The sequence below is a fragment of the Marinobacter sp. L-13 genome (assembly GCF_056857715.1).
This window is the reverse complement of the sequence record NZ_JBSXNQ010000068.1, coordinates 287,612-335,303: the sequence shown is the minus strand read 5'-3', so window position 1 is coordinate 335,303 and position 47,692 is coordinate 287,612. Positions and strand designations below refer to the sequence as shown.

At 59.0% G+C, this 47,692-nt stretch carries 44 protein-coding genes (1 of these 44 only partly in view); 21 read left to right on the top strand and 23 right to left on the bottom strand.

All coding sequences use genetic code 11. The annotated features are described in order from the left end of the window. Window positions 1-191 precede the first annotated feature (191 nt). The 4 genes from oadA to AC13DD_RS20700 all read right to left on the bottom strand — a co-directional run bounded on the left by oadA (window position 192) and on the right by AC13DD_RS20700 (window position 4,585). Complete coding sequence (gene oadA / locus AC13DD_RS20715) at window positions 192-1,991, bottom strand: sodium-extruding oxaloacetate decarboxylase subunit alpha (protein WP_092031332.1); 1,800 nt, start codon at window positions 1,989-1,991, stop codon at window positions 192-194. A 21-nt stretch (window positions 1,992-2,012) separates the two neighbouring features. Then, the gene (locus AC13DD_RS20710; RefSeq protein ID WP_273069119.1) at window positions 2,013-3,434 is read right to left on the bottom strand and encodes an acetyl-CoA carboxylase biotin carboxylase subunit; all 1,422 of its coding nucleotides are present in this window, start codon (window positions 3,432-3,434) and stop codon (window positions 2,013-2,015) included. A gap of 81 nt (window positions 3,435-3,515) precedes the next feature. Then, complete coding sequence (locus AC13DD_RS20705) at window positions 3,516-3,794, bottom strand: hypothetical protein (RefSeq protein ID WP_273069120.1); 279 nt, start codon at window positions 3,792-3,794, stop codon at window positions 3,516-3,518. 191 nt (window positions 3,795-3,985) lie between these two features. Beyond that, complete coding sequence (locus AC13DD_RS20700; protein ID WP_014579051.1) at window positions 3,986-4,585, bottom strand: CBS domain-containing protein; 600 nt, start codon at window positions 4,583-4,585, stop codon at window positions 3,986-3,988. Window positions 4,586-5,311: 726 nt separating this feature from the next. Here AC13DD_RS20700 and AC13DD_RS20695 point away from each other — a divergent pair. Genes AC13DD_RS20695 through AC13DD_RS20680 form a run of 4 tightly spaced genes read left to right on the top strand, consistent with a single transcriptional unit; the run spans window position 5,312 to window position 8,936 of the window. After that, window positions 5,312-6,508, top strand: a complete 1,197-nt coding sequence (locus tag AC13DD_RS20695; protein ID WP_088826298.1) for an acyl-CoA dehydrogenase family protein — start codon at window positions 5,312-5,314, stop codon at window positions 6,506-6,508. A 10-nt stretch (window positions 6,509-6,518) separates the two neighbouring features. Further along, window positions 6,519-7,655, top strand: coding sequence for an acyl-CoA dehydrogenase family protein (locus AC13DD_RS20690; protein ID WP_092031340.1), 1,137 nt, complete (start codon window positions 6,519-6,521; stop codon window positions 7,653-7,655). Between the two features lie 42 nt (window positions 7,656-7,697). Next, complete coding sequence (locus AC13DD_RS20685; protein WP_175497373.1) at window positions 7,698-8,456, top strand: class II aldolase/adducin family protein; 759 nt, start codon at window positions 7,698-7,700, stop codon at window positions 8,454-8,456. Between the two features lie 21 nt (window positions 8,457-8,477). Then, window positions 8,478-8,936, top strand: a complete 459-nt coding sequence (locus AC13DD_RS20680; protein ID WP_092031342.1) for a MaoC family dehydratase — start codon at window positions 8,478-8,480, stop codon at window positions 8,934-8,936. Window positions 8,937-8,941: 5 nt separating this feature from the next. Here the strand turns inward: AC13DD_RS20680 and AC13DD_RS20675 are convergent, their stop codons facing one another. The 7 genes from AC13DD_RS20675 to AC13DD_RS20645 form a co-directional block, all read right to left on the bottom strand. Then, window positions 8,942-10,609, bottom strand: coding sequence for a long-chain fatty acid--CoA ligase (locus AC13DD_RS20675; protein ID WP_092031347.1), 1,668 nt, complete (start codon window positions 10,607-10,609; stop codon window positions 8,942-8,944). A 22-nt stretch (window positions 10,610-10,631) separates the two neighbouring features. Next, entirely contained in the window at window positions 10,632-11,411 is a 780-nt protein-coding gene (gene surE, locus AC13DD_RS20670; protein WP_092031349.1) for a 5'/3'-nucleotidase SurE, read from the bottom strand. Continuing rightward, window positions 11,408-12,472, bottom strand: coding sequence for a phosphotransferase (locus tag AC13DD_RS20665; RefSeq protein WP_092031352.1), 1,065 nt, complete (start codon window positions 12,470-12,472; stop codon window positions 11,408-11,410). Before AC13DD_RS20665 ends, surE begins: the two co-directional genes overlap by 4 nt. Window positions 12,473-12,507: 35 nt before the next feature. Then, window positions 12,508-13,275, bottom strand: a complete 768-nt coding sequence (locus AC13DD_RS20660; protein WP_092031354.1) for an SDR family NAD(P)-dependent oxidoreductase — start codon at window positions 13,273-13,275, stop codon at window positions 12,508-12,510. Between the two features lie 163 nt (window positions 13,276-13,438). Beyond that, on the bottom strand, window positions 13,439-14,641 hold the full coding sequence (locus tag AC13DD_RS20655; RefSeq protein WP_092031357.1) for an acyl-CoA dehydrogenase family protein: 1,203 nt from the start codon (window positions 14,639-14,641) through the stop codon (window positions 13,439-13,441). Between the two features lie 47 nt (window positions 14,642-14,688). Next, complete coding sequence (locus AC13DD_RS20650) at window positions 14,689-15,129, bottom strand: PaaI family thioesterase (protein ID WP_092031359.1); 441 nt, start codon at window positions 15,127-15,129, stop codon at window positions 14,689-14,691. Next, on the bottom strand, window positions 15,129-15,923 hold the full coding sequence (locus AC13DD_RS20645) for an SDR family NAD(P)-dependent oxidoreductase (RefSeq protein WP_273069122.1): 795 nt from the start codon (window positions 15,921-15,923) through the stop codon (window positions 15,129-15,131). Before AC13DD_RS20645 ends, AC13DD_RS20650 begins: the two co-directional genes overlap by 1 nt. Before the next feature lie 152 nt (window positions 15,924-16,075). Here AC13DD_RS20645 and AC13DD_RS20640 point away from each other — a divergent pair, with 152 nt between their 5' ends. The 5 genes from AC13DD_RS20640 to AC13DD_RS20620 all read left to right on the top strand — a co-directional run bounded on the left by AC13DD_RS20640 (window position 16,076) and on the right by AC13DD_RS20620 (window position 21,586). Beyond that, window positions 16,076-17,671 carry a class I adenylate-forming enzyme family protein gene (locus tag AC13DD_RS20640; protein WP_053113629.1) on the top strand — a complete coding sequence of 532 codons (1,596 nt, stop codon included), beginning with the start codon at window positions 16,076-16,078 and terminating at the stop codon, window positions 17,669-17,671. Window positions 17,672-17,912: 241 nt separating this feature from the next. Then, window positions 17,913-18,959: a TRAP transporter substrate-binding protein DctP gene (gene dctP, locus AC13DD_RS20635; protein WP_008177022.1), complete on the top strand. Its 1,047-nt coding sequence runs from the start codon at window positions 17,913-17,915 to the stop codon at window positions 18,957-18,959. A gap of 85 nt (window positions 18,960-19,044) precedes the next feature. Next, a complete protein-coding gene (locus tag AC13DD_RS20630; protein WP_482931674.1) occupies window positions 19,045-19,593 on the top strand; it encodes a TRAP transporter small permease subunit in 549 nt (182 codons plus the stop codon). After that, entirely contained in the window at window positions 19,590-20,900 is a 1,311-nt protein-coding gene (locus AC13DD_RS20625; RefSeq protein WP_202346381.1) for a TRAP transporter large permease, read from the top strand. The genes AC13DD_RS20630 and AC13DD_RS20625 overlap by 4 nt, the downstream gene beginning before the upstream one ends. A gap of 101 nt (window positions 20,901-21,001) precedes the next feature. Further along, complete coding sequence (locus AC13DD_RS20620; protein ID WP_273095741.1) at window positions 21,002-21,586, top strand: hypothetical protein; 585 nt, start codon at window positions 21,002-21,004, stop codon at window positions 21,584-21,586. 102 nt (window positions 21,587-21,688) lie between these two features. Here the strand turns inward: AC13DD_RS20620 and AC13DD_RS20615 are convergent, their stop codons facing one another. From AC13DD_RS20615 to AC13DD_RS20605, 3 genes are all read right to left on the bottom strand, one after another. Continuing rightward, the gene (locus tag AC13DD_RS20615; RefSeq protein ID WP_273095742.1) at window positions 21,689-23,086 is read right to left on the bottom strand and encodes a sodium-dependent transporter; all 1,398 of its coding nucleotides are present in this window, start codon (window positions 23,084-23,086) and stop codon (window positions 21,689-21,691) included. A 166-nt stretch (window positions 23,087-23,252) separates the two neighbouring features. After that, window positions 23,253-24,827, bottom strand: coding sequence for a methyl-accepting chemotaxis protein (locus AC13DD_RS20610; protein WP_482931673.1), 1,575 nt, complete (start codon window positions 24,825-24,827; stop codon window positions 23,253-23,255). A 150-nt stretch (window positions 24,828-24,977) separates the two neighbouring features. After that, complete coding sequence (locus tag AC13DD_RS20605; protein WP_153634245.1) at window positions 24,978-25,850, bottom strand: carboxylate/amino acid/amine transporter; 873 nt, start codon at window positions 25,848-25,850, stop codon at window positions 24,978-24,980. 85 nt (window positions 25,851-25,935) lie between these two features. On the opposite strand from AC13DD_RS20605, the gene AC13DD_RS20600 reads away from it, so the two are divergent. Then, window positions 25,936-27,357: an MATE family efflux transporter gene (locus AC13DD_RS20600; protein ID WP_482931672.1), complete on the top strand. Its 1,422-nt coding sequence runs from the start codon at window positions 25,936-25,938 to the stop codon at window positions 27,355-27,357. On the opposite strand, the gene AC13DD_RS20595 is transcribed toward AC13DD_RS20600, so the two are convergent. Beyond that, the gene (locus AC13DD_RS20595) at window positions 27,321-28,331 is read right to left on the bottom strand and encodes a GGDEF domain-containing protein (RefSeq protein ID WP_482931671.1); all 1,011 of its coding nucleotides are present in this window, start codon (window positions 28,329-28,331) and stop codon (window positions 27,321-27,323) included. The two genes, AC13DD_RS20600 and AC13DD_RS20595, sit on opposite strands and share 37 nt — an antisense overlap. Before the next feature lie 281 nt (window positions 28,332-28,612). On the opposite strand from AC13DD_RS20595, the gene AC13DD_RS20590 reads away from it, so the two are divergent. Continuing rightward, on the top strand, window positions 28,613-29,737 hold the full coding sequence (locus tag AC13DD_RS20590; protein WP_482931670.1) for an HD-GYP domain-containing protein: 1,125 nt from the start codon (window positions 28,613-28,615) through the stop codon (window positions 29,735-29,737). Window positions 29,738-29,764: 27 nt separating this feature from the next. On the opposite strand, the gene fghA is transcribed toward AC13DD_RS20590, so the two are convergent. Together fghA and AC13DD_RS20580 are read right to left on the bottom strand one after the other, a co-directional pair. Further along, complete coding sequence (gene fghA, locus AC13DD_RS20585; RefSeq protein ID WP_069182579.1) at window positions 29,765-30,607, bottom strand: S-formylglutathione hydrolase; 843 nt, start codon at window positions 30,605-30,607, stop codon at window positions 29,765-29,767. A gap of 30 nt (window positions 30,608-30,637) precedes the next feature. Beyond that, window positions 30,638-31,069: a CBS domain-containing protein gene (locus AC13DD_RS20580; protein ID WP_482931669.1), complete on the bottom strand. Its 432-nt coding sequence runs from the start codon at window positions 31,067-31,069 to the stop codon at window positions 30,638-30,640. Window positions 31,070-31,251: 182 nt separating this feature from the next. Here AC13DD_RS20580 and AC13DD_RS20575 point away from each other — a divergent pair, with 182 nt between their 5' ends. Together AC13DD_RS20575 and AC13DD_RS20570 are read left to right on the top strand one after the other, a co-directional pair. Further along, a complete protein-coding gene (locus AC13DD_RS20575) occupies window positions 31,252-32,613 on the top strand; it encodes an alanine/glycine:cation symporter family protein (RefSeq protein ID WP_482931668.1) in 1,362 nt (453 codons plus the stop codon). A gap of 122 nt (window positions 32,614-32,735) precedes the next feature. Continuing rightward, window positions 32,736-33,389 carry a peroxiredoxin gene (locus AC13DD_RS20570; protein WP_069182577.1) on the top strand — a complete coding sequence of 218 codons (654 nt, stop codon included), beginning with the start codon at window positions 32,736-32,738 and terminating at the stop codon, window positions 33,387-33,389. A gap of 109 nt (window positions 33,390-33,498) precedes the next feature. On the opposite strand, the gene AC13DD_RS20565 is transcribed toward AC13DD_RS20570, so the two are convergent. The 3 genes from AC13DD_RS20565 to AC13DD_RS20555 all read right to left on the bottom strand — a co-directional run bounded on the left by AC13DD_RS20565 (window position 33,499) and on the right by AC13DD_RS20555 (window position 36,142). Beyond that, window positions 33,499-34,281 (bottom strand): MetQ/NlpA family ABC transporter substrate-binding protein, encoded by a 783-nt coding sequence (locus AC13DD_RS20565; protein ID WP_482931667.1) that lies wholly within the window; start codon window positions 34,279-34,281, stop codon window positions 33,499-33,501. A gap of 188 nt (window positions 34,282-34,469) precedes the next feature. Then, entirely contained in the window at window positions 34,470-35,135 is a 666-nt protein-coding gene (locus AC13DD_RS20560) for a methionine ABC transporter permease (RefSeq protein ID WP_482931666.1), read from the bottom strand. Then, a complete protein-coding gene (locus AC13DD_RS20555; protein ID WP_008176987.1) occupies window positions 35,135-36,142 on the bottom strand; it encodes a methionine ABC transporter ATP-binding protein in 1,008 nt (335 codons plus the stop codon). The genes AC13DD_RS20560 and AC13DD_RS20555 overlap by 1 nt, the downstream gene beginning before the upstream one ends. Window positions 36,143-36,356: 214 nt before the next feature. Between AC13DD_RS20555 and AC13DD_RS20550 the strand changes: the two genes are divergently transcribed. After that, entirely contained in the window at window positions 36,357-37,778 is a 1,422-nt protein-coding gene (locus AC13DD_RS20550) for an HDOD domain-containing protein (RefSeq protein ID WP_482931665.1), read from the top strand. A gap of 36 nt (window positions 37,779-37,814) precedes the next feature. On the opposite strand, the gene AC13DD_RS20545 is transcribed toward AC13DD_RS20550, so the two are convergent. Together AC13DD_RS20545 and AC13DD_RS20540 are read right to left on the bottom strand one after the other, a co-directional pair. Further along, window positions 37,815-38,432, bottom strand: a complete 618-nt coding sequence (locus AC13DD_RS20545) for a hypothetical protein (RefSeq protein ID WP_053113587.1) — start codon at window positions 38,430-38,432, stop codon at window positions 37,815-37,817. Between the two features lie 130 nt (window positions 38,433-38,562). Then, window positions 38,563-40,050: an amidase gene (locus tag AC13DD_RS20540; protein WP_136630407.1), complete on the bottom strand. Its 1,488-nt coding sequence runs from the start codon at window positions 40,048-40,050 to the stop codon at window positions 38,563-38,565. Window positions 40,051-40,102: 52 nt separating this feature from the next. On the opposite strand from AC13DD_RS20540, the gene AC13DD_RS20535 reads away from it, so the two are divergent. Together AC13DD_RS20535 and AC13DD_RS20530 are read left to right on the top strand one after the other, a co-directional pair. Continuing rightward, on the top strand, window positions 40,103-41,242 hold the full coding sequence (locus AC13DD_RS20535; RefSeq protein WP_069182571.1) for a lysozyme family protein: 1,140 nt from the start codon (window positions 40,103-40,105) through the stop codon (window positions 41,240-41,242). Further along, a complete protein-coding gene (locus AC13DD_RS20530; RefSeq protein ID WP_482931664.1) occupies window positions 41,221-41,991 on the top strand; it encodes a sulfite exporter TauE/SafE family protein in 771 nt (256 codons plus the stop codon). The genes AC13DD_RS20535 and AC13DD_RS20530 overlap by 22 nt, the downstream gene beginning before the upstream one ends. Here the strand turns inward: AC13DD_RS20530 and AC13DD_RS20525 are convergent. Beyond that, entirely contained in the window at window positions 41,974-44,316 is a 2,343-nt protein-coding gene (locus AC13DD_RS20525; RefSeq protein ID WP_104270584.1) for a sensor domain-containing diguanylate cyclase, read from the bottom strand. The genes AC13DD_RS20530 and AC13DD_RS20525 overlap by 18 nt on opposite strands. Before the next feature lie 187 nt (window positions 44,317-44,503). Between AC13DD_RS20525 and AC13DD_RS20520 the strand changes: the two genes are divergently transcribed. From AC13DD_RS20520 to AC13DD_RS20500, 5 genes are all read left to right on the top strand, one after another. Then, window positions 44,504-45,292, top strand: a complete 789-nt coding sequence (locus AC13DD_RS20520) for a MotA/TolQ/ExbB proton channel family protein (RefSeq protein ID WP_482931663.1) — start codon at window positions 44,504-44,506, stop codon at window positions 45,290-45,292. Then, window positions 45,279-45,674, top strand: coding sequence for an ExbD/TolR family protein (locus AC13DD_RS20515; RefSeq protein ID WP_273069148.1), 396 nt, complete (start codon window positions 45,279-45,281; stop codon window positions 45,672-45,674). The genes AC13DD_RS20520 and AC13DD_RS20515 overlap by 14 nt, the downstream gene beginning before the upstream one ends. After that, window positions 45,671-46,081: an ExbD/TolR family protein gene (locus AC13DD_RS20510; RefSeq protein ID WP_064229296.1), complete on the top strand. Its 411-nt coding sequence runs from the start codon at window positions 45,671-45,673 to the stop codon at window positions 46,079-46,081. The genes AC13DD_RS20515 and AC13DD_RS20510 overlap by 4 nt, the downstream gene beginning before the upstream one ends. Beyond that, window positions 46,078-46,824 (top strand): energy transducer TonB, encoded by a 747-nt coding sequence (locus AC13DD_RS20505; protein WP_482931662.1) that lies wholly within the window; start codon window positions 46,078-46,080, stop codon window positions 46,822-46,824. The genes AC13DD_RS20510 and AC13DD_RS20505 overlap by 4 nt, the downstream gene beginning before the upstream one ends. 337 nt (window positions 46,825-47,161) lie before the next feature. Beyond that, a protein-coding gene (locus AC13DD_RS20500; protein WP_008176963.1) for a formate/nitrite transporter family protein crosses the window boundary here: on the top strand, window positions 47,162-47,692 show its 5' portion. It continues 318 nt past the right edge of the window; only the first 531 of its 849 coding nucleotides appear in the window; it begins with the start codon at window positions 47,162-47,164; its stop codon lies beyond the right edge, outside the window.

Sequence of the window (47,692 nt, the reverse complement as noted above, 5' to 3'; positions counted from 1 at the left end):
CGATGGACACCCTTGCCGTCCGGCTAGTGGTTCCCCTTGCCGGGTCCACAGGGGACTTGCACCCCCAAGTCATCCGGCCAGCACCACCTGTACCGGAACAGCGCCCGTCAAGGCGCTACGCGCCATGCCTGGCGCACAACGAAAACGGCCCCTCAAAATGAGGGGCCGTTCTGCATCACGCTCTGGCGAACCTAATCGATCTCGACCAGAACTTCTCCGGGCACCACACGATCACCCTTGGCAATAAACACGCCGGAAACCTTTCCGGCCGTGGTCGCCTTTACTTCGGTTTCCATCTTCATGGCCTCGATGATCAGCACCGGATCGCCGGCCTGAACCTCGTCACCTTCCTTCACCAGCACATCCACGATGTTGCCGGGCATGCTTGTGGTTACATGACCTTCCTTGGTGGCGGTGGCCCGGCCACCACTGGACCGCGCACCCTCGCCGTCTTCGCCCAGCGAAGCCAGGTGGATTTCCTCCGGCACCCCATCGACGGTCATGTAGAAACGACGCTCATTCTCACCGGAGGGGTTGGCGCCGGTGACGTGGATATCGTAGCTCTCACCATGAACCGTGATCTTGAATTTGCTGGAGACCGAGCCGCCAGAAGAACCGGTGGGAATCGGCTCCAGGGGCTCCGGCTGCAGCGTGCCGTCACGCCGCTGCTCAAGATACGCCTTGGCCTGATCCGGGAACATGGCGTACGTGAGCACGTCCTCTTCGCTGGTGGCCAGATCGCCCACCTGTTTGCGCAGCTCGTCCAGCTCCCGGGGGATCAGGTTAGCCGGGCGCTCTTCAATAAGATCTTCCTTGCCGACGGCGCGCTGCTGGAGTGCCGTGTCGACCGCGGCAGGCGCCTTGCCGTACCAGCCCTGGAGGTACTTCTTCACCTCGTTCGTGATGGACTCGTAGCGCTTGCCGGCAAGCACGTTGATCACCGCCTGGGTACCCACAATCTGGGAGGTGGGTGTTACCAGCGGCGGGTAACCAAGATCCTTTCGAACCCGCGGAATTTCCTCGAATACGTCCTGGATGCGATCCAGCGCGCCCTGCTCCTTCAACTGGTTGGCGAGATTGGACATCATGCCACCGGGCACCTGGGACAGGAGCACCGAGGTATCAACACCGTTATAGGCACTCTCGAACTGGTGATACTTCTTGCGCACTTCCCGGAAATGGCGCGTGGCCTTGTCCAGCAGCTCCAGGTTCAGCCCGGTCTCCAGACCGGCATCGTGCAGCGCCGCCACCAGTGATTCCGTGGGCGGATGACTGGTGCCGCCGGCAAAGGCCGACAGCGCGGTATCAATATGGTCAACGCCTGCTTCCATGGCCGCCCACTGACACATGGGCGCCATGCCCGAGGTGGCGTGGGAGTGCAGGAAAACGGGCAGATTGAGGGTCTGCTTCAGCTTACCGACCAGCTCAGCGGTTACCGCCGGCGTCAGCAGCCCTGCCATGTCCTTGATCGCGATGCTGTCCGCGCCCATGTCAGCCATGGCCCTGGCCTGCTCCAGATAGGCATCAGTGCCATGTACCGGACTCACGGTGTAGCAGATGGTGCCCTGTGCATGCTTGCCAGCCTTCTTGACCGCCTTGATGCTGGTTTCGAGATTGCGCACATCGTTCAGGGCATCAAAAATGCGGAACACATCCATGCCATTTTCGGCAGCCTTGGCCACGAATGCCTCAACCACGTCATCGCCATAATGGCGATAGCCCAGCAGGTTCTGGCCGCGCAGCAACATCTGCAGGCGGGTATTGGGCAGGGCCTTTCTCAGGGTCCGCAGGCGCTCCCAGGGATCTTCCTTCAGGAAACGCACACAGGCGTCAAACGTGGCACCCCCCCAGCACTCCAGGGACCAGTAGCCGGCCTGGTCCAGCCACTCGCAGGCCGGAAGCATGTCTTCCGTGCGCATCCGGGTGGCGATCAGAGATTGGTGGGCGTCCCTGAGAATAACGTCGGTAATATGAATCTTGCGCTTGGTCATTGGGATCTCTCCGATGTTCTTTTACAGGCCCGCCTGCGCCGCAATGGCTGCGCCAATGGCTGTGGCGATGGATTCCGGGCGGGTTTTGCTGCTGTACTCAAGCAATTGGGGGTTACGTTCCACAAAGCCGGTATTGAAGTCAGCGGCCTGGAAATCCGGGTGCTCGAGAATCTGCTTGTAATAGGGGATGGTGGTCTGGACGCCGTAAATGCCCATATCGCCGAGAGCACGGCGGGAGCGGGCAATCAGCTCGTCCCAGTCCATGGCCCAGACAATCAGCTTGGCGCACATGGAGTCGTAATACGGGGGAATCTCGTAACCGGTATACATATTGGCATCGGTGCGCACGCCCGGACCGCCGGCGGAATAGTAGCGGCTGATGCGGCCGAAACTTGGCAGAAAGCCGTTCTTCGGATCTTCGGCGTTGATGCGGAACTGGGCAGCAAAGCCCCGGTAGGAAATGTCTTCCTGCTTGAGGCCCAGTGGTTCGCCGGCAGCGATCCGTATCTGCGCCTTGATGATATCCACCCCGGTGATTTCCTCGGTGATTGTGTGCTCAACCTGAACCCGGGTATTCATTTCCATGAAGTAAAAGCTGCCATCGTGGTCCAGCAGGAACTCGACGGTGCCGGCATTTACGTAACCACACTGCTTCGCCACCCGTTTGGCCAGATCGCCGATGTATTCGCGCTGACTTTCCTCAAGCTGCGGCGACGGCGCCAGCTCAATCAGCTTCTGGTTGCGGCGCTGGATCGAGCAATCCCGCTCGTAGAGGTGGACAACATTGCCATGGGTATCGGCAAGAATCTGGACCTCGATGTGACGGGGCTCGATGATGCACTTCTCAAGGAATACCTCGGCGCTGCCAAAGGCTTTGGTGGCCTCGGAGATTACCCGCTCGAAGTTCTGGCGAAGCTCTTTTTCATTATCGCACCGGCGAATGCCTCGCCCACCCCCACCGGAGGTGGCCTTCAGCATCACCGGATAGCCGATATCGGCGGCCTGGGCGACGGCATCCTCGACATCGGCCAGGTTGCCTTCAGAACCCGGCGTTACCGGGACACCCGCGGCAAGGGCCGTCTGGCGGGCCTGGGTTTTGTCGCCCATGGATGAAATAGCATTCGCCGACGGTCCCACGAACGTAATACCTCGCTGCTCACAAATCGCAGCCAGTTCCGCATTCTCCGACAGGAAACCATAGCCGGGATGCAGTGCATCACAGCCGGTTTCCACCGCCATATTCACAATATGGTGGGGGTTCAGGTATCCCGACAGGGGGTCCTTGCTGATCTGATAAGCTTCGTCGGCTTTTTTGACGTGCAGGGAGTACTCGTCAGCCTCCGAATGAATAGCGACCGAGCGGATGCCCAGTTCGCTGCAGGCCCGGGCAATCCTGACCGCAATCTCTCCGCGATTGGCGATCAGCAGCTTCCGAATAGCCATGGAAAATCCTCCAGGTGATGGAAGTCGTTTAAATCGAAAGGTTGGTTCGAAGGGCAGACACGCCCTTCAGTCGGCAAAAGCTCAGATGCCAGGTGGCGCCTGCGGCAGGACCGGAAAGCTGGCGCAATGCACCACACCCGAATAGCCCCTGATGCCCGGAAGGATACCGGCCGGGTGAAGACTGAAATCCCGCATGCGGTTGCCATGGGAAAGCCCTCCCTCCTGACCACCGTCGCTTGTCACATCCGACAATAACGGGCAGAAAGCCGCATCACAGGACAGGGGTACTGGCGCAGAGTCCGAAGAATGGGTAGGCAATGAAACCAGGCCCAATGCCAGAATGATTAAGAGGCTTAACACCTGCGTCCGGCATTTTTGATGGGCGTCCTGCATGGGCGTCCTTTGATGTGACTAAAGTCGTAGAGAGTGTCACGTGATTACGGCATCGGTTCAATACGGTTTTCTGGGCAATAAACATCGTTTTTTTCGATGCTTTCCCGGTTCCACGGGAATCATCGGCGCCCCGGGGAGCGCCGATGACAACTGCCAGACTAGAAACCGCCTTTCACCACGTGAACGATCTCATAGAACTTGGTTGCCCGATGCTCCAGATCGATCGCCAGGTCCAGCCGCTGCAGAAGCTCTTCGGCACAGACCAGTCCCCGGAGATAGGAACGGGAAGGCTGATGTCGGTCGTCATCCAGCACAAGCAGATACCCTTCATGAACCTCACGGAATGTGCTGACCAGGTCGCCCACCGTTGCCGCCCGCAAATCCTGATAATGGATAGCCGGCAGCTCACTTATCGGGCGCATGATATCGCGGACCCGAACGTCCTTGAGGGGCACACCCTGTCGATGGGCGACACTCATGGCCTTCTCGCCGTTCACATCTTCGATGGCCAGAATGCCCAGACAATCCCCAGCCTGGTTTTCCACCACCTTGAAAGACGTATCGGCCAGTCTCATCCACAACCTCGCCTCCGAAACGGACATATCGGAACTCAAAACGGACAGTCGCTGCTCGGAGAAGTCTGTTAGCAGGTGGACTGCCGAATCCTCGCTTCCTATATGAGACAGGGGTTTGGCGGTGGGTAACGCGCCGGTGCGTCCCAGATCCTGTACTGGCAATGCGTTGAATACACTGTTCATGGTAAACCTCGTGAATCTGAATTCAGGTTGGAGTTCCCTGTGTACACAGGGACAAATCCGTAATGGTCAGAGTTAAACGAGGCTGGGCGGGCCCTGAGGCAGCACCGGGTAGCTAAGCAGCCGGAGCGGTGGCTGAATGAAATCGAGGCTGGCCGAGAAGACAGCCCGGAATCCTCCTCCGGGGAACAGAAGAGGTGAGGTGATCGAGACGGATGCATCCGGCGACGAGGGATCGCCTGTCCCGTCAACTGATATCAGCGTGGGCGTTAAGTGATCGTCTAGCTGTGGATCCAGTGCCGGGTGAGACGAACCGTTGAGAAAAACCACAAACAGACCCGCAACCAACACAGCCAGGAGGCTGAGCTTCAGAGTGCTTCTGTTGATGGAGCAACTCGACATAGTGAGGCTCTGCTATCGTTATTTGAACGGCTCGTCCCTTTCAAACATATAGCCTTTTGAGGGCAATGCAAGCTCCCGACAAGGTTAAAACTGCGCAATGTGCACCGGCGATGGGGGCAGGCTGCCCTGCCGAATGGCCCGATGCCGAGCCAAACCGGATGGATTGACTTTTTCCGGGGCCAGGTGTTTAAGCACTAAAATTTAATCAATTTCGCCTAGCGGTACAGGCTTTTACATTATTGTTGACAGAAGCCATCACAATCTTCGATCATTGGTACATTCTGCTATGCGGTACGTATTTTCGCTTTTCAGCAAACGAGGTTGCCCATGAACTTGAACTACACTGCTGAGGAACTCGCCTTCCGTGATGAAGTCCGGGCCTTTCTGGATGAGAAACTACCCGCGGATATTGCCGCCAAGGTAAAGGGGTTCCGCCGCCTATCCAAACAGGATCATCAACGCTGGCAAAAGATTCTCAGCGAAAAGGGCTGGTACGCCACCCACTGGCCAGAAGTTTATGGCGGCGTTAACTGGGGTCCTGTCCAGAAACACATTTGGGATGAAGAGTCTGCCCGTTACGGAGCACCGCGCTCGGTGCCCTTCGGTGTCAACATGGTGGCGCCGGTGATTATCAAATTCGGCACCGAAGAGCAGAAACAGCGCTACCTGCCGCGAATCCTTAGCGGTGAGGACTGGTGGTGCCAGGGCTATTCAGAGCCAGGGGCCGGCTCCGACCTGGCGTCCCTGAAAACCCGCGCCGTTCGCGAGGGTGATCATTACATAGTCAATGGTCAGAAAACCTGGACCACCCTGGGCCAACACGCCAACATGATTTTCTGCCTGGTGCGCACCAACACAGAAGTGAAGGCCCAGGAAGGCATTTCATTCCTGCTGATCGACATGAACACTCCGGGCATTACCGTACGTCCGATCATCACCCTGGACGGTGAGCACGAAGTAAACGAGGTGTTTTTCGAAGACGTTAAAGTCCCCGTGGAAAATCTGGTAGGCGAGGAAGACAAGGGTTGGACCTATGCCAAGTACCTGCTGACCTATGAACGCACCGGCCTCGCCGGCATCGGCATTTCCAAGGCGGCACTCCAGCACCTCAAGGAGCTGGCCAGCCGCCGCCTCAAGAATGGTCGACCGCTGATCGAAGATGCCTCGTTCAGCCAGCGTATCGCCCAGGTCGAGATTGACCTGATGGCCGCCACCATCAGCAACCTGCGCATTATTGCCTCAGTGGAAGGCGGCGGCGTACCGGGCGCAGAAAGCTCGATGCTGAAAGTCCGCGGCACCGAAATCCGCCAGGCGATCAATGACCTGGCGCGTCGGGCCATTGGACCGTACGCCATTCCATTTGTGGAAGAGGAACTGGACCTGGATTACGACGGCGATTTCCTCTCCGACGAAAACGCCGCACCACTGTCTGCCCAATACTTCAACAACCGCAAGCTGTCGATTTTCGGCGGGTCCAACGAGATCCAGAAGAACATCGTGTCGAAAATGATTCTCGGGCTTTAAGGAGGCGACCATGGATTTCCGACTCAACGAAGAACAGCAGATGCTGCAGGACACCGTGGCCCGCCTGGTGCGCGGTGAATACAGTTTTGAAAAGCGGCTCGAATACAGCGAATCGGAGCTCGGCTTCAGCGCCGACTTCTGGAAACAGCTGGGTGAACTGGGCCTCACTGCAGTGCCCTTCCCCGAGGAACTCGGTGGTTTTGGCGGCAGTGGCGTGGAAGTGCAGAGCGTGATGACCGAACTGGGTCGCGGCCTGTGCATTGAGCCCTACTTGCAGTCTGTCGTCTTGAGCGGCGGGCTGATCAGCCAAGCCGGCAACGCCGTACAGCATGAGCAGTGGCTCGGCGGTATCGCCAGCGGCGAGATGCGCGCGGCTGCAGGACTTCAGGAGCCCCAGAGTTTTTACAACCTGAACGATGTCGAAACCCGGGCTGAGAAATCCGGTGACGGCTACGTGCTGAACGGTCGCAAGGCCGTAGTCATTGGTGGGCACTGCGCCGACGTGCTGGTGGTCTCGGCCCGCACTTCGGGTGAAAGCAACGATTCTGACGGCATCAGTCTGTTCCTGGTCGCACCGGAGACCGAGGGCGTCGAACGCCGCACTTACCCGACTATTGATGGCTCCAAGGGCTGCGACCTGTTCCTGAACAACGTCAGGCTGGGCCCGGACGCCTTGCTCGGACAGGAAGGCAAGGCTGCTGATGTCATCGAGTATCAGGCAGGACGTGCCATTGCCGCTCTGTGTGGTGAAGCCGTCGGTGCCATGGAGATCGCTTGCGAGCTGACACTGGAGTACCTGAAACAGCGTAAGCAGTTTGGCGTGCCCATCGGCAAGTTCCAGGTGCTGCAGCACCGAATGGTGGACATGATGTCGGAGCTGGAACAGGCCCGTTCCATGGCAATACTGGCCGCCAGCGTGGCGGACGAGCCCCAGAGTGACGAGCGCCGCCGGATCCTGGCCGCCGCCAAGAATGTGATTGGCCGCAGTGGCCAGTTCATTTCCGAGCAGGGCATCCAGTCCCACGGCGGTATCGGTATGACCTGGGAGTACAACTTTGCCCACTACGCCAAGCGGCTGGTGATGATCAACCATCAACTGGGCGACGACGACTTCCATCTGGAGCGCTTTGCGGCCCTGCTGAAGTAAGGGTCCGCAAAAAATGAAGTTTTGGGCCCGAAGAGATCAATAATGACAACAAATGAACCGTCAACGGAACAGGATCTCAGGAAAGCCGAGGGGCAGGTCCGCACCGAGTTGGCCGCCGCCTATCGGCTGGTGGCCCTGTTCGGCTGGGATGATCTGGTGTTCACCCATCTATCGGCCCGGGTACCCGGGCCGGATCACCACTTCCTGATAAACCCTTACGGGCTGCTGTTTCACGAGATTACCGCCTCGTCGCTGGTCAAGGTCGACCAGGAAGGCAAAGTGGTGGAAGCTGCCGGCCTGGGACGCGTCAATCCCGCCGGTTTCACCATTCACAGCGCGGTGCATATGGGCCGGGACGATGCCGGCGCAGTGATGCATCTGCACGCGCCCGATGGCGTGGCGGTCTCGGCCCACCGGGACGGCCTGCTGCCCCTGAGCCAGACCGCGATGCTGTGTCTCGACCACCTCTGCTATCACGAGTACGAAGGCGTGGCACTCAATCTGGAGGAACGCGATCGGCTGATCCGGGACCTGGGGAACCGGTCCATGATGATACTGCGCAACCACGGCGTGCTGACCGCAGGCAAGGATGTACCGGAAACCTTCACCTACCTGTATTTCCTCATGAAAGCCTGCGAGATCCAGGTCAAGGCCCAGAGCTGTGGCCCCACCCACCTACCCTCGGAACAGGCCATTCGCACCACCGCCGAGCAGTCGCAACAATTGGGCATGGCAGCGAAACTGACCTGGCCGGCACTGATTCGACTTCTGGACAGCAAGAATCCGGGTTATGCGGTCTGACGCCCAGCGGGGACTGCGACTATGCTGACAGTGCAACTGGACGATCTGGCCCATCACAAGAACTCGGTGATTGGCCACAGTCCCTGGAAAACCATCAGCCAGGAAATGATACAGGCCTTCGCCGATGCCACTGGCGATCATCAATGGATACATCTTGATGTGGAGAGAGCCAGGCGAGAGTCTCCCTGGAAGAGCACCGTGGCGCACGGATTTCTTACAGCATCACTGATTCCCCTGTTGAATCAACAGGTCATCAATGTGCAAGGCAAGAGCGCCAGTATCAATTACGGGCTTAACAAGCTGCGCTTCCCGGCAGCGGTAAAGGCCGGCGCGCAGATCCGAAGCAAAATGGAGCTGCTGGACGTGACCAGGGTAGATGAGCAGCGGACGCTGGCCACCTATCGCACCACCCTGGAAATCCGAGGCGGGGAAAAGCCCGCCTGTGTCGCCGAACATCTCGCCATGTATGTGCGGAGCTGAGTCGCTCAGGACTTCGCTTCCCACTCCTCTTCCTGCAGCGCCCGCCACATCAGCTTGCCGGTTGGCGACTTTGGCAACTGGTCGACAAAATCGATCAGGGTAGGAATCTTGTAGGCAGCCATCTGCTCCTTGCACCAGGCGATGATGTCCTCTTCGCTCGTTTTTCCCTCCGCCTCCGGAGTCAGCACGATGCAGGCCTTCACGGTCTCACCGCGCTTCGGATCCGGCGAGGAAATAATGCAGACCTCATGAATCCCGGGATGGCGGTACATCAGGCCCTCCACCTCGGACGGCCAGACCTTGTAACCGGATGCGTTGATCATCCGCTTGACCCGGTCGACCATGAAGAAATAGCCCTCCTCATCGTAGTAACCCAGATCGCCGGTGCGGAAAAACTGCTTGCCATCGATCTCCACAAACGCAGCTTCGGTTTCCGCGGGCCGGTTCCAGTACCCGATGGTAACCTGCGGCCCGCTGGAGACAATCTCACCGGTCTCGCCAGGGCCTTTTTCCTGAAGGGTGTCGACATCAACGATCCGGCTGTCGACATCAAACACCGGGATCCCGAGGCACTGGGGCTTCGGGCGGTTCGAGGGGTTGATGTGGGTGGCTGCCATGGTTTCTGACAGGCCATACCCCTCAATATAATCAAGACCGGTCATGGTCTTGAGCTTGGCGGCCACGGCCTCTGGCATCGCTGCCCCACCCCCGCCGATGGTGGTGAGACTCGACAGGTCGTACCGGCCGATGTCGGGGTTGGAGAGGAAGTCCACCGCCATAGTGACAATGTTGGTCCAGCCAGTGACTTTATACCGCTCGATCAGCCGCGCCGCAGTGGTCCGCTCCCAGCGAGTCATGATCACTGTAGTGGAGCCGCTGTAGATGGGGCTGTTCATGGAACCGGTCATGCCGGTGACGTGGAAGAATGGCAAGGTGGCCAGCTGCACCGTACTCGCGGTGCTCAGGTTCCAGAAGGCCCGGTGCACGGCGGTAGCCATCACGCTGCGATGAGTATGCATGCAACCCTTCGGGGCGCCAGTGGTGCCGGAACTGTAGGGAATCACGGCGAGATCGGACGGGCCGGCGGTGTGCGCGGAGGGCGCATGGCCTTCCGCCAGCGCCTGTTCCCAGCTGACCATGCCGGCCAGTTCCTGCGACCAGACCGGAGCAGCGACTTCCGCTGGCAAGGCCAGGTCGGTGTCCGGGGCGATGTAGCTGTTGTAGGAAGCTACCACGATGTGGTTGAGATCGGTGGTCTCCAACAACGGGGCAATAAAGCCGGCCAGTTCCTGACCTACAAGGCAGACGTTGGCACCGGTATCAGCAATAAAGTGCTCCAGTTCTGCCGCTCGGTTCATCGGATTGACAGGGATTACCACGGCATCCGCCCGCAGAATGGCGTAATAAGCAATGACGTATTGCGGGGAGTTCTGCATGTACAGCAACACCCGATCACCTTTAGCGACGCCCTGGGCTTGCAGGTAGCCGGCCATGGCCTCGACTTCCCGGAACAGCTGGCGGTAGGTCATGGGTGCATCGTAGAAAACAATGGCGTTACGGTCCGGATAGCGCCGCGCTGAAATCTCAAGGTTGGTAAACACGCTGGTTCGTGGCAAGGCCAGGCTTTTGGGCAATTCCCTCGGCCACACGGCGTAATGGCGGGTAAATGACATTGTTGTGATCCCCTTTTTCGGTTCAGTGGGCCGCTGACGCGGCCAAATCAAAATCGTCAGCGCCGCCGGGCAGGCGGTCCTGGTGGCGTAATGGCGTAATGGCGATGGCTTTGTCCCGCAGCACGCTGGCGTCTTCATCGGGCGCCACAATGTGCCGGGAGCTGCGATCAAACCCCAGCCACCAGTACGGCAGGCTGCGGGCATCCTGGCCCGCCAGCAGAAGGGCGCGCTGTATCGAGCCATTGGACTCCCGGCACCAGCGAGCCTGGGTGATGGCAGCCGCCTCGCAGGCCGGAAAATTCACGTTCCAGGCCCGATTCAGGCCTGGCTGCCACAACCGCCTGATGACGGCTTCGCCATAAATGGAAACCGGCGACCAGTCCACGCCTTCGCGACTCAGAAACGCCTGGCTCAGTGCCATGGCAGGTATGCCCATGTGTTCGGCACTCAGCACCGCGCCGACAGTGCCGGAATACTGCACGGAATCGCTGATATTGGCGCCGCAGTTCACCCCGGAAAGCACCAGATCCGGCGGGGTTTCCCCGAACCACCGGGCCAGTGAATAGAGCACACAGTCCGCCGGGGTACCGGAGACCGCATAGCGCCTGTCATCCTGTTCATAAACGCGCAAAGGATCATGAATGGAGATACTCTGGCCGGCACCGCTGCGGTCATGCTCCGGCGCCACCACCCAGACCTCCTCCGCGAGGTTGCGGGCGATCTGCTCGAGCACTTTCAGGCCTGGTGCGTTGATGCCGTCATCATTGGTGATCAGGATGCGTTTGACGATGGGTTCGTTCATGACGATGGACCCTCACTGGCAATCCGCCAGCCGACGTCAGCCAGCAGGCTCGCGCGCCGGCCCACGTCCAGGGCATTGGCATTGGCCGCATTGCCATCCAGCGCTCGTTTGTAGACGCCCTGAAGAATAGACGCCAGCCGGAACAGGGAAAACGCCAGGAACACGTGCCAGTCAGCAATGCCATCCCGGCCGGTCTGCCGGCAGTACCGGGCTATGGTTTCCTGCTCATCGGGAATACCCAATGCTTCCAGATCTTCCCCCTGCAGTCCGCGCATGCCTTCCAGATCCGACGGCAGGTAATACGGCAGACAATAGTAGGCCAGGTCCGCCAGTGGGTGGCCAAGGGTGGAGAGTTCCCAGTCGAGGATTGCAATTACCTCGGGCCGGTCCGGCGCCAGCATCAGGTTGCCAAACCGGTAATCGCCATGGGCAATGGCGCACTCGTCGGTGGAGGGCAGATTCTCGGGCAGCCAGGCCATGAGTTTGTCCATCGCCGGCAGGTCGTCGGTTTTTGATGCCAGGTACTGTTTGCTCCACCGGGCAACCTGCCGGGCGACATAGCCTTCCGGACGGCCAAAATCGCCGAGGCCAACCGCATTCACATCCACCGAATGCAGTTGCGCCAAGGTGTCGATGGCGGAGTGATGGGCCGGTAACCGTTCGTGACGATCCAGCGCCCGCAGGGCAGAGTGGCTGACGATGCGGCCCTCAAGATAGTTCATGACATAGAACGGCGTACCGATGACATTACTGTCTTCACACAGGGTCCGGGTGGCCGGCACCGGGACACTGGTATGCTCGGACAGGGCACGCATGACTTTGTACTCTCGTTCTACCATGTGGGCGGAGGGAAGGGTTTTGCCAGGCGGCTTTTTGCGCAGCACGTATCGGCCGCTGTCGGTGTCCAGCAGGAACGTGGGGTTGGACTGCCCACCCTGAAACTGCCGGACATCAAGCCTTGTACCGAAACCGGGTATGGCTTCCTGCAGCCAGCTCAGAAGGCTGGCCTCATCGAATTTGTGGGCCGGGAGGACTTCTACCAGCTCTGGGGTGATGCTCATTTTTTGTTTTGCCTTCAGTTTTGGGGCGTCGGCCCCTAACAAATCGTTTCGCCGCCGTCGGCTACGATGACCTGGCCGGTGATGTAGGCGCTGGCTCGGGTGGAAAGAAACACCGCCAGGCCGGCGATATCGACCGGGTCGCCAATTCTGCGAAGCGGCGTTTTGTCTTCGGCGCGTTTGACCCGTACCGGGTCTTCCCACAGCGCCCGGGCAAAGTCGGTTTTGATCAGGCCGGGGGCGATGCTGTTAATCCGGATACCTTTCGGGCCCCACTCCACTGCCAGGTTCCGCGCCAGGGCAGCTTCTGCGGCCTTGGAAACGCCGTAGGTTCCAATGGTGGTGTTGCCCCGGATACCGGCGATGCTGGACAGCAGCACCACAGCGCCTTCGCCTTTTTCCGCCATCTGCGGCAGCACCATGTTGGTCAGCCAGAAGGTGCCCTTGACGTTGGTGTCCATGATCTTGTCCCAGGCGTCGTCGGTCATTTCAGCGGTGGTGCCGTACACAGGGTTGGTGGCGGCGTTACATACCAGCACATCGATAGTGCCCCAGGCCTCGTTGGTTTTATCCACCAGGTTCTGCAGCTGGTCTTTTTTACCGACATGGCAGGGAATGGCTATGGCCTCGTAGCCCTGGGCTTTCAGTTCACTGGCCACCTGCTCACAGGCCTCGGCCTTTCGGCTGGAGATCACGACTTTGGCACCCAGGCGGGCCATTTCTTCGGCAATGGCGCGGCCGATGCCTTTGGTGGAGCCTGTAATCAGGGCGACCTTGCCGGTCATATCAAAAAGCGGGTTAGTCATCGTTCCGTCCTCATACTCAAAGCTTTGGGAACGAACGGGGAGGAACCTGTCGGGACTGTGAAAAACATGGATGTTTTGCTCAAGCCTACAGGGACGTATTTACGGCGTGTCCCGGCAGGTTCCTCCCCGTTCATTCAAGCGCCCGACTCAGCGGGCCGGACAATCAGCGATATTGGCGAAGCTCAATCTTGGCGACAGAATCCAGATGCACCTCATCGGGCCCGTCTGCCAATCGCAGAGTCCGTACCTTGGCCCAGGCTTCGGCCAGGAAGGTGTCCTGGGAAACACCGGCGCCGCCGTGCACCTGAATCGCCCGGTCCAGCACCTTCAGCGCCATGCTCGGTGCAATAACCTTGATCATCGCGATTTCCTGACGGGCCACCTTGTTGCCGACGGTGTCCATCATATGTGCCGCCTTCAGAGTCATCAGCCTTGCCTGCTCGATCTCGATGCGACTGCGTGCAATGTCCTTGCGGATGGAATCAAAACTGGACAGCGGCTTGCCAAAGGCCTCCCGGGCATTGGCACGCTTGCACATCAGCTCCAGAGCCCGCTCGGCGACGCCGATCGTGCGCATGCAGTGATGGATACGGCCAGGCCCAAGGCGGCCCTGGGCAATCTCGAACCCCCGGCCCTCGCCCAGCAGGATGTTGCTCACCGGCACCCGCACGTTTTCGTAGTGAATCTCCGCATGGCCATGGGGAGCGTGGTCATAGCCGAACACCGTAAGGGGGCGAATCATTTTCACGCCCGGCGCATCCAGCGGCACCAGAATCATCGACTGTTGCTTGTGCTTCTCGGCCTGAGGGTCGGTCTTGCCCATCACGATGGCGATCTTCGAGGTGGTGGTCATGGCACCGGAGGACCACCACTTTTTGCCGTTGATTACGTACTCGTCACCCTCGCGGCGGATTTCACAGGCAATATTGGTGGCATCCGACGACGCGACATCCGGCTCGGTCATTGAGAAACAGGAACGGATCTCGCCATTCAGCAGAGGCTTCAGCCATTGCTCCTGCTGTTCTTTATTGCCATAGCGGGCGATGGTTTCCATGTTGCCTGTATCAGGAGCGGAACAGTTGAACACCTCGGGGGCCATGGCCGAGCGACCCATCACTTCACACAAGTGGGCGTATTCGTAGTTGGTCAGCCCGGCGCCGAATTCGCTTTCCGGCAGGAACAGGTTCCATAGGCCGGCGGATTTGGCCTTGTGTTTCAGCTCCTCAATAATCGGAACCGGCGCCCAGCGGTCTTGTGCCTGCTCTATCTGCTCATGATGCTTGTGCTCGTTCGGGTAGATATAGGCATCCATGAACTCGTTCAGCTGGTTCTGCAGCTGTTTCGCCTTGTCAGACAGTTCAAACATGTCCGCTTCCTCTTGGTGTTGTTGGCATTAAGTCGGTAACCGTTCCGTCAGATCGGAACGCCCTCTGGTTTGTCGCTGCCGGACCGGATCCGGAATGTACCTTCGGCGATGGCCAGCAAGCTGCCCTTGTCGTCATGAACCTCACCCGTACTGTTGAAAATCCGGGTGCCTCCGGCGCGCTTACGCCCGGTCACCCTGATCGTACCTCCGGAGCACTGCCCGGTGAATGTGGTGGTCAGGGACAGGGTGATGGCCTTACGCATCCGCCCCGGGTAGGGGCAATAGGTGCCTGCCTGGGCCAGCACAATATCCAGCAGGGAGGTAAGCACGCCCCCATGGATCACCCCTCCCAGGTTCAAGTGCCGGGGCTGCAGTTCCAGCTCAAGCACTGCCTCGTCTTCTTCCCAGGACACCTGACGATAACCCAGCAGGCTGTGAAAGCCGGGCAGGTCCTTACCGTCGGCAAACAGGGGCTCTTGATCATTCATTACACTTTCATTCCTGGCAGGTTAAGGGATGCGGTATTGCCGCCGTCCACAGGCAAGGACTGGCCGGTGATGTAGCTGGCATCGTCGCTGGCCAGAAACAGGATTGCCGCGGCGATTTCTTCCGGATTACCGTACCGGCGCAGCTCACAGCGGGCGCCGAGCTTATGAGCTTTTTCATTGGCCCGGGCGTAGTCGAACACCGCCCGGGTCATGCCGGTTTCCACCAGACCGGGGCACACTGCATTTACCCGTACGTTGTCGCCGCCCAGGTCACAGGCGGCGGTCATAGTCAGATTGATGACGCCGGCTTTGGAGGCACTGTAGGCGTTGCCGCCCGCGCCGGACCGGATACCTGCCACCGACGCAGTGTTGACGATAGCGCCGAGCTTGCGGGCCTGCATATGGGGCGCCACGTGCTTGATCAGAAGCATGGTGCCTGTCAGGTTCACCGATAGCACCTGGTCCCACTCGGCACGGTCGTTGCCGGTCACCGGCGGGTGGCCCTGACCGGTACTGGCAATGCCGGCGATATTGCACAGCACGTCGATCTGACCGAAGCTGGCGATAGCCTCGTTGACCAACGCATCCACCTGGGCTTCGTTGGCCACATCCACCAGCCGTCGAAGGCGCCGGGCTCGCTCTGGCAACTGGTTTTCAGTTTCCACCAGACCGGCCTCAGAGGTATCCGCCAGGATCACTGACGCACCCTCCCGAGCGAGTCGCAGAGCCGTCGCCCGACCAATGCCGCTGCCGGCACCGGTGACAATGGCTACCCGTTGATCAAACCGTCCCATATGCCGATGCTCCCCGGTCTGTCTCATTGTTGTTGGTTGATGGTGCTGGGGTCTTTCCATCCAGTTAATTTGTCACGCCTGTTGGTTTTGAGTCAATATAATCGGAAGTTAATTTCACTAGATAAAACACAATAACGTTTGAGGGGCAAAAAATGGAAAGCGGCAAGCGAGACATGCCGGTCTATGCGCCAATCGATCCCAGTGAGTCCATGGACGCAATCGGAAATCGTATCCAGCAACACGCCCAGACCCGTCGCAGCCACCCGGCCCTGATTGACGAACAGGGCACCCTGGACTGGCGAAGCCTTGTCGACCAGGTAAACCGTATTGCCAACCGGTTACGCGAGGCCGGTCTGCGGCCGGGCGAGTCTGTGGCTGCCTTGTCAGGAAACAGCCGGGACGATGTCGCCCTGTACCTTGGCACCCTGGTGGCCGGGGGCTGTATGGTGCCGCTGTCTGGCATGGCCAGTAGCGAAGCACTTGCACTGATGGTGGCGGATTGCCAGGCACGCTTTCTGTTCGTTTCCGGCCAACAGCGGGAGCTGTTTGGCCGCCTGCGAGCACAGCTGACCAAGGTACCCGGCGAGCGCATCATCAGCCTGGCCGGCCCCCTGGACGGAGCCGGTTACTCCCTGGTTGACTGGCTGGCGCAGACTACGGCCACCGCCCGGCCCGAGCCGGTCACCCTCGACGATCCGTTCAATATCATTTACAGCTCCGGCACCACAGGCACGCCCAAGGGGATCCTGCACGATTATCGCTTCCGCCAGCGTCAGATGGTCAGGATGAGCCGCTATGGGTTGGACGGCGAGGCTATCAACCTTGTATCAACGCCACTTTATTCCAACACCACCCTGGTTTCAGTGTTACCCACGCTCTACCACGGCGGCACCCTGGTGCTGATGGCGAAATTCGATGCCCACAGGTTCCTGCAACTGGCCGAAACCCACCGTGTTACGCACGCCATGCTGGTACCGGTGCAATACCAGCGGATCCTGGCGCAGCCGGATTTTGACCGGTTTGACCTCTCCAGCTTCAAGCTGAAGCTCTGCACCAGTGCCCCGTTGCGGTCGGCGGTGATTGCCGATGCCATGGCACGCTGGCCCGGCAACCTCCGGGAGGTCTATGGCCTTACCGAAGGCGGTATATCCACCAGTCTCGACTGCGCTGCCCACCCGGACAAATGGGACTCGGTTGGTGTACCCACCCAGGGCGCTGAGGTGCGGGTGATCGGCGAGGATGACCGTGAGCTGCCCCGGGGCTCCAATGGCGAGATCGTGGGCCGCGCCATTTCCATGATGCGCGGCTATGTGAATCGCCCGGAGCTGACCCGGGAGATGCTCTGGACGAGCCCGGAGGGTAAGGTGTATTACCGCAGTGGTGACATGGGACGAATCGACGAGGACGGCTTCATCTACATCCTTGATCGACGGAAGGATATGATCATTTCCGGCGGCTTTAACATCTATCCAGTGGATCTGGAAAAAGTACTGCTGTCGCACCCGGCGGTAGCCGACGCCACGATCATCGGTATTCCCAGCGAACACTGGGGGGAAACGCCCCTGGGCCTGGTGGTTCTCCAGCCCGATCGTAATGAAACCGAAAACGGGATACTGGAGTGGGCCAACACACAGCTGGGAAAATCCCAGCGTCTGGCGGCCATTGAATTCCGTGCCACGTTGCCCCGCTCTGCCATTGGCAAGGTGCTCAAACGGGAACTTCGCGCGCCTTACTGGCCCGGAACCTGAGGCGGCGCGAGACAGATCGGCCGTCGGTACTGCTGACGTTCAATCGATGAACTATCCTTTTATGAATTCTGTAATCAATGACCGATCAACCGCCTATTGCAAAAAACAAGACATGTGTTAGATTCAGAAAACTACGATTCACCATGCAGTCGCCAATTCTGCACAGTGAAACAAAGAAAGATCCATTGGTATAACTAAACAGTCATTCAATGCACAAGTACAACAACGAAAGAGGCCTACCATGACTCTAGTTAATAACGCTCGAAAAAAACTGACCGTCTTTGCCTCGGCACTGACCCTTGGTCTGTCAGCCGCCCTGGCTGCCACACCGGCCGCCGCGCAGGACACCGTAACCTGGAAAGTCCAGTCCCACTGGCCCGGTTCCAGCAGCTCATACACAGACAGCCTTGGCCGGATCAAACGGGTTCTGGAAGAGCGCACTGATGGCCGTCTGAAGCTGCAGCTTTACGAGGCTGGCTCGCTGTTCAAGGCCACGGACACTTTCAACGCGGTAAGCCGTGGCATCCTGGAAATGGGCACTATTTCCCCGTCATATGCCCAGGACAAGATCTCCCTCGCCGGCATTGCCTCTGGCCTGCCGTTTGCCTTCCGCAACGTCTGGGAGGCCGCCTACTTCCACCAGAACCTGGGGTTCGAACAGATGCTCCGGGACGAAGCGGCAGAGCATGACGTTTACTGGGCCACAGACAAAGTCTACCCGACTGAAATGGTGGTCAAGGAGCCGGTTGAAAGCGTGGAGGACTTCAACAGCCTGAAGATTCGCTCCTCCGGCGCCCTGCAAACCTTCCTGACCGAAGCCGGGGCCGCCGCCTCTTATATTCCGGGCAGTGAACTCTACTCAGCCCTGGATTCCGGCATCGTGGACGGTGCCCACTGGGGAGCGGCCCAGGGTGCCTACAGCATGGGCCTGTATGAAGTGGCCAAGTACCATGTGCAGCCTGCCCTGAACATTGCCGGCACTGATGTCATCATCGTCAGCCAGAAGGCTCTGAACAAGCTGCCGGAAGACATGCAGAAGATCGTCAAGGATGCCCTCAACGAGCAGTTCTGGATCCGCACCAACGAGTACCAGTACAAGGAGCGTATCACCCTGGCCAAGGCCATCGAGGAACAGGGCGTGCAAGTGAATGTCCTCCCGGATGAAGTCCAGAACAAGCTGGTCGCCACCGCCCAGGCCATGTGGGATGAGGAAGGCAAGCGCAGTGAGAATGCCAAGAAGGCGCTCGACATGCTGAAAGGTTACCTGGCCGACCTCGGCTATCTCTGATCAGCGATTGCTCTGACCGGGGCCGGGGTCTTCGACTCCGGCCTTTCTTTCCCCGAACCAAACCAGCATCCCATGGGAGAATGCCATGAGTGTGATGATTGCCGCATTCATGAGAGGGGTTACCCGTCTCAACGATTTCATCGGCCGGTGGGTTGCCCTCCTGATTTTCGCAATGTTCGTGTTCCTGCTTCTTGAAGTGGGGTTCCGCTATCTGCTCAATTCTCCCACGGTCTGGACCAACGAACTGACCCAGATGCTTTTCGGCATCTACGCAATAATGTCCGGTGGCTACATCATGGCCCATCGCGGCCACGTCAACGTGGACCTGTTGCATTCGCATCTGAAGCCACGGAAACGCGCGGCTCTGGACATTGTTACCTCCGTGGTCTTTTTCATTTTCACGCTCGCCCTGCTGTGGTTCGGGATCGACATGGCCCAGGAATCCATGTCCAGTTGGGAAACTTCCTACTCGGCCTGGAATCCGCCTATCTGGCCAGTGAAGCTGGCCATTCCCATCGGCACCGGGCTGCTGGTTCTGCAAGGGTTGGTCAAACTGCTCGAAGACATCGCCGTGGCCTTCAACCTGGATTACTACACACCTCAAGAGTCCGAATCTGAAGGAGATCAGCTGTGAGCATTGAAGCCCTGACTCTCCTGTTCTTCGGTTCGCTGCTGTTTTTCCTGCTGCTGGGCCTGCCGCTGGCGTTTGTTCTCGGTGGCGTCTCGGTGGTGTTCCTGTATTTCACCTGGGGATTTGATTCCTTCTACATGGTGGCCTCCCAGATCTGGGGCACCATGGAAAGCTTTACCCTGGTCGCCATCCCTCTGTTCGTATTCATGGCCATGATTCTGGAGCGCACCGGTGTGGCCCGGGATCTGTACCGGATGATGCACCTGTGGTGCGGCGGCCTGAGAGGCGGCCTTGCCCTCGGCACCCTTGGCATCTGTGCGGTATTTGCCGCCATGGTCGGCATCAGTGGCGCTGCAGTGGTTGCCATGGGAACCATAGCCCTGCCATCCATGCTCGAGCGTGGCTACGACAAGAGCATGGCCCTGGGCGTAATCAATACCGGCGGTGGCTGGGGCATCCTGATTCCGCCCAGCATCCTGATGATCCTCTACGCCCTGATCACCGGCGTGTCTGTCGGCCAGATGTTCGCCGCGGGCATCATGCCCGGCATCCTGCTGATGGTACTGACGGCCATCTACATCCTGGTGCGCTGCCACCTGCAACCGGAGCTGGCACCGGCGCTGCCAAGAGAAGAACGAGGCACCTGGCCGGAGAAATTCCGGGCTCTGCGAGCCGTGCTCCTGCCGATTGGAGTGGTGGTCATGGTACTGGGCTCCATCATCGGCGGTATTACCACCCCGACTGAAGCCGCTGCCATGGGTGTTCTCGGCGCCCTGATTTCCGCCGCCGTGTATCGGCAGTTCAAGTGGAGCATTCTGAAGGAAGCTGCGATCCGCACCTTCAAGCTCACCGGCATGATCATGTGGATCCTGTTTGCGGCCCATGCCTTCAGCGCTGCGTACCAAAGCATGGGCGCACAGGAGCTGATCGAGGGCCTGATGAACATGGTGCCCGGTGGGCCCTGGGGCATCATCATCGCCATGATGGTAATCGTGTTCCTGCTGGCGATGGTGCTGGATCCGGTGGGTATCATGCTGATCACCCTGCCGGTGTTCATGCCGATCGTGGAATCCCTGGGCTTCGATCCGATCTGGTTCGGCATCCTGTTCGTGATCAACATGGAAATCGGCTACATGACGCCACCCTTCGGCTTCAACCTGTTCTACCTGAAGGGCATCGTGCCGCCGTCGATCACCATGAAGGATATCTACAAGTCGATCATTCCCTTCGTGATTGTGGAGATCATCGGCATCATCCTGATCATGATCTTCCCGGAAATTGCCACATGGCTGCCGGATCTGTTTTTCTGAACCGGGGCACAGCAAAAATTTGGCAGTGAATCCGTGAAAGCGCTACTCTCATAGGGCTCCCGGCATAAGGAATCCGGGGCCCAACACAAGGAGAGACGCTTATGCGCGGCCCATTACCGGCATCCATACACACTGCAGTCATCACAACCCTGTTTACCCTGTTCGCATTGTTTTCCGCGGGCACCCAGGCCCAGGGCCTGTCCGACCAGACCATCTCATCGTTTATCGAGAGCCTGAAAGCCGCAGAGCAACTGAGCTCCGAATTTGATGATCTGGGCGATGAAATGGACTCACCAAACGATGGCTCAATGCCTGACTTCTCCAACATGTTTTCAGACTCACTGAGCGAGCTGGAAGGACATCAGGCCTATGGCAAACTTGAAGATCTGGTTCAGGACCACGGCTTCGGTAGCCTTGAAGAGTGGGCGGCAACCGGCGACCGGATCTTCCAGGCCTGGATGGCCATCGAGATGGAGCAGCAGAGCCCGGCAGCCCAGCAAGAAATGAACGCGGCCATGGCCGAGATTGAAAACAACCCTAATATGACCGCCCAGCAAAAAGCCCAGATGCGGGCGATGATGGAGGGCGCCATGGGCGCGATTCAGAGCGCCAGCAATGCGCCTCCGGCGGACATAAAAGCGGTTCGCCCCCATGTTGATGCCCTCCGGGAAGCTGGCAACTACTGATACTTGAGTGCCGAAAAACAAAAAGCCCGACGGTTAAATCCGCCGGGCTTTTTTTGTGCGCCAGTTTGCGCGCGAGCAGCCATCTGGCCGCTCAGGCAGGCATCACGACATCAGGTTGTAAACAAACACGATGGCAACCGCGATGGGCGTGACGAACCGGATCAGGTTGTACCACAGGGTGAAGGCTCCACCCTGAAGGGCCAGATCGGTTTTCAGCGATTCTTTGGCCACGAACCAGCCGACAAATACCGCCGTCAGCAGACCGGAAAGCGGCAGCAGCACGTTGGCCGTGAAGAAGTCCAGCAGGTCAAAGATGGTCTTGCCCTCAAAACGCTCGAACATGGCGAGCGGCGCCACGTCGGCCCAGACGTTGAGCGACAGAATCGAGGCAATACCCAGTGCCCAGCAAAGCACACCCACCAGAACGGCACTACCTGTGCGGGCCAGGCTGGTCTTTTCTTCCACCCACTCAACCACCGGCTCCAGCAGGGAAATACCGGAGGTCCAGGCAGCGAACAGCAGCAGGATAAAGAACAGGGTGCCAAACAGACCGCCCATGGGCATGTTGCCGAAGGCCAGCGGCAGGGTTTGGAAAATCAGCCCGGGGCCGGCACCGGCTTCCAGACCATTGGCAAACACCACCGGGAAGATGGCCAGGCCAGCCAGGAGCGCAACGACGGTGTCCATGATTGCAACGCTGACCGCTGTGCGGCCAATGGACACATCCCGGCCCAGATAGGATCCGTAGGCCATCATGATGGCCATGCCCAGGCTGAGGGTAAAGAAAGCGTGACCGAGGGCGATCAGCACCCCGTTGAACGTGAGGGCACTAAAGTTCGGGGTGAACAGGAAGCTGACGGCCTCACCAAAATGCCCCGTCGTGGTGGCATAGCCGACCGCCACCAGCAGCAGAATGAACAGGGCCGGCATCAGGATGGTAACAGCCCGTTCCAGACCGCCTTTCAGGCCCTGGGAAACCACCAGAATCACCAGCGCCATAAAGATCGTGTGCCAGAGCAGCAACTGTCCGGGGCTGGCCAGCAGGCTGCCAAACAGGTCGCCGATGGAGTCTGCAGTACCGCCGGTAAAGTCGCCCATGGCGGCATGTCCTACGTAGGACGCTGCCCAACCCCCAATCACCGAATAGAAGGAAAGGATAACAAAAGCCGCGACCATCCCGATGATGGCAGAAATCCGCCAGCCCGGGGCACTGAGATTGCGCTCTGCCACCAGGCGCATACTGGTGATGGGGTTATGACGGCCATTTCGGCCGATAAACACTTCCGCCATCATGATGGGAATACCGATTACTGCGATACACAGCAGGTAAACCAGCACGAAGGCGCCACCACCATTCTCGCCGGTAACGTAGGGAAACTTCCAGATATTACCGAGACCGACGGCCGAACCGGTTGCCGCCAGAATAAACGCCAACCGGGAGGACCAGAGACCACGAGCGGCCCCTGAACCGTTGCCCGAAACCGAGTTGGACTGAGTCATGTTGTGTTCCTGTGCTTTTGGCTGAGGAATGTCTTCAAAAAGGGATAGCCACGGCGTTGCCGGGGCATTTGGGGCGGGATTCTGCCAGCACTGGCGCGTCGATGCCAGTGCTGGCGCCCTCTCGAACCCGGTAGATCCGGCGGGAGGGCAAGGCAGGAAAAGCTAACTAGCCGTTTTTGCTGATAAACCTGGCGATCAGGTCTTTCAGACCACGGGACATGGCGCTCAGCCGGTCGCTGCTCTGCTTGGCAGAGTCCGCCTGGGCGTCACTGTGATCGGCCAGCTCGGCGATGTTGGTAATCTGGCGATTGATCTCGTCGGACACCTGGCTCTGTTCCTCAAAGGCCGCGGACATGCTGATAAAGCTGTCGGAAATGGTCTGGATGGACGTAACAATATCCTTGAGGGAGCTCTCGGCTCCCCGCACCTTCTCGAGCCCCTGGCCGGCCACGGCTTCGCCGTCCCGGGTTGCCTGAACCGCCGAGTCCACCTGCTGTCGGAAGTCGTCGATGACGTTCTGGATGCGCACGGTGGATTCCCGAGTCCGGCGGGCCAGTGAGCGCACCTCATCCGCTACCACTGCAAAACCCCGGCCCTGCTCACCGGCACGCGCCGCTTCGATAGCCGCGTTCAATGCCAGAAGGTTGGTTTGCTCGGCAATATCGGAAATCAGGTTGGCGGCTTCACCGATGCTGTTGGTGGACTCACCCAGCTTGCTGATCGTCGAACCAATACCATTTACGCGGGTTACCAGCTCTTCAATCGCAACCAGCGCTTCGGCGCTCCGGTCGCTGCCCACACCCGCAAGACGATTGGCCTCCTCGGCTTCACGGGCGTTACTGGTCACCGACTCGGCCACTTCCTGGATTGAGGCGGTCATTTCATTGATGGCCGAGGCAGTCTGATCGGTTTCCGCCCGCTGCCGGGCGATTGCCGCCGCGCCATCGCTGATATAGCCGTGGGAGGCCCGCGCCTGCTCATAGAGCAGTTCTGCCTGGTCATCAATCCGCGCCAGGGCCGTCCGAACCCGGGCCTCTTCACTCACCAGCAGGAGCGACAGCTGCGAGAACAGTCCTCGCTCGTCACTGTAGGTACGGGCAACGATGGGATCGCGGAAGGCATCTGGGCGCAAGTCCAGCAGCTTGCGCAAACGGGCGGCCAGCGAGCTGAAGACGAGGCCAAAACCCAGGGCGTGACCCACAACGATCAAACCTGCTGCTAGCCAGGGCTGGTTGATCTGGAGAGCACCGAGGCTGAGTACCAGCGACACCAGGAACGGCCATCCGGAACGAAGCATCGACAACGCCCGGTTACTGAAAGATGAGGTCAGCTTGCCGGCAGAAATCTTGCCATACAGCCGCTCAGCACGGGCAATCTGATCGCGGGCAGGCTCGACCCGCACGGATTCGTAGCCCACCATCTGGCCGTTCTCACGGATCGGCGTAACGTAAGCGCTGACCCAGTAGTGGTCGCCACTCTTTGCCCGGTTCTTGACCACACCCATCCAGGCCCTGCCGGCCTTGAGGTAATCCCACATATCCTTGAACACAGCCTGGGGCATGTCCGGATGACGAATAATGTTGTGGGCCTGGCCAACCAGCTCTTCCCGTGAGAAGCCACTGATTTCCTCAAACTCGTCATTGCAGTAGGTGATAACGCCCTTCAAATCCGTGGTGCTGATCAACCGCCCGCCTTTTCGCATCTTGATTTCACGCTGGGTTACCGGGAGATTCTTACGCATAAACGGACCTTCTGACTCGAAGCTGACCAAGGAAAATGAAACAGGCGCAAAGAGTAGCCCCTGATGAACACCATTGATATTCATCAAAAGTTACCCTGCGTATGGGAGTTTAACGGCAGAGGGTGACGGAACCTTAGTGCGTGCAGTTACTTATGTCGAAACAGCCAGCCGTGCCCGGGGATGGAAACGGGCGTTTACCCACAGGGAGAAGACGATAACCCCGCCACCGACCGCCAGCCTCAGCAGGTCGGCATCACGGTTCCAGATCAGCAGATTGACCACCAGGCCCGCAGGCACCAGGGCATTGTTCATGATTGCCAGAGTACCGGCATCCACCACGCAGGCACCGCGGTTCCAGAGGAAAAGGCCGAGGCCCGAGGCAGCAAGCCCCAGCCACGCCAGGATGCCCCACTGCACCGGGGTGGTGGGCAGTTTCTCGGCGTTACCGAAAATGAGGAAGGATGGCAGCGCAATGATCAGGGCGCCGAAGAAAAAATAGCCGAAGGTGCGGTAAGCAGGCATGCCGGTAGGGTAATGCTGCATGACATGCTTGTATCCCACCTGACCGGCGGCAAACGTAAAATTCGCCACCTGCAGCAACAGGAAGCCAGTGATAAAGTCCTCACTGAGCCCATCGTAGCGTATGATACCCGCGCCAACAGTTGCGATGGCCGCCGCAAGGAGCGCCACCGGTGAAAACCGGCGAAACAGCGCGTCATCCAGCAGGGTCACATACAGCGGGGTGAAAATCGTGAACAGCAGCACTTCCGGAACAGTCAGGTAGCTGAAAGACCGGTAAAGACACAGGTAGGTAATACCGAACTGCAACATGCCGGTTACCAGGATGCCCAGCTTCTGTCCCGGAGCCACGCCACGCCAGCGGGTGAACGGCAAAAACACCAGAGCACCGAGCAGAACACGGCTGAGCACCGCAAAATCGCTGTCTACCTGGCCGGCCAGAAATTCGCCGATCAGACTGAAAGAAAACGCCCACAGAACGGTAACAAAAACCAGAAGTCCCATCGCCACTGCCATCTGTTGTGATCGAGGCGCGTACTTTAACGGTTTTGGGAGAAACTTGCAGTGCAGAAGCACCGGATAGCACCCAATGGATGAAATCCACCAGCCATTACCGGAACCCAGGCAGCCTCTGGTGGCCCGAACCCTCACCGAGTGGCGAACCCTCGCCATTCTGGGCGGGCCGATCCTGATTGCGCAGGTCGCCCAGATGGCCAACGGCGTGATCGATACCATCATGGCCGGCCACGCCAGTGCCGAGGACCTGGCTGCGGTGGGTATTGGCAGTAGCCTGTGGATGCCCCTGTTCCTGTTTTTCATGGGCATGCTGGGAGCCCTGCAACCCATCATTTCCGGCTACAACGGCGCCCGGGAGGTTGGGAAAATCATGCCCGCCACCTGGCAGGGACTGTATCTGGCCGCCGCCGGGTCCCTGATCATGATCCTGTTGCTGACCCACGTACACCCGGTGCTGGCGCTTCTGAATCTGGAGGCCAACACCGCACGCATTACCCAGGGCTACCTCAATGCCTTCGCCTGGGGTATTCCTGCCCTGCTGTTACTGACAGCGCTTCGGGGCCTGACCGATGGCCTCGGGCACACCCGCGTGATCATGGCCTTCTCCGTGCTCAGCACACTGATCAACCTGCCGATGAACTACATCTTCATCTACGGCAAGCTGGGGCTGCCAGCAATGGGCGGGATTGGCTGCGGATGGGCCACTTCCATTTCCAACGGCGTCGCGGCAGTAGCCTTGCTGGTGTATCTGAACCGCAGCCGGGTGTACCGCCAGTTCCACCTGATTGCCGATTGGGTCAAGCCGGATCTGGCAGGCATGCGCTATATCCTCGGCATCGGCGTACCCATCGGCTTTACCATTTTCGTCGAGGCCAGTCTGTTCTCGGTGATCGCCCTGTTTCTGGCTCCCCTTGGCCCGGTTGTGGTGGCCGGCCACCAGATTGCTCTGAACGTGGTGTCTTTGCTGTTCATGCTGCCACTGAGCATAGGCATGGCACTGACGCTGCGAGTCAGCTTCCTGATGGGTGCCCGGGCGCCTGCCACTGCAAGGCTGATCTCCCGCAGTTCCCTGATTCTCGCCGCCGCCACGGCGCTGGTTTTTGCAATACTGCTGTTTGTGTTTTCACGGGAAATCGCAGCACTCTACACCAGTGATTCAGAGGTTCAGGCGGTGACCGTGAGGCTTCTGATGTTCGCTGCCCTGTTCCAGATTGCCGATGTTATCCAGGTAACCTGCATCAGTGCATTACGTGGCTACAAGGACACCCGTATTCCGATGTTCATCATGCTGTTTTCATTCTGGGGTGTAGGCCTGCCACTGGGATATCTGCTGACGTTCACAGACTGGCTGGTGCCGGCCATGGGCGCTGCCGGTTTCTGGGTGGGCCTGACTGGTGGACTGGCATCTGCCAGCATTCTGTTGGGCTGGAGACTGTTCCTGTATGCGCCTGATAACAGTCAGACGGCATCGGCTGCCAGTTCCGGCGCCTCATGAAGATCCGCAAATACGATCCGGTCCCGACCGGTTTCCTTGGCTTCATACAGTGCTGCATCAGCCCGGGCCAGCCAGCTGTCGACGCCCTCGCCATGGCGCAGTAGCGCCACGCCAAACGACGCGGTGACGGCCCCACCGGGGTGTTTCATATACTTGCGCAGCACCTGCTGCAAGTTATTCATTACCGCCTTGAGGCCGATACCATCCACCCCCGGCAAAAGCAGCACAAACTCCTCGCCGCCGTACCGGAACAACTGGTCTGATTTGCGCGTGTTCTGTTTCAGCAGGGCCACAAGATCAGTCAGCACGTCATCGCCGACACCATGCCCATGCTCATCGTTGATTCTCTTGAAATGATCGATATCCAGCAGAACCAGGGCATAGGGCAGTCCGGTGCGCTCGGCATTCGCTGCAGCCAGATCCAGTTCCTGATCCATGGAGCGCCGGTTCTTGATACCGGTAAGCGGATCAATCGTTGCCAGATGCTCCAGACGCTCCCGCTGATCATGATTCCTGTGAGCAAACACATAGGCACAGGCGCTGACCACAAACGCCGTTGAGGCAAAGGACCACATCTGGACATCAGAGCGGAAGGCACCGCCATGAATCATGAGTACGACGACGGAAGCGACGTTCAAAAACACCGCGATACGAGGGTTGGCGAGAAAGAAAGTAGTTACAAGACAGGGATAAAGCCAAAAAAGCCCGGGTTCGCCCACCACGGCACCAACCGTTACCGCGCCGCTGCAGGCAATAACCGCAAGCACCAGGCCGCTTCGACGGGTATCCCCACTGGCCCACGCGTATATCAGCGTGATAAGAATGCCGACAAGAATTGCCGTGTCGACAGAACCCGCAAGGGTATTGCCCTGCATAAAGCGCATGGCAGCGAAAGGCGTAATGCCCAAAATCGCGCTAGCACCCAACAAAGTAATGATCGACAACCTGAAATCGGTCTTAAGGCGATGAAGCATTCAGCGTTAATTTCCATCAAAAAAACTATTCTGTATCCCAGAATAGCGCAATCAATTTGAATCATCGTTACGAAGCAACGATTCTTTACATATTGTCCTTCAAAAAAGACAAAGTGTGAACGCATGCTCATTTTTTTGCATCAGAAAACAGTAACAGCCGTAAAATCAGGTAAAACCATACCGCCCCATGCTCACAGAATTGCGGCTCCAGTGGAGGGCCATGGGCATTCGGGGTTACACTTGCAAAGCTACATAACTAACCTGTACCCGAGACACCTGTTTTGACCGAACTTGTTCGAATCGCTCCAGGCGCGCTGACCATCGGCCGCCCCCTGCCCTGGGATGTCTATGACACCGACGGGAATATCCTGTTGCGCCAGGGCTACGTGATTCAGACCAACTCCCAGCTGGAACAGTTGTTCGAACGGGGCCGATTCAAACCCCGCAAGATAGAGCGTCCCCAGGAAGAGGTCTTCGAGGATACACGGGATCGCAACCCGTTTGCCGATTACCCGGATCTGCTGCATTCCCTTGAAGCAACCCTGAACGCCATCACCGAATCCGACCCCTCGACACAGAAACGCCTGCTGGGCCTGGCCCGGATGATTGAGCGCACCTGCACCGAGTCACCCGACGCAACCCTGGCGCTGGTTCATCTTTACTCGATCGGTCCGGTCATTCACGAGCAAATCCTGTTCTACGCCATTTTGTGCCAGTTCATTGGCCGTCAGTTCGGCCTTGAGGAGAGCCGGGTTGCCGTACTGACTGCCGCGGCCCTGACGGCCAATCTTGCACTGGTGCCCATTGCCGACAAGCTGAATGCGTCCAACACGGTCCTCAACGACGAGCAACGGAGCGTGATTCGCAAGCACCCGCAACGCAGCATCCAGGCCCTCAGGGCCGCAGGCATCGACAACAAGCTACTGCTCACCATCATCGCCCAACACCACGAACAGGCTGATGGCAGCGGCTATCCAAAAGGCCTCAGTGGTACCGAAATACGGCCAGAAGCGGAAATTCTGGCACTGGCAGAGCGCTACGTGGCCATGATCACCAAACGGGCCTACCGGCAGCGCATGAACGTGGCCAACGCCCGCAAGTTGATTGCCAATCTTGCAGACGGCAAGTATCGCCCGGCCATACCCAAGGCCCTGCTGCAGGTTCTGGGCGAGTTCCCGCCCGGCATTCTGGTTCGGCTGGAAAACAACGAAGTGGGCGTGGTAACTCGCCGGCCAGTGCGGGCCCGGGGGCCATTCGTTAAAGCCATTTTCGGCCCTCGCGGCAACCGTTATTCCGGCACTTTCGAGCGGGATACCAGCGAGCCTGACTTTGGTATCCAGGCTCTCGAGGAGCCCGAAATCATGCCCTCCATGGACTTCAGCCTGGTCTGGGGCTTCCGCTCCTGACCTGCTTCATCCTCCGATAGAGCCTGCTCAAAGACCCAGTGCTTCGGCATGATGATCCAGGTGATCATCAATAAACGAGGCAATGAAGAAATAGCTGTGGTCATAGCCCCGATGCATGCGCAGGTTGATGTGATGGTGGAACTTCTCACAGGTATCTGCCAGAACATCCGGGTTCAATTGACTGTCCAGGAACTCATCCGCCGTGCCCTGATCCACCAGTAGCGGCAATCGTTCGCGGGCGGTCGGGATCAGCAGGGTGGCATCCCATTCTTCCCAGCTACGAGGATCATCCCCCAGATAGCCCTTGAAGGCTTTCTGGCCCCAGGGACATTCGGTGGGGTTGGCAATGGGTGCAAAGGCAGACACCGAAGCATAGCGGCCGGGGTTTTTCAGGGCGCAGATCAAGGCACCATGGCCACCCATGGAATGACCGCTGACAGATCGTTTGTCCGTAACCGGCAATTCGTTCTCGATCAGCTGCGGCAATTCCTTCACCACATAATCATACATCCGGTAATGAGGTGCCCAGGGTTGCTCGGTGGCGTTGATGTAGAAACCGGCTCCGGAGCCAAAATCGTAACTGTCGTCCTCGCCCGGCAGGTTTACCCCACGGGGGCTGGTGTCCGGGCACACAATCGCCATGCCGAGCTGTGCAGCCCGTTTCTGGGCACCCGCCTTTTGCATGAAATTCTGGTCGGTGCAGGTCAGGCCTGATAGCCAGTAGAGAACCGGCACCTTCTTCGGGTTGGAGCTCACTGCCACGGGCGGCAGGTACACCGCAAACTCCATGTCGCATTCGAGGGTAGCGGAAGTATGCCGGTAGCGGCGGTGCTCGCCTTCGAAACAGACGTTCGTGGATAGGAGTTCCATAGTGTCCTCAATTCAGAAAATAGGTGTGTTTCAGTCCAGGGCACTGGCGTGCTTTGGCGGCTCGAGACCGAAACCGGTGCGCGCCAGCTCGGCCAGGATAGCAGTACGGGTGACAATACCAATCAGTTTGCCGTGATCCACAACGGGGTACACCTTTGGCTTGCCCGCACCGAGGTTCTGGGCAAGATCCACTACGGCCATCTCTGCCGAAATTGTCACCGGTTTCCTGAACATGACGTCGTCAACAAGTGGATCGCCCTCACGGTGATAGCCGCTGACCAGCAGGGCATGGATACAGTCCTGCTCGGAGATGAATCCGATAACATGGCGCTGGTCATCAACAACCGGAAGGCCGGTTACGTGTTTGTGGAGCAGCGTCTTCACCACCTTGGTGAGCTGCGTGCCACAGCGGACCGGCTCGATGTGGTTCCACATGACATCTGACACTTTCAGTGAACGCATGGGCAGATTCCCTCCCCTTGTTGGATAGTCGCCATTGCTATGAGCATAGGCAATCACACCCGAATCCACCAATTTTCCCGGGCCGTCGGTTTACACGGAAAGATATCTGACTAAACTCAACCGGATATACCCAACCCGGGTCAAAAATCCATACCAATCCATGGCATACAGAGGGAGATCCCATGGAAGCTATTTCTGAATTTGTAGGACAGATAAACGGACTGGTCTGGGGCCCACCCATGCTGGTTCTGATACTGGGCGTCGGGCTGTTCCTCAGTCTCGGCCTCAAGTTGATGCCGGTGCTGAAGCTGGGCGCCGGCTTCCGGCTGATGTGGAAGGGCCGCGCCGCCGCCGGGGCGGAATCCGAGGGTGAAATCCCGCCGTTTCAGGCGCTGATGACAGCCCTTTCTGCCACTGTGGGCACCGGCAACATTGCCGGTGTTGCAACCGCGGTGTTCCTTGGGGGCCCAGGGGCCCTCTTCTGGATGTGGCTCACGGCCCTGGTGGGCATGGCCACCAAGTACTCCGAAGCGGTGCTGGCCGTGCGCTACCGGGAGGTGGACGAGCGCGGTGATCACGTAGGTGGCCCCATGTACTACATCCGCAACGGGCTGGGCCGCAAGTGGGCCTGGCTTGGTGTCCTGTTCGCCGTATTTGCCGCCATTGCCGGCTTCGGCATCGGCAACACGGTTCAGGCCAATTCGGTGGCGGATGTCATGGAAACCAACTTCGGACTGCCACACTGGCTGACTGGCCTGGTGCTCATGGTCCTGGTGGGCATGGTCCTGATTGGTGGCATCCGCAGGATCGGCCATGTTGCCAGTGCCCTGGTGCCGTTGATGGCGGTTTCCTATCTGATTGCCGGGTTGGTGGTACTGGCGATCAACGCCGCCGACATTCCGGCCGCCTTTTCCCTGGTGATCAAGCACGCCTTCAGCCCCATCGCCGCCGAGGGTGGATTTGCCGGTGCAGCCGTATGGGCCGCAATCCGTTTCGGTGTGGCGCGAGGCATCTTTTCCAATGAGGCCGGCCTTGGCTCCGCGCCCATTGCCCACGCCGCGGCGCAAACCCGTAACCCGATCAACCAGGGTATGGTGGCCATGCTTGGCACCTTCATTGACACCATTATTATCTGCACCATCACCGGCCTGGTGATTATTACCTCCGGCACCTGGACCTCCGGGGAATCCGGGGCTGCCCTGACGTCCATGGCGTTTCAGGAGGCGCTACCCGGCGTTGGCAACTACCTTGTAGCTATCGCCCTGGCGGTTTTTGCCTTTACAACCATCCTTGGCTGGTCGTTCTACGGCGAGCGCTGTATCGAGTTCCTGTTCGGCGTAAAGGCGATTGTGCCTTACCGCGTTGCATGGATTCTGGCCATCCCCGTTGGCGCCACCCTCAACCTGGGCTTCGTCTGGCTGGTGGCAGACACCCTGAATGCCATGATGGCGCTGCCAAACCTGATCGCCCTGCTGATGCTGAGCCCGGTCGTGTTCAAGCTTACCCGGGAGCACTTTGAAAAAGAGAAGGCATTGGGGGTTTGAGCCCCTTGTAATTGCCTCATATGGCACCAAGGTTTGACGTATACAGGCAGAATACAACCCGGCAGCTTTCTTGCCGATATAACAAACGAAATTGTCACTACCATGATCGAAGGAGAGTACACATGACTTTACGTCTCGGAGATACCGCACCCGATTTTGAGCAGGACTCCAGTGAAGGGAAGATTTCGTTTTACGACTGGCTGGGAGACAGCTGGGGCGTGCTGTTTTCACACCCGGCGGATTTTACCCCGGTCTGCACCACGGAACTGGGCCTGACCGCCAAGCTGAAGGATGAGTTCGCCAAGCGCGGTGTGAAGGCCATCGCCCTGAGTGTCGATCCCGTTGACTCCCACCACGAGTGGATCAAGGACATCAACGAAACCCAGGGTTGCTCGGTGAACTTCCCAATCATCGCGGACCATGATCGCAAAGTGTCGCAGCTGTACGACATGATCCACCCCAATGCCGACAGCAGCCTCACGGTGCGTTCGCTGTTCGTGATTGATCCGAACAAGAAAGTACGGCTGATGATTACCTACCCGGCCAGCACCGGTCGTAACTTCAACGAAGTTCTGCGGGTGATCGATTCGCTGCAGCTGACCGACGAACATAAGGTCGCCACACCGGGCAACTGGGAGCGTGGTGGCGATGTAGTGATCGTTCCGTCCCTGCAGGACGAGGAGGAAATCAAGCAGCGCTTCCCGAAGGGCTACAAGGCGGTGAAATCCTACCTGCGGATGACACCCGACCCGAAAGCCAACTGGAGCGGTGACTGATCACCAGCCTCCAATACTAATAAAAAGGCCGGGCAGCTTACGCTGCCCGGCCTTTTTTGTGGAACTGGGGTCAGATGAATGCTTTCACCCGGCCCCGATACCTCAGTAATCAGAATGCCGGAACAACGGCACCCTCATACTTCTCCATGATGAAGTCGCGAACCGCATCAGACTTCAGGGCCTCGGCCAGCTTCTGCATGGCTTCGCTGTCCTTGTTGTCGGGACGGGCTACCAGGATGTTCACATAGGGGGACTCGGAGCCCTCGATCACCAGCGCGTCTTCAGACGGGTTCAGACCGGCTTCCAGCGCATAGTTGGTATTGATCAGCGCCAGGTCTACCTGATTCAGGATGCGGGGCAGGGTGGCAGCTTCCAGCTCCTTGAAGTCCAGATCTTTCGGGTTCTCGGCAATGTCGCGGGGTGTTGCAGTGATCTTGCTCTCGTCTTTCAGGGTGATCACGCCGGCCTTCTGCAGGAGCAGCAGCGCACGGCCACCGTTGGTCGGGTCGTTCGGAATGGCAACCACCGCACCTTCTTTGAGCTCGTCCAGCGAATCAATCTTGCTGGAGTAGGCGCCAAACGGCTCAACGTGAACGCCGGTCACGGTTACCAGATTGGTACCACGGCCTTCGTTGAATTCATCCAGGTACGGCTGGTGCTGGAAGAAGTTGGCGTCCATCCGCTTCTGGTCCACCTGGATATTCGGCTGGATGTAATCGGTGAATACCTTCACGTCCAGTTCCACGCCCTGCTCGGCCAGCTGAGGCTTCACGAATTCCAGGATTTCGGCATGGGGAACCGGGGTGGCAGCTACGGAGAGTTCTTCGGCAGCAACGGCGCCGGAGAACGTGGCTGCGGCAGCTAGTGCTGCGAGTGTTTTCTTCAGATTCATAGATCGATTCTCCTGTTGAGCATCTTGAACAAATGAGTTCGGGTTCGGAGTACGGCCGGCGGTCGGTCGGAGTACCCTTCCGAAAAACGCCCATGAATACGTCCGTGTAGGGCTCGGTCGCGCCATCCCTGGCGCTCCACGTTTTCGGAAGGGTACTCCGACCGCCCAACGGCCTATATCCAGCTTTTCTACTTTCTGCTGAAGTACAGAACCAGACGGTCGCCGACCATCTGCAGCACCTGTACGAAAATAACCAGTAGCGCGACTGTAATGACCATTACGTCGGTCTGGAATCGTTGATAGCCGAAGCGGATGGCGAGGTCGCCCAAGCCACCGCCACCAATAACGCCGGACATGGCCGCGTAGGAAACCAGAGTGATCGCAGTAACGGTGATACCGGCAATGATGCCTGGCAGCGCTTCCGGTAACAGAGCACCGAAGATGATCTGTTTAACGCTGGCGCCCATGGCCTGGGTGGCCTCGATGATGCCGCGATCCACTTCTCGCAGGGAGGTTTCCACCAACCGTGCGAAGAACGGCGCACCGCCCGCCACCAGCGGCGGAATCGCTCCGGCGACGCCCAGCGACGTGCCGATCAGCATTACGGTTAAGGGGATCATTACGATCAGCAGGATGATGAATGGCACCGAACGGAGCACGTTCACCACGAACGACAGCACCGCATAGGCCACCGGCTGTTCCAGCAGCTGGCGTTTGCCGAACAGGAACAGAAGAACGCCGATGGGTAGGCCGATCAGGACGCTGAACAGCAGGGACATACCCACCATCACCAGGGTATCCCAGCTGGCCCAGCCAATTTCGGTCCAGTCTACATTGCTTAACAGGTCTTCCATCAGCGCAGCACCTCCACGTGAACGTCGGCAGCCTTGAGCGCCTGCATGGCCACCTCGAGATCACCGCCCACCAGTGACAGGGTCAGCTGGCCGTAGGGTGTGTCCTTGATGTGGTCGATTCGGCCGGAAAGAATGCTGAAATCCACGCCGGACTCCCGGGCAACGCTGCCCAGCAGCGGTTTATAGGTGGATTCGCCCTTGAAGGTCAGGCGGAGGATCCGGCCGCTGGCCTTGCTCAGGTCCTCCTGGAGTTCGTCCCGGTCAATGCTTTCGCTCTCGAAGACAAAGTCTCGTGTGGTCGGGTGCTTCGGGTGCAGGAACACCTCGCTGACCGGGCCCATTTCGACCACTTCACCAGCGTCCATCACTGCCACGCGATCGCAGACCCGGCGCACCACGTCCATTTCATGGGTGATCAGTACGATGGTCAGGCCCAGTTCCCGGTTGATGTCGGCCAGCAGCTTCAGCACCGACTGGGTCGTTTGCGGGTCAAGAGCGCTGGTGGCTTCGTCGCAGAGCAGGATCGTGGGCCGGCAGGCCAGGGCGCGGGCAATGCCCACTCGCTGTTTCTGCCCGCCGGAGAGCTGCGATGGGTATTTGTTGGCGTGGTCGGTGAGGCTGACCCGGGCCAGCAGTTCCTCAACCCGGTCACGGATCTCGGTCTTCGAGTAGATGCCCGCCAGCTTCATCGGGAAGGCAATGTTGTCCGCCACGGTTTTCGACGACAGCAGGTTGAAGTGCTGGAAGATCATTCCCACCTTGCGGCGAAAGGCACGGAGTTCGGCAGCGTCGTAGTCGGTAATGTTCTCGTCGTCGATCAGAATACGACCGCCGGTGGGTGGTTCCAGCAGGTTGATCAGACGCACCAGCGTCGATTTACCGGCGCCGGAATGGCCAACGATGCCGAATACCTCGCCGGTTTCAATGGTCATATCGGTGGGATGAAGCGCGGGGATCGCCCGGCCGCCTACCTGATACGACTTCTGTACCTGGTCAAATACAATCACGGTCAGCGCCTTGTGGGTGCAGCGTTAAAACCGGCGATTATAGCCCAAACGGTCGGCAAACCCGAATTCCGGAATGATTCTCAGTGTGGGTAGATATCCTTACACAAACGGTTACCTGACACCGCGCAGCCTGGTGAACTAAACTTGGAAAACAAAAGAACCTTACATTTCCCCGGAGCTCTTCCAGAGACGCGCTGCCCAGAGACTCACCAACGTGACCAACGAAAAACAACCAACGCCCTCAAGAATGAACTCTACCCAGGCATGGGTTACCTATCTCAGCAAAGTCGAGTTGCCGGTACTGGCCAATACGCTTCGGCGAATCAATGAGCTGACCGACAGTCAGAACAGCACGGTTAATGAGCTTGCCAACGTCATTCTCAACGATGCTCAGCTCACCTCCCAGGTGCTGAGGCTGTCCAATACCGTGTTCTATAACCAGACCCGGACCCAGGTCAGCACGGTAAGCCGCGCGATCACCCTGATCGGTTTTGACGCGGTGAAATCCATGGCCATCTCCTCACTGATCGTCGATGCCCTGCTGAAACGCAACGACCGCCCCCACCTGTTGCGCTGCCTGGCCCGGGCGATCCATGCCGCGGTTCAGGCCCGGTGCCTGATGCCCAAACGCAACGAAACTGCGCTTGAGGAAGTATTTATCGGGGCATTGTTGATGAACATCGGCAAGCTGGCGTTCTGGTCCTGCGAGACCGACCAGGCCACAGAACTGGAGGAACGCCTGCGCCTTGATGAGCCACCGGTTGAGGCACAGAAGGCCGTGCTGCATTCAACCTTTACGGAAATCACCCGGGGGCTTGTGGATGCCTGGTCCCTGGGGCCCTTTATCAAGGATGTTGTCTCGCCGGGGCAGGCCAATTCCACGGCCTCAAGCCTGGTGCGGAATTCCGTGGAGATGGCCCGGTTGTCCGAACAGGGCTGGAGCGGCCCGGACATGGACAAGGTATTGGAGCGTCTGGGCAAGGACATCGGTGAGAGCCCGGCCGTGGTCCGCGATCAACTCAAGGTGAACGCCTCGGAAGCCACCCGGGTGGCCGTTTCTCTCGGCATCCCTCAGGTCACCGCCATGATGCCTGGCGCCGACGGCAAATCAGGCGACGCCGGAGCACAGGCTCCGGACATGGATCCGGAACTTCAGTTGGAAATCCTGCGTGAACTGAGCCAGTGCCTGGCGGAGAAACCGGACATCAACGAAGTCTGTCAGCTGGTCATCGAAGGGATACACCGGGCAATTGGTATGCAGCGGGTCGCCCTGTTAATGAGTGACCGCACTGGCAACGAACTGGTGCCCCGGAAACTCGGCGGTCGCGGCACGGAGGAATGGCGCCAGCACTTTGTGATTCGGAAGGACGGCACCGGACCATTGGGTTCGCTTCTGCCCCATGCGCACTGCAGCATCTTCGAGCCCAAACCGAACGCCGAGGGAGTGCCCTACGATCGCTGGCTCGGCAAAGTGCCGGCCTTGATCGGCCCGATCAAGGCCAATGGACGCCTTATCGGTCTGTTTTACGCCGACAATGCAGCCCGTACCTACACGCCCTCGAAAGAGCAGCTGTCAGCATTCGGCCACTTTATTCAAAACGCGCAGCTGTGCCTGACCCTGATGTCCACTCACTGACAGCCGGAGCCACTGGTTCCGGCTGTCAGTTCTTCTTCAGTGCAGGGCCCGCATCTGGCGCGGGTAGAGTGCGGCGCTGACTTCCGGCTCTTCCAGCAGGTCGGCCAGCTCGCGGTCTACGTTAGTCTCTTCACCTTCTTCCGGCAACGGCTCGAACAGGGTGCTCAGCCAGGAGGCTACGGAGGGTGCTTCGTCCCGTTTGTAATCGGTGGACAGCGCCTTGATCCGGCGGAAGCCGATGATACGCTGATGTTTGGGATCCCGAATCTGTTCAAAACCCCGCCAGTAGACGTGATCCCTGGTGTGCAGCTGCACGAACAGGGTGTCGATGGGGCCGTCTGAATCGTCGGCACCCTCGGCTTCTTCCTCAATGGCTTCCGGGGCCGCTTCGGCTTCCACTTCGGGTTTCTTGTGACGGATGGTGGTCCAGGCCGGGTACAGCACAGCCACGGCATCCGCTTCAACATGCTCGCGGGCGGCGCGGAGGATCAACCCCCAGCGGGCCTTGTCGGCATCGGTTTCAAGGGAATTGATGGGCAAGTCATAGCTTTGTTCGCTGGACAGGACGATGGCCATCATGGGGGCGTCTAACTCCCCCATGGCCTCGGCCTGTGCTACTGATACCAGTTCGTCGATTGCCATCGGTTGGTTCATAATACGCTCGCCTCCTCGATGCCATCAGGGTCGTTCAGGAAGAAGGGGTCTTCCTGACTAACAGCATAGCCTGTTCCGGCTACAAAGATAAACGTGGAGTTTCCCCAGCCGGATCACAACCCCGGATACCTCAGAACGCGTCCTCAAGCCTTTCGTAGTTGCTGAACCAGGGATTGGCCTCTTCCAGTTGGCCCGCCAGCTGAAGCAGGGTCGCTTCGGCGCCGTGGGGACCGCCAAACTGGACCCCGACCGGTAAACCTTCGGCAGTCCAGTGCATCGGTACCGACATGGCAGGTGTCCCGGTCAGGTTTGCCAACTGGGTAAACGGCGTCCGGGCCAGGCTTTCCAGGGCCATCTGATCCACCTGGCCAGTACGATGAACCAGTTTGCCGGCCTTCAATTTCAGCATCAGGCGGGCAGCGAACTTGAGGTGGGCCGGCGTTTCCAGTTCGCCGATGGCGGCCGGCAACTGCCCGGTGGTCGGGCTGAGGTAGAGATCGTAACTCCCGAAAAATGCACCCAGCGCCCTAGCAAACTCGTTCCACTGCTGGCGCCGCCGGACATAGTCGGACAGCGGCATCGTCTCACCAAGCATGCCGATCAGCCGGGTATCCAGTTCGAAATCGCTGTCGGTGGCGCCGAACTGCTCTTTCGCCTTCGCCATCAGCGCCGACACTTCACCGAAATACAGGCCGAGGTAGCAGCGGGCCAGGGCCATGCCGTCGAATTCCGGCGCAGCATACTCAACCCTGTGACCCAGATTCTCGAGAACCCGGGCCGTTTCCTCCACGGCTGCAACGCACTCCGGTGCTACCTCCGTATTGTAGGGTGAAGACGTGAACACGCCGATTCTTAGCTTGCCCGGAGACCGCTGCATGAGCTCGGAGTAGGCCGCAGACGGCCCGGGAATCTCGAACGGGTCGCCCGGAGCCGGCCCACTGAGCACATCCAGCATCGCCGCACTGTCTCTCACCGTCCGGCTGACCACATGGTCGGTAGACGCACCGGTCCAGGCTTCACCCATAAAGGGACCCGAGGAAATGCGTCCCCGGGACGGCTTGAGGCCAAACAGGCCATTGTAGGCAGCTGGAATGCGGATGGAGCCGCCGCCATCGTTGGCGCCGGCCATGGGTACAATGCCGGCCGCCACCGCCGCGCCGGAGCCGCCACTTGAGCCACCCGGGGTCAGCTCCGTGTTCCAGGGGTTGCGGGTTGGCCCCCAGAGCTCAGACTCGGTCACCGCTTTCAGACCAAACTCCGGCGTGGCGGTTCGCCCCAGGAAAACCAGCCCACCGTCCCGTGCCCGGCGGACAAATTCCGAATCCTGGGGCGCAATATTCTTTATCAGCCCCCGGCTGCCGTAGGTACACGGGTGACCCGCCTGCTCCTGGGCGAGGTCCTTGAGCAGCAGGGGCACGCCGGCAAAAACCGCCTGCTCGGGGAAGTGCTGTGCTGGCGCCTCGGAGAACTGCGGATAGCAGATCGCATTAAGTGTGCTGTTCACGCGGGTTGCCCGCTCAACCGCTGCCTCGCATACTTCCCTTGAAGTGACCTCACCCCGACGGACAAGATCAGCGAGTGCGGTAGCATCGTAACGAAGATATTCAGATTGCTTCATGGCAGGTTCCCTTTGTTATTCTGTTTTGAGGAAGGTCACGGGTATATCGTCTATGGTCAGAATTCTCAAGAGCTTACGCCAGCTTGCCGTGATTTTCATCCTGGCAGCGCCGGTTGCCGTTGCCGCCCAGGACCCGCCGCCAGCGGCCAGTGAAGACAGCGACTGGACTCGCGTGGTCCGGTCCTCGCCCTACTGGGTCAGCCAGGGGGTATTTGAAAACATCCTCACCATCCGGCGCTGGGTATTAAAAGAATCCGGCTATTGCGCCAGTGCCGAGCGCCACGTCCTCTACGATATGCGGGGGCGCTTTCTGGCCTGGATCAGTGATGGCGAAGACCGCGAGGCCACCCAGCGCCTGCTGAACACCACCCGAAAATCACTGTATGAGAATGACAAGGTGGAAGACTGGGTTGCCGGCGAGACCGGCCAGACCGGCTATCCGTTCGCCCTTTCCTGCGACCAACCCCATGTGAACGTCGACGAGGCCGTTGCGCGGTATCTTGGCACCCTGCCGGCGGACCGGATCTGGGGCGCCTGGGACGACCTCAATTTTGCCGACAGCAGTGCTCCGGAAAGCCTTCATGATGCACTGATCTACGTGTACGAGCACCGCAGCAGTCAGAACCGCCTGACTCTGCCACAAGCCTTGCCCCGCTACCTGGCGGGCCAGATCCTGATTGAGAGTGGCGCACAGGCAAGAGCCCATTCCCGGGCAAACGCCAGGGGCATCCTGCAGCTGTCACCTGCGGCTCTGTCCGACTGCCAGATTGCCCCCAACAATTTCTGGCATCGGCTGGCACAGATCGACTGCGCCCTGCGGCTGATGAACCAGAATGCCCGCAATCTGGCACCGGTTTTCGAGCAACGGTTTGGTCATCTGCCAGAAGCCAAGAGGGACCGTCTGTTCACCCTTCTATTGGTTCAGGCGTATCATGGCGGCGCCGGACGGGTTCAGGCGTTGTTGGACGATCCAGTGCTGTCGCAACCAGCAGAGTATTTTGCCGCCAACCATGAACGCTTTACCGCCGGCGATATTGCCTTCGGCCTGATTTTTCACAATCTGGGGCGGGACCGCCTCGGTCTTGCGTCGCTCTACTATGTGGCCGACGTTCAACTGGCAACCGAGGCCCTGTGTCGCACGGCCAAACTGAAATCAACGGAATTCTGCGAATGGAAGTACTCCACCAACTGATACCCGAAAGCCTGAGCCTTCCAGTCGCCGTTTTCCTGCTAGCCAGTTCCACCATCACCTCGATGATCACTGCCAGTCTCGGCGCGGGTGGCGGGGTTCTGCTGCTGGTACTTATGGCCAGCTGGATGCCGCCCGCCGCCATTATTCCGGTTCACGGCATGATCCAGCTGGGTTCCAATGTTGGTCGGGCAGCACTGACCTGGCGACACGTGGACTGGCGGGTCATTGCCGCGTTCCTGCCCGGCGTCATGGTAGGCGCGGCCCTGGGCGCCTGGTTGCTGGTGAATCTTCCGGCCCATATCTGGCAGCTGACCATCGCCCTGTTCGTTCTCTACCTTTGCTGGGGGCCGGTTCTGCCAAAAGGCGCGTTCGGGGCTCCGGGCGTGTTTGTGGCGTCGGCCTTGACCAGTTTTGTCAGCCTGTTCGTGGGCGCCACCGGGCCTCTGGTCGCTGCGTTCATCAAGCAGATCCATAACGACAGATTCAAAACGGTGGCCACCTTCGCCACGGCCATGACGCTGCAGCACGCCCCCAAGGCGCTCGTATTCGGAGCCGCCGGATTCATCTTCTTCGAATGGCTGCCATTCATAATTGCCATGATCATCTGCGGCTTTGCCGGCACCTGGCTCGGACTCCATGTACTGAAGTCCCTGAGCAACCATAAGTTCACACTGATCTTTAATATCGTGCTGACCGCGCTGGCCATTCGTCTGCTGTGGCAGGCCAGTGTCTCAGCCGGCTGGTGGTGACGGGACGACGACAACCGTATTGCGCCCCCGGGATTTGGCGATGTAGCTACCCTCATCGGCCCGTGCCATGACCTCTCTCGGGCCGCTATCTTCCGGTGTCAGTTCCGTGAGCCCAATGCTCGTGGTGACACCGAAGGACCCGCCGTCATGTTCGATCCGAAGCGCTTCAACATCGGCGCGAATCCGTTCCGCCAGTGCCTGGGCCCTGGCCATGCCACAAGCCGGTAGAATAATACCGAACTCATCCCCACCCAGTCTGGCCACGGTATCGGACTGGCGAACCGATTCCTTGAACAGTTCGGCGAGCCGTTTAAGCAGATCGTCGCCGAGCAGGTGGCCGCCCTCATCATTGACCGGTTTGAAGTAGTCCAGGTCAATGAGCATCAACACCGAACGTGCTTCCTGGCGCCCGGCCTCGCCCAGGCAACGGACCAGCGACGCATTGAACGCGCGCCGATTCAGCAAATGGGTCAGGCTGTCGTGGGTCGCCTCCCAGGACAGCCGTTCTTCCTGACGACGGCGATCGCTGTCGTCCCTCAGCACGAAAACCAGACGCTCATCCTCTCGCCCCTGGCGAATGTGCAGCATGGTGAGGTCTATGGGGAAGGGAACGCCCAATGAGTTCCGCAAGGTGACGTAAAGGCTGTCCAGGTCATCCCCGGACAGGAACTCCTGTGCCGTCAGTTCCCGCTCTTCCGTCTCGATGGTAACCAACTGGAAGAAGTTTCTAAGCACGCACTCGCCCTCAATGCCCAGCAGGCGGCAGGCAGCATCGTTGGCAAACCGGATAACCCCCTCGACATCGACCATCAGGACGCCTTCCTGAAGAACGCGGAGTATGGTTTCCGCGCGCTGCTGCTCGGTCTTGAGTGCCTCTTCCACTTCCAGCTCATGGGATATATCGCGAACGACCGTGATGGTGCCGAGAGCCTTTTCAGGCGTCTGGATTGCCGCCGTCATCACATCGGCCCAGATCACCCGATCCGGAGCCGCCAGTCTCAACCGGCCCCGGAAAACGCTCTGGCTCCTGATCGCATTCTTCCAACCGGCAATCGCCTCCTGCCGGTCGGCATTGTCCACACGATCGGCCAGGTAACTGTATGTGAGATCTTCCGCCGGTTTGCCGACGATCGCCTCGAAAGCCGGGTTGGCAAACTCGATACGGCCCAGGACGTCGGTCTGGACAATACCGATGGGCGCACTCTGGGTAAGGGAACGGAAAAATGCCTCTCTTTCTGCCAGAGACACCAGAACTTCATCACGCTCATCGGTCACCGTGTTAAAGATCTCGGCAACCTGGCGGATTTCCTTACCCCCGGCGACATCCACCGGATCGGAACGCATACCCAGGTGGCGCTCACGGATCTGGATGCCCAATGTCTTGAGCGGCGCCATCAGCCGCCGGAAACGCCACAGTGCCACGGGCGCAATCAAGAGGATGACCAGCAGCAGGATCCAAACGAAGGCATCCACCGTGCGTGTAATTGGTGCAAGGGCTTCCCGGGCAGGCCAGGAGGCGGAAACAAACCAGGGCACCTGGGTCAGCTGCTGCACCGACATGATGGTCTTTTCACCATTACTGTTGCGGGTCTCCAAGGTGCCCTCGAACCCCTCCATCGCATCCCGGAGTACAGGATTCGCAACCCGCACCGGCGCCATGGGCTGGTGGTCCCGCTGGTCAACCACCACAAAACCACTGCGGGTTGCCACACCGAGATAGCCGGTCGTTCCTATACGGATGTTAATGAACTGATCCAGAAAATTGTTGCCATCCAGCGCGATGGCACCACCAATCACACCAATGAAACGCTGACGGTGGTCGAAAATCGGCGCAGCCACCATGATGGCCGGCTTTTCCTGATAGTGAGAGATGTAGGGCTCGCTGATCACCGGGGTGAGCGTGGAGGAAATCCGCTGAAAATACTCCCGGTTACTGACATCCAGTCCCGCCTGCCGGTAATCTTCGGGATTCTCGGCTATGACCAGACCGTTTTCATCGATCAGGTAAACCGCATCGAACAGATGCTCCAGGGCTGTTTGGCGGCGGATCAGGATCCGGGCCCTGGTGTTGAGAACATCACCGGACATGGTGAGATTCTGGGCTACGTGGTTGAGTGCCTCCAGTCGCAGGGCCAGCTTGTCGTCCAGCTCCCCCGCAATAAGCGTGGCAATCGTTTCCACCTGGTTACGGGCCTGCTGCTCCAGCTCGGAGCGGCTCAGCAGGAAACCGGCAACGGTTACCAGCAGGGCCGTCAGGATGATCGCAACAACCACCAGGGCCACTGCCCGATTCGCCAGGCTACCCAACCATCTCCTGATCATCATGACTTCCAGGCCCCGCAGCGGGTTAGACAACCGGTAATGATCTGACCTCCGTTTTTTCTTTCTTTTTGCAACTCTTACATTTAACTCAATTCTAACAGAGGGCTTTGTGAAGTCAGGTTACACGCTTGCAAATTCAATGATATTCGTTATTATTTAGTTCCATTTTTGCACATTGAGAACTCTTCGCATGACGGACCTAACTCTGCCCCTGAATGCCGGCCCGATCACCCAACTTATTGATATGGGTGGCCCTGTCATGATTGTTCTGGTGGTGCTTGCCGTCATTGGCTTCGTTACCTTCGTGTATCTGATGCTTATCGGAACCCTTTATGCGCCCCGTTTGTCCGGTCAGCTTAAAAAAACCGTAATGAACTGGCAGAATAATCCGGCGTCGGTACGGCCGTCAGAAGTGCGACATCAGGCAGGCCGCTGGGGGCGGATGAATCCGCTGCAGCATCTTGTCACCGATACGATAGAGGCCATTCAGAACGATCAGGACGACCGGCAGATCCGGGAAACCGCCGCACGGGATGCCCAACATGCCCTGGAGCCGTTCGAGGCACCGTTGAAGATCATCGAAGTCATCGCAGCCCTGGCCCCTCTTCTCGGCCTGCTGGGAACCGTACTGGGCATGATGGAGGCCTTCAGCGCCATGGCTGCTACCGAAGGCCGTGCCAATGCCACCCAACTCAGTGGCGGTATTTACGAAGCCCTGACCACTACAGCCGCGGGCCTGGTAGTGGCCATACCGTTTGCTGCACTGGCTGCATGGATCGAGTTCCGGCTGCGACGCATCCACAAGACCATCAACAGCACACTGGTTTCGATTCTGCATATCGTGCCGGAGCAGACTCTGGACGCCGTTGAAGCAGATTACCGGTCGCCGGAAAGCCAGCGTGCCGCCGAAACCGCCGTCGACGAGCCCGACCGTTACTCAACCGCCCGGGGTCAGCGATTCGCCCATGCAACTGGTTGAGCCAAGGCCAAACCGTCCGATTCCAATCCGGATCACGCCCCTGATCGATGTGGTCTTCATTCTCCTGGTGTTCTTTATGCTGACCACCCGGCTATTGCCTGTGGACTACCTGGAATTGGCCAATAACACGTCGAGCCGCAGTCCGGTCACCGGAGAACCGCTACCAGAGCTGACGGTCACGGCCAACGGCGACGTAAGATGGCAGGGCCAGACGTTACCCCTGGAGCGCCTGGTCACCGATCTGTCTGAAGCCGGTACCACCGAAGTGAACCTCTCAACAACGGGCGATACACCCCTGGGAGCTTTTACCGCGGCCCTGAGCGCTTTGACTGACAGCGGCATCGACACTCACTGGAAGCGGACAAACGCAACGACACCATGAGCGATCTGGTTCCACCTCCGTTTACCTCCGGCAAAACCCTGATGGAACGCGTGGAGGATGCGCTTCTGCCGTTGATCAACCTGGTCTTCCTGCTGTTGATGTTTTTCATCGTTGCCGGCCAGCTTGCCGATGACCCACTGCCCGAATTGCCCGCCACCGAGCAGGGCGAAGACCGTCAGTCTCCTCATGCGGACATGATTGTAAGCGCCAACGGAGACTGGAAGGTCGACGGTGAGCTGCTCAACAAGGAATCCCTGGTTGCCAGGCTGCCGGAACCTGATGGCCAGCAGCCCCTGAAAATTGCCGCTGCCGAGAGCATCACCATGGCAGACCTGGAAACACTCTTCCGCTTGCTGGAGCAGGGCGGATACCAGGATATCCTGCTGTTGACGGAGCCCGCCCGATGATGCCGCAAAAGCCGCCCTTCCGGTGGGCACTTCTGCTGCTCGCAATCGTAGTGACCTTCGTCGCCCTGGCGATCGCCGCTCCCGAAGAGACGGTGGAACTCAACACCCTGGGCGAATCCGCGGTCAACACAGCGCCAGCCATCCGAATCAAGCTGGCTGGCGAACCCGAGCCGAAACCCGACGCCGCGCCAAAGCCAAAACCAGAGCCGAAGCCACAGCCTGAACCTGAACCTGAACCCAAGCCCGAACCCGAGCCCGAGCCCGAGCCTGAGCCTGAGCCCGAGCCAGAACCTGAGCCGGAACCTGAGCCTGAACCGATAACGGAACCAACGCCCGAGCCAGAGGTTGCCGAAGAGGTCGCGGAAGCGGAAACACCGAGCGGTGATCCGGCAGAGACTGCAACAGAGAAACAGTCACAGGCGACCGTTGCACTGCAAAACGCTGGCGTTAGATCGGAAGTGGATAATTACCTGTCCAAACTCAGCCGCCATCTTGCCCGATACTATGAATATCCACGCAGGGCGAGGCGCCTTGGCCAGGAAGGCACACCCGTGATTGTGTTCGAGTTTCAACGGGACGGATCCCTGGTGGCCCACAGCCTCAGAACCAGCTCCGGACATCAGCTTCTGGACGAGTCGGCGCTGGCCATGCTCGAACAGGCAGCGCCTCTGCCATCAGTGCCGGAAGCAATTGCAGGCCAGAAATTCCGCTACGCCTTGCCCGTACGCTTCAGTCTTCGCTGAGACGTTGCCCTGCTGCGCCAGGTTGCAGCAGCGGTCAATGGGAACGCACCGATCAGGTGCGTGAGAGCGGAGGTCGCCTCTTCTGCCGAGCCCGGCAACCACAGCACGAAAATTCTTACCCTTCTGATTTAATTCCGGTTTCCTGGCAACCTGCGATTCTGGCACAGTCTCTGCAACTTCTCAGACAGCGGAACCAATGTCGGTTCTGTTCACAGCGACAGATTTATTCAGACGACGGCGTCTACTTGCACCTGCAGATTGCAGGCAGCGGGTATCGCCGTTTTTTTATGGCCGTTTCAAAAGTCTGGTCATCCGATAGAAGTCAGAGGAAAACACTATGTCTTACATCGTGCCTTCGGAATTCGTCACCAAAATGGTCGACGCCGGCGAATCCAAGATCTACATGTCTACCCGGGACACCCTGATCCGGGCTTTTATGGCCGGCGCCATTCTGGCGCTGGCTGCAGCGTTTGCCATCACTGTAGCGGTCGAGACCGGAGTCTTTCTGATCGGCGCTATCCTGTTCCCTATCGGGTTTTGCATGCTCTACCTGATGGGCTTTGACCTGCTAACCGGGGTGTTCATGCTCACGCCCCTGGCATTGCTTGATAAACGCCCCGGAGTGACCCCGGCAGCCATACTGCGCAACTGGGGTTGGGTATTCCTTGGCAACCTGGGCGGCGCACTGACCGTCGCCTTCATGATGGCGTTTATCTTCACCTACGGTTTCAATACCGATCCCGGTGCCGTTGGCGCGAAGATCGCCAGTGTTGGTGAAGCGCGCACGCTTGGCTACGCGGAGTTCGGTGCTGCCGGCTGGGCCACCATTTTCATTCGCGGCATGCTGTGCAACTGGATGGTCTCCATG

Bases quoted from the DNA above. Each gene is read 5' to 3' on its own strand.
- AC13DD_RS20595 (WP_482931671.1), bottom strand. From the start codon at position 28,331: ATGCTTCATCGCCTTAAGACCGATTTCAGGTTGTCGATCATTACTTTG.
- AC13DD_RS20695 (WP_088826298.1), top strand. From the start codon at position 5,312: ATGAACTTGAACTACACTGCTGAGGAACTCGCCTTCCGTGATGAAGTC.
- AC13DD_RS20650 (WP_092031359.1), bottom strand. From the start codon at position 15,129: ATGAATGATCAAGAGCCCCTGTTTGCCGACGGTAAGGACCTGCCCGGC.
- AC13DD_RS20540 (WP_136630407.1), bottom strand. From the start codon at position 40,050: ATGAAGCAATCTGAATATCTTCGTTACGATGCTACCGCACTCGCTGAT.
- AC13DD_RS20710 (WP_273069119.1), bottom strand. From the start codon at position 3,434: ATGGCTATTCGGAAGCTGCTGATCGCCAATCGCGGAGAGATTGCGGTC.
- AC13DD_RS20610 (WP_482931673.1), bottom strand. From the start codon at position 24,827: ATGCGTAAGAATCTCCCGGTAACCCAGCGTGAAATCAAGATGCGAAAA.
- AC13DD_RS20660 (WP_092031354.1), bottom strand. From the start codon at position 13,275: ATGACTAACCCGCTTTTTGATATGACCGGCAAGGTCGCCCTGATTACA.
- AC13DD_RS20515 (WP_273069148.1), top strand. From the start codon at position 45,279: ATGCAACTGGTTGAGCCAAGGCCAAACCGTCCGATTCCAATCCGGATC.
- AC13DD_RS20620 (WP_273095741.1), top strand. From the start codon at position 21,002: ATGCGCGGCCCATTACCGGCATCCATACACACTGCAGTCATCACAACC.
- AC13DD_RS20535 (WP_069182571.1), top strand. From the start codon at position 40,103: ATGGTCAGAATTCTCAAGAGCTTACGCCAGCTTGCCGTGATTTTCATC.
- AC13DD_RS20560 (WP_482931666.1), bottom strand. From the start codon at position 35,135: ATGGAAGACCTGTTAAGCAATGTAGACTGGACCGAAATTGGCTGGGCC.
- fghA (WP_069182579.1), bottom strand. From the start codon at position 30,607: ATGGAACTCCTATCCACGAACGTCTGTTTCGAAGGCGAGCACCGCCGC.
- AC13DD_RS20605 (WP_153634245.1), bottom strand. From the start codon at position 25,850: ATGGGACTTCTGGTTTTTGTTACCGTTCTGTGGGCGTTTTCTTTCAGT.
- AC13DD_RS20675 (WP_092031347.1), bottom strand. From the start codon at position 10,609: ATGTCATTTACCCGCCATTACGCCGTGTGGCCGAGGGAATTGCCCAAA.
- AC13DD_RS20520 (WP_482931663.1), top strand. From the start codon at position 44,504: ATGACGGACCTAACTCTGCCCCTGAATGCCGGCCCGATCACCCAACTT.
- AC13DD_RS20700 (WP_014579051.1), bottom strand. From the start codon at position 4,585: ATGAACAGTGTATTCAACGCATTGCCAGTACAGGATCTGGGACGCACC.
- oadA (WP_092031332.1), bottom strand. From the start codon at position 1,991: ATGACCAAGCGCAAGATTCATATTACCGACGTTATTCTCAGGGACGCC.
- AC13DD_RS20525 (WP_104270584.1), bottom strand. From the start codon at position 44,316: ATGATGATCAGGAGATGGTTGGGTAGCCTGGCGAATCGGGCAGTGGCC.
- AC13DD_RS20630 (WP_482931674.1), top strand. From the start codon at position 19,045: ATGAGTGTGATGATTGCCGCATTCATGAGAGGGGTTACCCGTCTCAAC.
- AC13DD_RS20685 (WP_175497373.1), top strand. From the start codon at position 7,698: ATGACAACAAATGAACCGTCAACGGAACAGGATCTCAGGAAAGCCGAG.
- AC13DD_RS20680 (WP_092031342.1), top strand. From the start codon at position 8,478: ATGCTGACAGTGCAACTGGACGATCTGGCCCATCACAAGAACTCGGTG.
- AC13DD_RS20510 (WP_064229296.1), top strand. From the start codon at position 45,671: ATGAGCGATCTGGTTCCACCTCCGTTTACCTCCGGCAAAACCCTGATG.
- surE (WP_092031349.1), bottom strand. From the start codon at position 11,411: ATGAACGAACCCATCGTCAAACGCATCCTGATCACCAATGATGACGGC.
- AC13DD_RS20640 (WP_053113629.1), top strand. From the start codon at position 16,076: ATGGAAAGCGGCAAGCGAGACATGCCGGTCTATGCGCCAATCGATCCC.
- AC13DD_RS20530 (WP_482931664.1), top strand. From the start codon at position 41,221: ATGGAAGTACTCCACCAACTGATACCCGAAAGCCTGAGCCTTCCAGTC.
- AC13DD_RS20580 (WP_482931669.1), bottom strand. From the start codon at position 31,069: ATGCGTTCACTGAAAGTGTCAGATGTCATGTGGAACCACATCGAGCCG.
- AC13DD_RS20545 (WP_053113587.1), bottom strand. From the start codon at position 38,432: ATGAACCAACCGATGGCAATCGACGAACTGGTATCAGTAGCACAGGCC.
- AC13DD_RS20690 (WP_092031340.1), top strand. From the start codon at position 6,519: ATGGATTTCCGACTCAACGAAGAACAGCAGATGCTGCAGGACACCGTG.
- AC13DD_RS20615 (WP_273095742.1), bottom strand. From the start codon at position 23,086: ATGACTCAGTCCAACTCGGTTTCGGGCAACGGTTCAGGGGCCGCTCGT.
- AC13DD_RS20600 (WP_482931672.1), top strand. From the start codon at position 25,936: ATGGATGAAATCCACCAGCCATTACCGGAACCCAGGCAGCCTCTGGTG.
- dctP (WP_008177022.1), top strand. From the start codon at position 17,913: ATGACTCTAGTTAATAACGCTCGAAAAAAACTGACCGTCTTTGCCTCG.
- AC13DD_RS20565 (WP_482931667.1), bottom strand. From the start codon at position 34,281: ATGAATCTGAAGAAAACACTCGCAGCACTAGCTGCCGCAGCCACGTTC.
- AC13DD_RS20645 (WP_273069122.1), bottom strand. From the start codon at position 15,923: ATGGGACGGTTTGATCAACGGGTAGCCATTGTCACCGGTGCCGGCAGC.
- AC13DD_RS20655 (WP_092031357.1), bottom strand. From the start codon at position 14,641: ATGTTTGAACTGTCTGACAAGGCGAAACAGCTGCAGAACCAGCTGAAC.
- AC13DD_RS20665 (WP_092031352.1), bottom strand. From the start codon at position 12,472: ATGAGCATCACCCCAGAGCTGGTAGAAGTCCTCCCGGCCCACAAATTC.
- AC13DD_RS20505 (WP_482931662.1), top strand. From the start codon at position 46,078: ATGATGCCGCAAAAGCCGCCCTTCCGGTGGGCACTTCTGCTGCTCGCA.
- AC13DD_RS20570 (WP_069182577.1), top strand. From the start codon at position 32,736: ATGACTTTACGTCTCGGAGATACCGCACCCGATTTTGAGCAGGACTCC.
- AC13DD_RS20575 (WP_482931668.1), top strand. From the start codon at position 31,252: ATGGAAGCTATTTCTGAATTTGTAGGACAGATAAACGGACTGGTCTGG.